Raw genomic sequence first — 57,671 nt, forward strand, 5'->3', positions numbered from 1 at the left:
TCGGGCCGGCACTTCCGTTCGCTGGACCTGGACAAGCGCCTGCTCGACCTCATCGAATCGCATCACGTGCCGCCGCGTTGTTTGCGCATCGAGGTGACCGAGCGCGCGCTGCTGGAAAACGCCATCCAGGTGAAGCGCATGCTGGACAACCTGCGCGGCCACGGCGTGAGCATTGCGCTGGACGATTTCGGCACGGGCTACTCGTCTCTGAGCTACCTGCACCAGTACCCGATCGAAACGCTGAAGATCGACCGCTCCTTCATCGTCGAATTGCCGCGCGAAGGCGGCCACGGTGCTGCCGTGGTGCGAGCCATCCAGGCGCTGGCCAACTCGCTGCAGATGCAGGTGATCGCCGAAGGCATCGAGGACGAGGACCAGCGCGAGGCGTTGCTGCGCATCGGCTGCCGCTTCGGGCAGGGCTTCCTGTTCGCTACGCCGAAGATGGCCGAGGTGTGGTTGCAGCGCGAGCATCATTTCGCGTTGCCGTAGAGCCTCCCGCTTCGCCCTTCCGTCTCACCATCTTGTCTTTCCGGCGCAAGCCGGAATGACGCGCAAGGAAAAGGCCGGCACCTTTCGGTAGCCGGCCTTTTCATCGCATCGCAACCCGCTGGATTACTGCGCCGTATGCGGTGCGTTCGCCGCCGGTGTCACGCTCAGCAAGTGCTCTGCATCGACGCGGTCGAAGGTGTAGCGCTGCGCACAGAACTCGCAGATCACCTCGATTTCGCCTTCGCGGGCATCCAGCGCGGCTTCCACTTCATCGCGGCCCAGCGAGCGCAGCACGGATTCCACGCGCTCACGCGTGCAGCTGCAGCCGAAGGCCAGCGGGCGAGGATCGAACAAGCGCACGGATTCCTCGTGATAGAGGCGATACAGCAGCTGCTCCGGCGGCGTGGAAAGCAGTTCCTCCTGGCCCAGCGTGGCGGTGAGATGCTGGATGCGCGTCCAGGCGTCCTCATCCTCCACGGCATCGTGGCCGCCTTCGTCCGGCAGCTTCTGCAGCATCAGGCCCACGGCATGTTCGCCATCGGCGGCCAGCACGATACGCGCTGGCAACTGTTCGGACTGACCGAAGTAGTTTTCCAGCGCCGAGGCGAGATCCGGATGCTGCAGATCGACCAGGCCCTGGTAACGCTGGCCACGCTCGGCGTTGCCGATGGTGATGGCCATGATGGCGTCCGGCAACGCGGCCAGATCCAGCGTTTCAGGCAACGGATCGTTCCAGCGCGCCAGGCCGCGCAGGCGGCCGCGATCGGTGCACTCGGCAAACAGCAGGCGTAGTCCGCCGCTGCTCTTCAGTTCCACCGAGAGCGCGCCATCGAGCTTGATGTTGCCCGTCAGCAGCGCGCTGGCGGCCAAGGTCTGGCCGAGCACCGAGCGCAGCGCGGCGGGATAGTGCGAGCGGCCGGCAACTTCGCGCCAGGCCGGCCCGAGACGGACGAGCACGCCACGCACGCCGGCGCGCTCGAGCATGAAGCGATGCAGGACATCTTCGACTAGCACGGTTTCCACGGAATGGACCTCTCAAGAGCAATCCCCCTACATGGGGGCGCCTGCATCCGGGCACAACGACCGCCGGCGCGGGCTATCGGGGGATGGGCTGGGGCCTCCTATACTGCCGCCAATTCCGTCCAAGCGCCGCCATGACTTCACGACGCCCGTTCGCCGCCCGTCTGCTTCGATGCATCGTCCTGCTCATGATCTCCTGGCTGGCGCTGAGCTGGCTGGTGGTGGTCGCGCTGCGCTTCGTGCCGCCGTGGACCTCGGCGGTGATGATGGAGCGCCAGCTGGGCGCACTCGTCCGCGGCGAGAAGGATTTCCACCTGCAGCATCGCTGGGTGCCGTGGACCCAGGTGTCGCCGTACGTGCCGCTGGCGATGGTGGCTGGCGAGGACCAGAAATTCCCGTTCCACCACGGCTTCGATTTCGATTCCATCCAGAACGCCATGGACGCGGCCGACGAAGGCCGCCGCTTGCGCGGCGCGAGCACCATCAGCCAGCAGACCGCCAAGAACCTTTTCCTATGGAACGGACGCAGCTTCGTTCGCAAGGGGCTGGAAGCGTATTTCACCGTACTGATCGAGCTCACCTGGCCCAAGCAGCGCATCCTCGAGGTTTACATGAACATCGCCGAGTTGGGCGATGGCATTTACGGTGTGGGCGCGGCCAGCGATGCGTTCTTCCGTGTGCCGCCGGCGCGGCTCAGCGCGGCCCAGGCGGCGCGCCTGGCGGCGGTGCTGCCCAGCCCTCGCCGCTTCCATGCCGATCGCCCCACGGCCTACGTGCAAGGCCGCGCCAACTGGATCCAGCAGCAGATGGGACAACTGGGCGGCCCGGCCTACCTGCAAAGCCATACGCCACCGCGCGACACACGACGGCGCTGACGTGACGCATGCGCTCGCCCCGGGCGAGACGCTGCACTAGCATTCGCGCACGCTCCGGGGAATCTTCGCACCAGCCATGCCACGCCTCACCGTCGTCGTACCTGCCTACAACGAATCGGCCGTGCTGGAGAGCTTCCACGCCCGGCTCACCAGCGTGCTGGCCGAGCTGCCGCTCGAATGCGACGTGCTCTATGTCGATGACGGCAGCACGGATGCCACCTGGCAGCTGATGGAAGGGCTGGCGGCCCGCGATGGCCGCACCGGCGCGATCAAGCTGTCACGCAACTTCGGCAAGGAAGCAGCGCTCACCGCCGGCCTGGATCATGTGGATGCCGATGCGGCCATCGTTATCGATGCCGACCTGCAGGATCCACCGGAGCTGATTCCCGCACTGATCGAACGCTGGCGCGAAGGCTATGACGTGGTCTACGCCACGCGCAGCGCGCGCCAAGGCGAAACCGGCTTTAAGCGTTTCACCTCCGCGTTGTTCTATCGCAGCATGGAACACGTCTCCGATATCCACGTGCCCCGCGATACCGGCGACTTCCGCCTGCTCTCGCGCCGCGCGCTGGACGCCCTGCGCCAGCTGCGCGAACGGCAGCGCTTCATGAAGGGCCTGTTCACCTGGATCGGCTATCGGCAAACGGCCGTCTATTACCTGCGTGAGCCGCGCCAGGCCGGCGCGACCAAGTGGAACTATTGGCGCCTGCTGCAGCTGGCCATCGAGGGATTCACCTCGTTCTCCACCGCGCCCTTGCGGCTGGCCACCTGGATCGGTGTTGCTTCGTCGCTGCTCTCCTTCCTGTTCGGCCTGTGGGTCTTCGGCAAGGCGCTGCTCTTCGGCGACCCGGTGCACGGCTACCCGTCGCTGATGGTGGTGATCCTGTTCATCGGCGGCGTGCAGCTGCTGGCGCTGGGCGTCATCGGCGAATACCTGGGGCGCAACTACGCCGAGAGCAAACAGCGTCCGCTGTATTTCATCGAGGAACAGCGTTCGGCGCGTCAGAAGCGCTGAATAGACGTTCCGGCTCGTCGCTTCACATCGGGCCAACACCACGTCCACGCGGCGGCGCTAGACTCTTCCCATGCGGCCCATCGGCGGCCTCCTGGGAGGTTGAAGCATGCGACAAGTCAAGCATTTGCTGGAAGGCAAGGGCACCGACATTTTCAGCATCGCACCGGACGCGCCCGTACTCGAAGCGATTAAGCACATGGCGGAGCGTCGCGTCGGCGCGCTGCTGGTGATGCGTGACGAACGGCTCGTGGGCATCGTTTCCGAGCGTGACTACGCACGCAAGGTGATCCTCCAGGGACGCTCGTCCGCACAGACCGCCGTCTCGGAGATCATGAGCAGCCCGCCGCTCACCGTAGGCCCGGACACCGACGTGTTCGACTGCATGCGCCTATGTACCGACAGCCGCATCCGCCATTTGCCGGTGGTGGCCGGCGAACGTGTCGTCGGCGTCATTTCGATCGGCGATCTGGTGAAGGAAGTGATCGACGCACAGGCCGAGCAGATCGAACAGCTGCAGCGCTACATCACCAGCTGAGCATCGGCTCAGGCCTTGGCGGTTTGCGCCTGCGACTCCGTGCCGTCCGTCGCCTGCTGCTCCGGCAGCAGGTCGGGGGAATGACCAGCGTGCGCCGCTACCCATGTGGCCACCACGGCAACGCCCGCACCGAGACCGGCCATACCGGTCGCTGCCATGCCCAGCGTGCCCAGCACGCTGACGCCGCTGGTGACCAGCACGTCGCCGAAACGCCAGATGGCCGTCTCCACGAAGTTCTTGCCCTTGTATCGCGTCTCGCGCGGCACGCGTGTATATAGCGCATCGACCGCGGGCTTGGTCATGCCATAGGCGAACCCACGCGAGCCGACCAGCATGATCGAGAGCATGGGCACCATGAAGCCGAACAGGTTGACGCTGCCGATGCCCACGATCACCAGCAGCACCAGCAGCACGAAGTTCACCACCGAGGGCAACACCAGACCCGGACCCGCGCCCTTGCGCACGAGCAGCCAGCGCGTGAGCGTGAGCTGCAGCACGGCGCCCAGCAGGTTCGCGTAAAGATCCAGGTCGTTGTAGAACGACGTACGCGCCACGCGATCAGGCAGGTGCGCCTTGGTGTAGTCGGCCATCAAGGCGTAGGCGAGCGTGCCGATGCCATCGCCCAGCACCATCAGGATGGCCATGTAGCGCAGGAAGGGGCGCGTCCACAGCTCCTTGATGCCTGCCCATAGCGAGCCGCCGATGGGCTCTTCGTTGCGCGCCTCGTCGCGGCAATCGTGGCGCGACGAAAGCGTCAGCAACAGGATCAACGCGATCACCAATGCCGCCGCCGACACCACCAGCAGCGAGGCCACGCCGATCATCTGCACCAGGAACTTGGTCACCAGCGGCCCGAAGATCGCGCCCGCCATGCCGCCGAGCGCAATCAGCGGGAAAACGCGCCGCGCCTGCACGCTCTTGAAGATGTCCGCCATGAAGCTCCAGAACAGCGACACCACGAACAGGTTGAACACGCTGACCCAGATGAAGAACCCCACGCCCAGCGCCCGGGCGCCGATGCGATCCTGCGCCATGAACAGCGGCACGAAGGCAAACAGGCAGGCCACGAAGAAGCTGTAGCTCCAGCCCAGCAGGCGCTTGCGCGGAAAACGCGACACCAGCGCACCGAACACCGGCGTCAGCAGCAGCATCACGCCGAAGACGCTTGCGTAGAACAGGGGAAGCGATTGGGAGCCCACGGCGCCGCTGAGCTGGTCGCGCACGGGCCGGATGATGTAGTAAGCCGTCATCACGAAGAAAAAGGCCACTGCCGAGAGGATCGACGCAAGGCCTTCGTTCGCTGCGGCAGGTCGGGGGGTATTCACCGGCGTTTCCAGCGGGGGACCTACACAGACTAGCATGTCGATATGACGGTCACTGGCAAGGATCGGGGGATCGGGATGACATACGACATCATCATCGTGGGTGCAGGTTCGGCCGGCTGCGTGCTCGCCAACCGCTTGAGCGCGAATGGCAACAGGCGCGTGCTGCTGTTGGAAGCGGGCCCGTCGGACTGGCACCCACTCATCCACATGCCGGCAGGCATCGCGCGTCTCGCCAACAACCGTCGACTCAACTGGAACTACCGCACCGAGCCGCAGGCGGCATTGAACGGCCGCTCGCTGTGGTGGCCGCGCGGCAAGACGCTGGGGGGTTCCAGTTCGATCAATGCGATGTGCTACATCCGCGGCGTGCCCGGTGACTACGATCGCTGGGCAGAAGCCAGCGGCGACGCACGCTGGTCGTGGGAACAGGTGCTGCCGTGGTTCCTGCACAGCGAGGACAACACGCGTGGCGCGAGCAGCTTTCACGACAGTGGCGGCCCGCTCGGCGTAAGCGATCTTCGTTATCGCAATCCATTGTCCGAGGTGTTCGTCGACAGCGCCGTGAGCGGCGGCTTCGCGCGCAACGAGGACTTCAACGGTGCCGCTCAGGAGGGTTTTGGCCTGTACCAGGTCACGCAACGCGGTGGCGCACGCTGTTCCGCTGCCGTCGCTTATCTGCGACCGGCGCGGGAGCGACCGAACCTGGAAGTGCGTACCGGCGCGCTGGCGGCGCGCGTGGTGATCGCCCAAGGGCGGGCCATCGGCGTGCAGTTGCAGGGCAGCGACTCGCTCATCGAAGGCGGCGATATCATTCTTGCCGGCGGCGCGGTGAACACGCCGCAGCTGCTGATGCTCTCCGGCGTGGGCCCGGCCGACCATCTGCGCGAGCACGGCATCGCGGTGCAGGCCGACCAGCCCGAGGTGGGTGCGAACCTGCAGGATCATCTGGACATCTGCACGCTCGACGGCAGCACGCAGAAGATCACCTACGATCACCTCAACGAGTTGGCGGCAGGCTGGCGCTTCCTGCGTCATCGTGAGGGGCCTGGCACGTCAAACATCGCCGAGGCCGGCGGCTTCGTGCGCAGCCGGCTCGCCACGGACGAACGCTGCGATCTGCAATTCCATTTCGTACCCGCCCTGCTCGACGACCATGGCCGTCATCGATTGCCCGGTTACGGATACACGGTGCACGCGTGCTACCTGCATCCGCGCAGCCGCGGCAGGTTGCGACTGCGTTCGGCGAATCCGGCGGAACCCATCGCCATCCATGCCAATTATCTCGGCGATGCGGAGGGGCACGATCTTGCGCGCATGATCGAAGGCGCACGGCTATCGCGCGAGCTGCTTTCCCAGGCCGCATTCGCGCCGTTTCGCGGCGCACCCGTGTTCCCGGAGCGCCACATCGCAAGCGATGCGGAGTACACGGACTTCATTCGCCGCAAGGCGGAGACGATCTATCACCCCGTCGGCACCTGCCGCATGGGCCGCGACGCCGGCGCGCCGCTCGATAGCGAACTGCGTGTACGTGGCGTGGAGAACCTGCGCGTGGTGGATGCCTCGGTTATGCCCAGCCTGCCCACGGGCAACACCAACGCGCCGGTGATCATGATCGCGGAACGGGCCAGCGCGTTGATCCTGAACGAAACCAAGCGCGCTGCGCCGTTGTCCCAGTAACACTCCCCGTCCATCCGCCATACGGGAAGGGGATTTTCCTGGATGCCTGCGGTAATCTCCGGCGGCCGTCATGGATAGACCAGGCTTGCGCGATCAAAGGCCCGGCTCTTTCCAGAGCTGTTTTTCGACCCGGCGTCACCGTGACGCCCCGCACACTCGAACAGCATGACGTTTCGCACGCTTCCACTGCTCATCGCCGCCACGCTGGGATGGGCCAGCACACTGCCCGCCGCGCATGCCGCGACGCCGGCAAGCGACGGTAATCTTGCACCCGCTCCGCAGCCGCAGAGCGTGCCCGCCGATCGCATGAAGGAAACGCTGGCGTCCTACCAGCAGTGGCTGGAGCGCGTGGACCAGCGCAACGTCGTGGCCGGTCTGGCCACTGCCGTGGTGGCGGACAACAAGGTCGTGTTCGAGGACACCATCGGCTACGCCGATGCGTCCACCCGTGAACCGGTGACGCCCGAAACCGTGTTCCGGCTGGCGTCGCTGTCGAAGGCGTTCGCCACGGCGCTCACCGGCGTACTGGTGGACGACGGCAAACTCTCGTGGGACACCAAGCTCGCTGCCGTGCTGCCCTTCTTCAAGCTCAAGAGCGACAGCGCCGCGCAACAGGCCACGGTGCGCGACATCCTCGGCCAGCGACTGGGCCTGCCCAAGAACACCTACGACAGCATGCTTGAGGACAACGTGCCCTATGAAGAGCTGGTGCGCCGGCTCGACGAGGTCTCGCTTACCTGCGACGTCGGTCAATGCTATGGCTACCAGAACATCGCCTTCAGCCTGATCGGTGACGTGATCTACGCGCAGACCGGCGACTTCTTCACCCGTCAGGTCGACAAGAACATCTTCTTCCCGCTGGGCATGAAGACCGCGAGCTACGGTCGCGAAGCACTGGAAGCCAGCAAGAGCTGGGCGCACCCGCATCGACCGGGCAGCAACGGCTGGATTCCGTTCGAACCCAAGGACGCCTACTACCGCGTGGCGCCAGCCGCCGGCGTCAACGCCAGCCTCAAGGACATGGAACAGTGGCTGATCGCACAGATGGGTGGACGCCCTGACGTGCTGTCGCCCGCGCTGCTCAACACGCTGCACGCGCCCGAAGTGTCCACGCCGATCGAGATGCGTTCGGCCCCCTGGCGCCGTGCGCGCCTGGAGGATGCCTCCTATGCGCTGGGCTGGCGCGTGTTCGACTACGAGGGCGAGACGATGATCTTCCACGCGGGTGCCGTCGAAGGCTATCGCACGATGATCGGCTTCCTGCCCAGGCAGCACGTGGGCCTGGTGATGATGTGGAACTCCGCCGACCCCCTGCCCGCCGGCCTGGTACCCATGGTGTTCGACAGCCTGCTCGGCCTTCCGCATGTGGACTGGGCCGGCGTCGAGAGCGACGCACCGGCTGCCAATACGGTCAAGGGCAAGACGCGCAGGAAGAGCAAGGGCACGACGACGGCGCGCGACAACCAGCGCTGAGCGATCCCCGCCTCGTCCACGACACAAAAAAGCGCCGCGTGTTTCCACGCGGCGCTTTTGCGTTGATGGCTCGCCGCGGACGCGGCGAGCCTGCCGTCAGTTGAGCTTGAACACGATGCGGCGCTTGTCCTGCGACGGCACCGGGTTGCCGTCCTGCGTCGCCGGCTGGAACTTCCAGCGACTCACCGCTTCGGTCGCGGCGCGATCGAACACATGGCGCGGTTCGGCATCCACCACCTTCACGTCGTCCACCGTGCCCTCAGGCGTGATGGTGAAAGCCACTTCCACCCAGCCTTCCTGGTTCGCGCGCACCGCCGTGGTCGGATAGCGCGGCGGCACGTTGCGCAACAACACCGCCGGGTGCGTGCCACCCGCGCTTGCCGTTGCTGCGTTGCCGGTGCCGGTACCTGCGGTCGAGGTCGACGCCTGCTGCTGGCGAGCCGCTTCGGCCTGTTGCTGCTGCGCCGCGCGAGCCTGCGCCGCACGCTGATCGGCCACTGCCTTCTGCTGTGCTTCGACTGCAAGACGATCCGCTTCAGCCTTGTCGGTCGCCGCCTTCTGCGCCGCCAATTGCTGCTGCTTCTCCTTGTCCGACGCCAGCTGCTGCTCGCGATCCTGCAGCTTGCGCTGGGCATCGAGCTTGGAACGCAGGATGGTCAGCGTGTAGTTCGCCGGGTCGGCCTTGGTCAACAGATCGATCTGGCGCTGGGCTTCATTGAAGTCGCGCTGGTTGATCGCCTGCTCGGCCACGCTTGCGCCCACCGGGAAGGTTTCGCGCAGCGCATCGGTGGCCACCGGGTTGCCGGGCTGCTTCTCCAGCACCTTCAGGTAGAACTCGAACGCATTGTTGCCGGCCGGTGCAAGCAGGCGCTGTTCGTTCACCGCCTTGCGGGCTTCCGACAGCAGCTGGTTCATGCTCATGGCCGCCACATTGACCGGCGGTGGCGGCGCCTCGCCAGCCTTCACTGGCGTGGATGGGTGCGCGCCGACGTCGGCTTCGACCAGATCCTGGTGCGGCTTGATGATAAGGAACCACGATGCTGCGGCGAGTACGGCAACGACAGCAACAATGGCAATGGCAGCGGGCCGAATGGCCCCACGCGCGTAACGACGCGCATGACGTGTATATCGGGTATCCATGATCTCTCACCGAGTGGCATCAGATACCCGCGCTTTTTCCCCCTGTGAATCCAGGAGCGGCAGCCTCCCCAGGCTCCCGCGGCGCGGATGTGTGAAAGGTAACCGTAATGCAGCACTACGGCAAATCGGTCGTCGTGTCGGCGACTAGCCGCACATCGCATCGCTTTGGCCTTCGTCGTGTATCGCTGACGTCGAGCCGTCGACGCTAGGAAATTTTCCTACCCCAGAAACGAAGCGTCCCGGCATGGGCCGGGACGAGTCGCTCTTTCGAAGGACTCTCCCCGCGCTGGGCACCGCGGGGAGAAAAGTCGTTCTTGCTTGTTATTAAGAGTAAAGCTTGAAGCTTACTTCTTGGCCTTGGGGGCCTTTGCAGCCTTGGGGGCCTTCGCAGCCTTGGTCGCCTTGACGACCTTGGCAGCGGCAGCCTTCTTCACGGTGCGCTTCTTGGCAACAGCCTTCTTCGCAACCTTCTTGGTCGCGACCTTCTTAGCAGCAGCCTTCTTGGCAGCGGCCGGGCGCTTCTTAGCGACGGCCTTGCGTGCAACCTTCTTGGCAGCCTTCTTGGCGGCCGGCTTGCGGGCGACCGGCTTCTTCGCGGCGGCCTTCTTCACGGCGGTCTTCTTGGTCGCCTTTTTGGCGGCCGACTTCTTTGCAGTGGCTTTCTTGGCAGTGGCCATAGTTCGTCTCAGCTCCTCATCAGTTGGCAGTGGTTGCCCAGTAAAAGCATGTAGGAACGCCTCCACGAGCAGATCGCTATTGGTGGCGTGCCTTAAATTGTTCACCTGACGACGGGTGCGTTCGTCAGACAAGGGCCTCAGGACGTGCAGTGGAATCGAGACCGTGATCTTGCGTACTGCGCCGGCCTTTTCTCCATGATCGACATAAGGCTTGATGAATTTCGATGTTGCCATGGCACCCGTTCTCCGTGTTCCGATGCGAAAGCTATTCCTGAAGATTTCAACTGTCAATTGATTTTAACCATGAAATCAATCCGTTTCATCCACCTCGGGGAGGGTTCAAACCCCCGTCCCACAAGGCATTACAGGGGTTTGAAGGCATTTTCTTTTGGACGTCCATACATCCAGATGTAAATGCCATTTTGATTACCTCGATATCGACAAAACCGCTTAAAACAAGCCATTTTGCGTTTTCCGTGCACATCAGCTATGAGCGTGTGCGTCTCACAAGTCGAGACACATCAAGGACATGCCGGACCCCGTCCGACCATGCCCTCCAGGATGAACGAAAGGCGACTGAATTTATTTTTCGGGCACCCCGCCGGAAGGTCGCTCCGGACCTCTTCGGACGCGCTCGAAGGCGTCGAAGAGGGTCCACTCGCGACTCGGCCCCCACTTTCCGGAACGCCGACTTGGACATCTATCGGCATGGACGGCGAGAACTGCAACGCAAAAAACGGCGCGTCGATCACCCTGCGAATCGCTCCTTCGCGTATCGAAAAACGCAGCGGCCGCGACGCAAAAAGAAGCCGGCCGCTTGAGGCGGCCGGCTTCGGGCAAAGCATCGAACGCGGGGCTTAGTGGTCTTCGTTCTCGACCAGTTCGGCGTAGGCGTCGGCGTCGAGCAGCTCGTTGAGTTCGGCGCGATCGCTGGCGCGAACCAGGAAGATCCAGCCGTCGCCGAAGGCATCTTCGTTGATGGTTTCGGGCTTGTCATTGAGGGCTTCGTTGACCGCGACGATCTCGCCGGAGACCGGGCTGTAGATGTCCGAAGCGGCCTTGACCGACTCGACCACGGCCACGCCGTGACCGGCCTGCACGCTCGCGCCGATCTCCGGCAGCTCGACGTACACCAGGTCACCAAGCTGGCCCTGGGCATGGTCGGAGATACCCACGCGAACCAGGCCATCGTCTTCGACGCGGGCCCACTCGTGGGACTTGAGGAATTTCAGATCGCCGGGAATCTCGCTCATGATCGGATCCAGTCGTTGATGTGGGTCGTGGGTGGAGCGCCAATTCTAGCCGCTTCACCCGATGGGCAAAACGGGCCGTGCCCGTCTTGCAGGGATGACTGATGTCAGATGCCTTCGCAGGGCTGGCCGTCACGCACGAAGGGATACTTCACCACGCGCACCGGCACTTCCTTGCCGCGGATGTCCACGCGCACGTCGCCCGGCTCGCCGGCCGGGATGCGCGCCAGGGCCACCGCCTTGTTGAGCGTCGGCGCGAAACTGCCCGAAAGGATCTCGCCCTCACCCTGCGCGGTGAGTACCTTCTGCCCGTGACGCAGCACGCCCTTGTCGTCGAGCACCAGGCCGACCATCACGCGCTTTACACCCGATGCCTTCTGCGCTTCGAGCGCCTTGCGGCCGATGAAGTCGCGGCCTTCGTCCATCGCGATGGTCCAGCCGAGGTTGGCTTCCCACGGCGACACGGTGTCGTCCATGTCCTGGCCGTAGAGGTTCATGCCCGCCTCCAGGCGCAGCGTGTCACGCGCGCCCAGGCCGGCCGGCGCAACGCCCGCGGCAGCGAGTGCCTGCCACAGCGCCACGGCGTGCTCCTGCGGCACGATGATTTCGAAACCGTCCTCACCGGTGTAGCCGGTGCGCGCCACGAACAACGGCATGCCGTGCGGACCCTGCGCGGCGGCCGCGGCAAACTTGCCGAGCTTCTTCATGCGCTCGTGATCCACGTCGGCCAGCAGGCCGATGACCTTGGCGCGGGCGTTGGGGCCCTGCACCGCGATCATGGCGAAGTCCGGACGTTCCTTGACCTCCACGTCGAACGCCCTGGCCTGCGTTTCGATCCATGCCAGATCCTTCTCGCGGGTGGCGGCGTTCACCACCAGGCGGAAGAACTCCTCGCCGAGGAAATAGACGATCAGGTCGTCGATCACGCCGCCCTGCTCGTTGAGCATGCAGGTGTACAGCGCCTTGCCCTGCACCTTCAGCTTGTCGACGCTGTTGGCCAGCAGGTGACGCAGGAACTCGCGCGTGCGCGCGCCGTGAAGGTCCACCACCGTCATGTGCGAGACGTCGAACATGCCGGCATCGCGGCGCACGACGTGATGTTCCTCGATCTGCGAGCCGTAGTTGATCGGCATGTCCCAGCCGCCGAAATCGACCATGCGCGCGCCGAGCGCACGATGGGTGTCGTTGAGTACGGTCTTCTCGGTCATCGCAGGGGTGCTCTGGGGAAAGAGGCATTATCGCCGGGGGTGTGGATACATTCCAAGCGAGTGCGATCGCGGGCTCACCGTGCGTTGGCGTATCGCGGTGTCGTGCAGCGCAGCATTGAAGGGAGCACCGTCAACGACGAGCCACGGCCTTTCCCATTCGTCATTCCGGCGCAGGCCGGAATCCAGTCACGATGCGTTGGATCGTCGCCGTCACCTCCAGCGCAGGCTGCCGTGACGCGAACATCCAGCCATGCCTCTACTGGATTCCGGCCTGCGCCGGAATGACGAGCGTAAGAGGCCGCGCCTGTTTTCAGCGCGGCGTGTGCCCCAGCCCTGCAAGCAGTTGTTCGACCACCTGCTCCGCCAGCTGCTCGGCACGCAGGCCGGCGGTGAGCAGGTGCAGCTCCGCCTGCTCGGGTGCCTCATAAGGCGAGTCGATGCCGGTGAAGTTGAAGATCTCGCCGGCGCGGGCCTTGCGGTAGAGCCCCTTGGGATCGCGGCGCTCGCATTCTTCCAGTGTGGTATCGACGAACACCTCGAGGAACTCGCCCTCGTCGAACAGCCCACGCGCGAACCTACGCTCGCTCTGGAACGGCGAGATGACGCAGACCAGCACGATCAGGCCGGCATCCACCATCAGGTGCGCCACCTCGGCCACGCGGCGCACGTTCTCCACGCGCGCCTCGGCGGTGAAGCCCAGGTCCTTGTTGAGACCATGGCGCAGATTGTCGCCGTCCAACATATAGGTGTGGTAACCGAGCGAATGCAGGCGACGTTCCACCAGGTTGGCGATGGTCGACTTGCCGGCGCCGGACAAACCGGTGAACCACAGGCAGCGCGCCTGCTGGCCCTTGCTGGCGCTGCGCACTTGCTTGTCCAGGTCGGTGTGCTGCCAGTGCACGTTGGAGGCGCGACGCAGCGCGAAGTCCAGCATGCCGCAGCCGACCGTGGCATTGGTGGTGCGATCAATCAGGATGAAACCGCCCAGCGTGCGGTTGGTCTCGTACGACTCGAAGGCGATCGCGTGGTCGAGGTCGATGTTGCAGTAGCCCACCTCGTTGAGGTCGAGGCGGCGGGCAGCCAGTTCGGCCTGCGTGTTCACGTCGACCTTGTGCTTGATCGAGGTGATGCGTGCATTGACCGTGTGCGCGCCGATCTTCAGCCAATAGGCGCGGTTGGGCAGCAGGGCTTCGTCGCCCATCCACAGCACATGGGCGGCGAACTGGTCGGCCACCGGCGCGGGGCGAGCGGCGTCGGCGATCACGTCGCCGCGGCTGGCGTCGATCTCGCGATCGAACGTGAGCGTCACCGCCTGGCCGGCCACGGCTTCGGGCAAGTCGCCATCGGCGGTGACGATGCGTTCCACGCGCGCTCGCCGCATGGCGGGCTGCACCACGATCTCGTCGCCCACCGCGAGCCGGCCGCCGCAGACTGTGCCGGCATAACCGCGGAACGATGCGTCGGGACGGTTGACCCACTGCACCGGCATGCGGAAGTCCCCGCCCTGCGTGGCTGCAGTGTCGGCGGACTCCAGCAGTTCCAGCAGCGTCGGCCCCTCATACCAAGGCATGCGCGTGGAGCGATGACCCACGTTGTCGCCACCGGGCGCCACTACGGGCAGGCAATGCACGCTGGTGATGCCGAGCTGCGTGGCAAGTTCGCGGTACTCGTGGGCGATGGCGGCGTAGACGTCCTCGCGGCAATCCACCAGGTCCATCTTGTTCACCGCCAGCACCACCTGGCGTATGCCCATCAGGGCACAGATGTAACTGTGGCGTCGCGTCTGCGGCAGCAGCCCCTTGCGCGCATCGACCAGCACCACCGCCAGCTGCGCGTTCGATGCGCCGGTGGCCATGTTGCGGGTGTACTGCTCGTGGCCGGGACAGTCGGCCACGATGAAGCTGCGGCGCGGCGTGTGGAAGTAGCGGTAGGCCACGTCGATGGTGATGCCCTGCTGGCGCTCGGCATCAAGGCCATCGGTGAGCAGGGCGAAATCGAGCGCGTCCGGTGCGTCGGCATGCAGCTTGCGGCTGTCGCGGGCGAGTGCGGCGAGCTGGTCTTCCGGCACCATGCCGGCGTCATAGAGCAGTCGGCCGAGCAGGGTGCTCTTGCCGTCGTCCACGCTGCCGCAGGTGATGAAGCGCAGCAGGTGGGTGTCCGCGGAAAGCATGGAGGTGGCGTCGAGCGTGGCCATCAGAAGTAGCCCTCCTGCTTCTTGCGCTCCATCGAGGCGTTGCCGTCGTTGTCGATCACGCGACCCTGGCGTTCCGACGTGCGGGAGGCCGCCATCTCGTCGATGATCTTGTCCAGCGTATCGGCCGAGGACTCCACGGCGCCGGTGAGCGGATAGCAGCCCAAGGTACGGAATCGCACGTCGCGCATCTGGACCGTTTCGCCATCACGCAGCGTGAAGCGCTCGTCATCGACCATGATCAGCGCACCGTCGCGCGCCACCACCGGCCGCGGCTTGGCGAAGTACAACGGGACCACGGGAATGTTCTCGCGGCGGATGTAGTGCCACACGTCCATCTCGGTCCAGTTGGACAGCGGGAACACGCGCACGCTCTCGCCCTTGTGGATGCGGGTATTGAAGGTGTGCCACAGCTCGGGCCGCTGCTGCTTGGGGTCCCAGCGATGCTGTGCGTTGCGGAAGGAGAACACGCGTTCCTTGGCGCGGGATTTCTCCTCGTCGCGACGCGCGCCACCGATGGCGGCATCGAAGCCGTACTTGTCCAGCGCCTGCTTGAGCGCGACGGTCTTCATCACATCGGTATGCACGGCCGAGCCATGCGTGAGCGGCGAGATGCCCTGGCGCACGCCGTCTTCATTGATATGCACCAGCACTTCGACGTCACCGGCGGCGGCCACCTGGTCGCGGAAGGCGATCATCTCGCGGAACTTCCAGGTGGTGTCCACGTGCAGCAGTGGCATCGGCGGCCGGGCGGGATAGAACGCCTTGCGCAACAGGTGCAGCAGGACGGAGGAGTCCTTGCCGATGGAATACAACATCACGGGGCGCTCGAAAGCCGCCGCCGTTTCGCGAAAGATGTGGATGCTCTCGGCTTCGAGAGCGTCCAGATGGGACATGGAAGGCATGCGTGGCGTCACTGGTTCCTGGGCCCGAAAGCGCCGTTCGGCGCGCGGTCGATGGGTGAATCTAACGGAAAATGGCCGCTGCGACAGCGTCGGCGACAGCGAATGGCAAGGAAACGTGCCAACGCTCCGTGCGATGACTCCCCATCGTTTCGTCACCTGATCTGCGCCACACTCCACTAAGATCGTGCCCCATGAGTCCATCGATGGCGACAGGAAGCGCACAACTCGATGCCACCGCCACGCCGCCGCGCCTGCGCGTGGCCGGCGACTGGACCCTCGCCCACTACGCCACGCTGGAGCGTGCGGTCGACTCGCTCAAGCACCGCCTGCACACGAACACCCCCATCGACCTGAGCGCGTTGGGTGCTCTGGATACTGCGGGCGCCGCGCTGCTGGCCGGCCTGCTCGGGGCGTCGCGCCTGAGCGACCTGGCCACTGACGATCCCACCCTGCCCGCCGCCCAGCGCGCGTTGTTGCAAACGGTGGGCAAGGCGATGGCCGGCTACGTCGAGCGCAAGTCCAGGCGCCGCCACAACACCGCGAGCGAAGTGCTGGCGCGCATCGGCGCGGCCATGGAAACCGTGTGGCACCAGCAGGTGCAATTGCTCGGCTTCATCGGCCTCACGCTGCAGACGCTGGCCCAGACAATCTGGCACCCGCGTCGCTGGCGCGTCACCTCCCTGGTGTCGCACGTGGAGCAGACCGGCCTGGATGCCGTGCCCATCGTGGTGCTGCTCACCTTCATGGTGGGCGCGGTGGTGGCGTTCCTCGGTTCGACCGTGCTCGCGGACTTCGGCGCCACCATCTATACGGTGGACCTTGTGGCGTTCTCGTTCCTGCGCGAGTTCGCCGTGCTGCTCACCGCGATCCTGATGGCCGGCCGCACCGCCAGCGCCTTCACCGCCCAGATCGGCTCGATGAAGGCGAACGAGGAGATCGACGCGATCCGCGCGCTCGGCCTCGATCCCATGGAGCTGCTGGTGTTGCCGCGCGTGTTGGCCATGCTCGCCTCGCTGCCCATGCTCGCCTTCCTGGCGATGATCGCCGGGCTGATCGGCGGCGGGCTCGTCTGCGCCATGGTCCTCGACATCCCACCGATCATGTTCATCAACCTGGTCAAGTCGGATATCGGAGTGCGCCACTTCCTGGTCGGCATCGCCAAGGCGCCGGTGTTCGCGTTTCTCATCGCGGTCATCGGCTGCCTCGAAGGCTTCAAGGTGAGCGGCAGCGCCGAATCGGTGGGCGAACACACCACCTCCAGCGTGGTGCAGTCGATCTTCGTGGTGATCCTGATCGATGCGCTGGCTGCCCTCTTCTATATGGAGATGGGCTGGTGAACGCCGTCGCGAAACCGCAAACCGCCGAGAACGTGATCGAGGTTCGCAACCTGGTGAACCGCTTTGGCGCGCAGATCGTGCACGAGCACCTGAACCTGGACGTGCGGCGCGGCGAAATCCTTGGCGTGGTCGGCGGCTCGGGCACAGGCAAGTCGGTGCTCCTGCGCAGCATCGTGGGATTGCAGCGCCCCACCTCCGGCCACGTCCACGTGTTCGGTCAGGACCTGCTCAGTCTTTCGCCCGACCAGCGCTCGCGCGTGGAACGACGCTTCGGCGTGCTGTTCCAGAACGGAGCCCTGTTTTCCTCGCTCAACATCGTGGAGAACGTGGCGATGCCACTGATCGAACACGCCGGCCTCACGCGTCCCGACGCGCAGCAACTGGGCGGCGTGAAGCTGGCGCTTGCTGGCTTGCCGATGGGCACGGAAACCAAGTATCCGTCCGAACTTTCCGGCGGCATGGTGAAGCGCGCCGCTCTTGCACGTGCGCTGGCACTCGATCCGGAAATCCTGTTCCTGGACGAACCGACCGCCGGCCTGGACCCGATCAGCGCGGCGGCCTTCGACCAGTTGATTCTCACTCTGCGCGATGCGCTGGGCCTGACCGTGTTCCTGGTCACGCACGACCTGGACACGCTCTACACCATCTGCGATCGCGTGGCCGTGCTCTCGCAGAAGAAGGTGCTGGTCGTCGGTCCGCTGGATGAAGTGGCGCGGTGCCCCGACCCGTGGGTGCAGGCGTACTTCCACGGCCCGCGTGGCCGCGCCGCCGAAGAGGCACACGAACGCGATTCAAATCCCGAGGTGAAGTAGCATGGAAACACGCGCCCATCACGTACTCATAGGCCTGTTCACGGTAATCGTGGTGGCCGCCGCACTGCTGTTTGCGCTGTGGCTGGCCAAGTCCAGCTCGGACCGGCAGTTCACGGATTACCAGGTGGTGTTCAACGAGGCGGTCAACGGCCTCTCGCAGGGCAGCGCGGTGCAATACAACGGCATCAAGGTCGGCTCTGTCACTCAGCTCAAGCTCGACCCGCAGGACCCGCGCAAGGTGCTGGCGCGCATCCGTCTTGGCGGGGACGTTCCGGTGAAGCAGGACACGCATGCCAAGCTCACCCTGACGGGCGTGACGGGCCTTTCCATCATCCAGCTCAGCGGCGGTTCGCCGAATAGTCCGCCGCTGCAATCGAAGGACGACCAGTTGCCGGTGATCGTGGCCGACCCTTCCCCGCTCAGCCAGATCCTTGCCAACGGCGAGGACCTGGTGACCAACATCAACGAAGTGGTGGCGCGCGCGAACATGCTGCTCTCCCAAGAGAACACCGAGCGCATCAGCCGCACGCTGCAGCATCTGGACCAGATCACCGGCACCGTGGCCGATCAGCGCGAGGACATCCATCAGCTGCTCCAGCAGTTGGCGCAGGCGAGCAAGCAGGCCAATGAAACGCTGACGCAGACCAATGCGTTGGTGCGCAACGCCAACGGCCTGGTCGACAACCAGGCACGCGCCGCCCTGGACAGCGCGCGCAACGCCATGGCATCGCTGGACCGTTCCGCCGCGGACATCGACCGCCTGCTCAGCGACAACCGCGCCGCCATCAACGGTGGCCTGCAGGGCTTCAGTGAATTGGGACCGGCCGTGCGCGAACTGCGCGATGCGGCCGGCTCGCTGCGCGGCGTATCGCGCCGCCTCGACGACAACCCGGCGGGCTTCCTGCTCGGCCGTGACCGCAGCAAGGAGTTCGTACCATGAGGTTGCGCTTTCGCCTTACTGCCTGTGCAGCCATCGCGTTGCTCGCCGCCTGTTCCGTGCTTCCCAAGGCGGAGTCGCCGGACGTCTACCGCCTCCCGTCCACGCCGCTGCAACGCGACAACGCGCCTGCGGTGAACTGGACCTTGCGCGTGGACACGCCCAACGCCGAGCGGATGATCGACAGCTCGCGCATCGCCGTGTTGCCGCAGGGCAACGTGGTGAGCGTCTACCAGGGCGCACGCTGGGCCGACAACGCCACCACCTTGCTGCGCAACCGCCTCATGGATGCGTTTCGCGACAACGGGCGCGTCGCCGGCCTGAGCAGCGACGAGACCAGCCTGCAGGCGGACTACTCGCTCGCCGGCGACCTGCGCTCGTTTCAGTCGGTGTATGAGAACGGGCAACCCGTGGTGGTGATCCGCTTCGACGCGCGCCTGGTGAAGAACAGCGGACTGCGCATCGTGGCCACGCGCCGGTTCGATGTCACCCAGCCGGTGGGCGGCACGACCGTACCGCAAGTCGTCGCCGCGTTCGGGCAGGCCAGCGATGCGCTGGCCGCGCAAGTCGTGAGCTGGACACTGCAGCAGCCGCTCGACGGCCACGACATGCGCACGAACTGAAACGCTTAGCGTCGCGAGGCATCCACCCAGCGGAAGGTGAGGTTGATGCGCGGCCCTACCGCCGCGCTGGTCTTGGGTAGGTCGTGCACGTAACGTTGCTGCGTGTCGCCTGCCATGCGCAACAGGCTGCCGTGGCCGAGTTCGATCACATGCGTGTCGCTGCGCCCTGCGTCACCACGCGGCTTGAGGCGAAAGCGCCTGACCGCACCGAGGCTCAATGAGGCGATCACGGGCTGCCCGCCCAGCTCGGGTTCGTTGTCGCTGTGCCAGCCCATGGAGTCGCGACCATCGCGATAGAGATTGGCAAGCACGCTGTTGAACCGCGCGTCACACACATTTGCCACGCGATCGCGCAGGGCGCTCAGGGTCGGTGTCCATGGGCGCGGGTCGAAGCGCGTTTGTGAGTAGACATACATGGCGTCCTCGTCGCCGACCCAGCAACTCAGGCGCGGCGAATCCACCTCGCGTCCGAAGATGCGGATGCGGTGCACTTCCCACGGAATCGTCGCGCGCAATTCATCGAACAGCGCATCGGCTTCATCGCTGCCCAGCCATTGCGGCCACAGCGACAGCTCGCCGCCCGGCAGCGGCAACGGTTGCCAACCACCGGACGTTGTCAGATCGAACAGGCTCACGCCACGACCCTGCCCACTTCAACGAATGGCGGGATAGGCAGGCTCCACGTCGAGCGTGGCCGCACATACCGAGGCCAGTTCGAGCAGGCGCAGATCCGAACCGCGCGCGCCCACCAGCTGCAAACCAATCGGCATACCATCGGGCAGATAGCCCATGGGAATGTTCACCGCCGGGCAACCGGCCAGGCTGGCGAAGCTGGTGAGATCGGCCTGCGAATCGGGCACCGCGGCATCGAGCGGGAACGCGCCTTGCGGCGTGGTGGGCAGCACCAGCACGTCGATCTGCGCGAACAGGCGGCGCATCTTCAGCGTGGCGGCGTCGAGCACGCGATCGGCGCAGGCGTAGTCCGCCGCGCTCTTTCCCGCCGCGTAGCTCAACATCCGGCGGAAGTGTTCGGAGGCGCGCTGGTCGGTATTGGCGAGGTCGTCGGCAAACGTGCCCAGCATCTCCGCTTCCATCAGCAGCAGGCCGGCGCGACGCGTGCGGGCGAAATCCCAGTCGGCGAAATCCACCGTGCGGCGCTCGCCGAGTTCGCGCGGCCATTTCGCCAGCGCCGCCTCGAATACCTCGACCACATCCGGATGTACGCCAACGGCGCGCAGATCAGGCAGGAATCCCGCACGCAGGCGGCCTGGCTCCCAATCCGGCGGCGACAACGCCACGCGTCGGCGACGCGAGCGCGCGTCATCGGCGTCGTAGCCCGCCAGCACTTGCAGCAACACGGTGAGATCGTCCGCGCTGCGCGCGATCAGGCCCACCGTATCCAGGCGACGCGCCGCCGGCACCATGCCGCGCGCGGAAATCTCGCCGTGCGTGGGCTTGAGTGCATACACGCCGCAATAACTGGCAGGAATGCGGATGGAGCCAAGGCTGTCCGAACCGACCGCCGCCACCGCCAGCCCCGCCGCGACCGCCGCCGCCGCACCGCCGGACGATCCGCCCGCGGTGTAGCCATGGCGATGCGGATTGTGCGTCGCACCGAAATGCGGATTGTCGGTGACCGCGCCCAGCGCGCCCTCGTCCATGTTGGTCTTGCCGATCAGCACGGCGCCGGAGGCACGCAGGCGCGACACCACGTGGGCGTCGTCGCCCACCGGCTTGCGCCGCCCCGCCAGACCCGCGCTGGTCGGCCAGCCGGCCACGTCGAAGTTGTCCTTCAGTGCGATGGGAATGCCATCGAGACGCCCGATGACGCCGTCGCGGCGTCGGTGCTGGGCCGCCAGCGCCTGCTCCTGCAGCATCGCTGAACTCAGGCTCACATAGGCATTGAGCTGCGGATTGAGGCGCTCGATGGCCTCAAGATAGGTCTCAGCCAGCGCCTGTGGCTGCACGCGCTCCACCGCCAGCCAATGCAGCAGCTGGCACATGGTGGCTCGGCGCAGATCGAGTTCGCTGATCGGTGGCTGCACATTCATGCTCTCTTCCCTGTGTCGCTTTGGGGGGGATTATCGCTACCGCAGATGAAGGGTTTGCAAGGATTTGCCCACCGTTGCCCCCGATGGCCCGAACCCGGACAATGCCGGATTGGCCGTTCCATACGTCCGGGAACGGTAAACGTGCCGCACAAGATCAGCTGGAGTCCGCCATGAGCGACCGCGAAATCATGGAATACGACGTCGTCGTCGTTGGCGCAGGCCCCTCCGGGCTCGCGTTCGCCATCCGCCTCAAGCAATTGAAGCCGGAGGTGAGCGTCTGCGTGATCGAGAAGGCGTCCACCATTGGCGCGCAGATCCTCTCGGGCGCGGTGATCGAACCACAGCCGCTGGACGCATTGCTGCCGGGCTGGCGCGACAATCCGCCGCCGATCTGCGTGCCGGCCACCGACGATGAATTCTGGCTGCTCAGCAAGGAAGGCGGCCGCAAGCTGCCGGTACCGCCGGGCATGAACAACCACGGCAACTTCATCGTGTCGCTGGGCGCCATGTGCGCGTGGCTGGCGCCGCAAGCCGAAGCGCTTGGCGTGGACGTGTTCCCCGGCTTCGCCGCGGCCGACACCGTTCACAACGAGGACGGCTCCGTGGCCGGCGTGCGCATCGGCGACATGGGCGTGGCGAAGGACGGCTCGCACAAGGCCGGCTACACGCAGGGCATCGACATCAAGGCCAAGGTCACCGTGCTGGCCGAAGGCGCGCGCGGCAGCCTCACCAAGCAGCTGATCAAGCGCTTTGCGCTGGACAAGGACAGCGACCCGCAGGGCTATTCCATCGGCATCAAGGAACTGTGGCAGGTGCCCGCAGGCCGCGTGCAGCCGGGCAAGATCGTGCACAGCTTCGGCTGGCCCGCCGACAGCCACACCTACGGCGGCAGCTTCCTCTATCACCTGGACAAGGATCGCATCGCGCTCGGTTACGTCAGCGGCCTCGACTACAGCGATCCCAACTACCAGCCGTGGGAAGCCTTCCAGCAGTGGAAGAACCATCCTTCGGTGAAGTCGCTGCTCGAAGGCGGCACCATTCTTTCTGCCGGTGCGCGCGCTATCGTCACCGGTGGTTACCAGTCGCTGCCGAAGGTGGAGATGCCCGGCGCGCTGCTGATCGGCGACACCGCCGGCCTGCTCAACGTGCCCAAGATCAAGGGCACGCACCAGGCGATCAAGAGCGGCATGCTCGCCGCCGAACACCTCATCGCCAACGAACTCAATCCGGCCGGCTTCGATGCCAAGCTGCGCGGCTCGGACGTGATGGCCGAACTGAAGAGCGTGCGCAACATCAAGCCTGCCTTCAAGAAGGGCCTGTGGTTCGGCATGATGAACGCGGCGTGGGAAACCGTCCTGCGCGGCGCCTCGCCGTGGACGCTCAAGAACAAGGCCGACTGGTCGTCGCTGCACAAGCTCGGCGAGTGCGAAGAGCCCAAGCGCGACTACGTGCAGCCACGCGAACTGCCGCCGCGCGACCGTCTTGCCGGCGTCTACTTCGCCGCCACCGAGCACGACGAAGACCAGCCCATTCATCTGCACGTCGCCGACACCAACGTGTGCGTCACCAAGTGTGCGGTGGAATACGGCAACCCGTGCACCCGCTTCTGCCCCGCCGGCGTCTACGAAATCGTGAACGACGAGGTAGGCAAGCGCCTGCAGATCAACGCCGCCAACTGCGTGCACTGCAAAACCTGCGATATCAAGGACCCGTACCAGATCATCAACTGGGTCACACCGGAAGGTGGCTCGGGTCCGAATTACCAGAATCTGTGAGTAACGCATTCTCCTGGCGCATCAGCCGCCTCTTGTACTTCGCGCGGCGCATCAAGGGCAGTATCGCGCAGCGTGGAGTGCGTGGCGCCTTCCAGCGCCTGTTGCAGCAGCGAACGGGTCTTCGCACGATGTTGGGCGCCACGGATACGATGGCCGTGCCATCCATGCCCTTGGGCGAACCCAGGCGTGGTCGCATCCTTGTTGTCGACAGCATGGTGCCGGACCCCATCCGCGACTCGGGATCCATGCGGCTCAGCCAGATGATGCGCTTGCTGTGCGAGGAAGGCTGGCAGATCGATTTCTTTGCTGCCGACGGTTTTGCCACCCCGGCAGACACAGCGCGGCTGGCAGCCATTGGCGTACGTTACCAGTCCGCCAATCCCTGGCGCTGGCTTCGGCAGCATGGACCTGAACTTGATGCCGTACTGCTATGCAGACTGCCTGTAGCGAGCCAATATCTCGATATCGTCAGGGAAACCAGTCCTAAAGCAAAGGTCGTATTCGACACGGTGGACCTGCACTACGTCCGCGAGCAACGCGCAGCCGCACTGACCGGAAACAAACGCCTGTATCGCCACGCAGCGCAGTCGCGCCGTTGTGAGCTGGACGCGATCTCCCGCAGCGACGTCACTTTGGTGGTCAGTGAGGAAGAGCAGATGACGCTGATACGCGAGTTGCCGGATACCCGCGTCCAGCTTCTCAGCAATATCCACGAGGTTCACGGTCGTCGCTCAGGCTTTGACGAGCGTCGCGACCTCCTTTTCATTGGCGGCTTCGGCCATCCTCCGAACGCGGACGCCATGCAATGGTTTGCCGCAGAAGTCTTGCCACTGCTTCGCATCAGCGAACCGGAGCTGGTACTACACTTGGTGGGAGATATCGACGAAGCATCTCGTCGCGCACTGAATCGCGACGGCATCAAGATCCACGGCCGTGTCGACGATATCCGACCATTGATGGAGAGCTGCCGTGTGTCCGTGGCGCCGCTGCGATTCGGCGCGGGCGTAAAGGGCAAGGTGAATCTCGCCATGAGCTATGGCCTACCCGTGGTGGTCACCTCGATCGCCGCAGAGGGCATGTTTCTGGTCAACGGAACCAATGCGTTGATTGCCGATCAGGCCACGGCGTTTGCCGAGGCGATCCTGCAGCTTTACCGCGATCATCAGGTATGGATGCGCTTGTCCGAAGGCGCACTTGAGAACGTTCGCCAGCACTTTTCCGTCGAGCAGGCGCGACGGACGCTGCAGCAAGTATTCACTGATGCACCTAAGAGCCCGACCTCATGAGACAGCTGCTTGCCCCGCTGCGATTGTGGCTGGCCCGTCGTCCGGCGCTGCGCCGCAGACTTACGCTTCTCATCTATCGGTTTCCCGCACTCGACATGCGCTTGCGTCGCCTACTGCACGCCAACGAGCATCGCGACTTGACCCTGGAAGTGGACGCAGCTCATTTGTCGGCACCGTCCCGCACTGTCATGGGGCGCCTGAAGGCGAGGATGCCGCGCGCATGAAGCTCATGCTGGACATGCAGGGTGCGCAGTGCCAGAGCCGGCATCGCGGGATAGGTCGTTACAGCCTCGACCTTGCCAGGGCACTGGCCTTGGCCGCTACCGACTACTGCGACCTCCATTTCTCGTTCAACGCTCAGCTCGATGAAGCGACCGACACAATAATCAGCAAGCTACATCCGCATGCCGGCGCAAGAAAGCGACTGATGTTCGCCTCGCTGAACGATGTTTGCGTGCAGACTGCCGACAACCATATTCGTCGCAGGGTGGCAGAGCAGCTGATGTGCCACGCTCTGATGCAGTCTCACTCGGACGTCGTCTGGTTCAGCAGCATGATCGAGGGTTACGGCGATGACGCAGTGATCCCGGAAACCGGCCTCGATGGAATCCGGACGGTGGCGACGCTGTATGACCTTATTCCGCTGCACGATCCGCAAGCCTATCTCGGTCATCCGCGGGTCAAGGCGTGGTACGACGCCAAACTCCGCGCGCTCGAGCAATGCGACCTATTGCTCTCGATTTCCGACTGGGTGAGGCAAGATGCGATTGACCGGCTTGGCATTGAACCGCATCGCATCGTCTCCATCGGAGGAGGTGTAGATTCGCGGTTTGCGCCAAGAACTGACCGACAAGAGCTGGCGGAACGCATCCGCGCGGCATGCGGCGTCAGCGGTCCTTACGTGCTGTACAACGGCGGATTCGATCCACGCAAGAACGTACCAGCGCTGATCCAGGCATATGCGGGGTTGCCAGCAGCGCTCCGGGATTCGCATCCCCTGGTGATTGTCGGCAAGATTTCCACGGAACAATTGGCCGGGATGCAGTCGGCGATCCACCGGATGAGGCTGGCGCCATCTTCGGTCATCTTTACCGGCTTCGTTTCAGATGAGGCGTTGGTAGACCTTTATTGTGGCTGCGCGCTATTCGTCTTTCCATCCACGATGGAGGGTTTTGGCCTGCCGCCATTGGAGGCGATGGCCTGCGGTGTGCCCGTGATCGCCAGCAACGTCACCAGCCTTCCTGAGGTTATCGGCAACGCGGAGGCCACGTTCGACCCGACAAATACCCATGCCATCACGGCTCTCATGGAGTTGGTACTCACCAACCCTGCGCGAGCCGAGGCGCTGCGTCGACATGGGCTGCAGCAGGCGGCAAAGTTCAGCTGGAAGGCAGTGGCCACACGCGCACTGCAAGCCGTGGAGGCATTGGTCCGACAGCCGCTGCCCGTGCAGGCTCCTGCCCTGCCTGGCATCGTCAAGCCTAAATTACTATGGCTGAAAAGTGGGTCGACGCCGACCTGGCTCAATCAGCTCGAGACATATTTCGAACTTACCGTCGATTCCATGCCGCTCGATGCATGGCGCTTAACGTCCACGCTGGAAGAACAGCTACATCGCTCGGATCGGATCGTCTACACCGCTGGCGCACAAGATGCGGTCTCAGCGACGGCTCTTGCAAGACGTTGGCCAGGCGCGGTGTGGATGGATGTTCCACTCGAGGCATCGCAGATACCAGGTTTACCGGCATTGCGATACGAATTGGCCGGGTTTGCCGCCTGCGCAGACGCATCCTTGGCGTTACCGCTGTTCGACGAGGGGTGCCTGGGCATTTTCCTTGCGACGGACTCGCCTCTTCCAAAGGCCGTTTCGGCGACCGTTCGCACTGCGCAAATAGGTGCTGGTATTACGGCCGATGCAGTGGCGAACCAACTCGATAGCTGGTTTGCGACGTCGAGCGAAGGATGTGAGGCGAAGCTCCTCGGTGAACTGGCTGCGCCGTCCTCCACGCTGGATGACGACGAGATTGCTCGCATCAGTGATGCGGTCGTTCGTGCTCGACCCGCATCAAAGGTCACGCAATGGTTGGTTGACGTGACGCAGATTACCCGGCATGACATCGGCACAGGTGTTCAGCGTGTGGTGCGTTCCATCCTCGAACGATGGCTGCGCGATCCGCCGGCGGGAGTGCGCGTGGAGCCCGTCGCCTTTGTGGAAGGCCACTTTCGCTATGCCAGAAGCTACGCGCTGCGACTGCTGGGACTGGACCCTTCGTTGCTTAGCGACGATTTCGTCCAGGTCATGCCTGGTGACCAGTACATCGGGCTGGACTGGTCCGCCGAATCCATAGCCACGGTGGAACGCCTGCTACGCGATTGGCATCGTCGTGGCGTCGGCATGCACTTCGTGGTGCACGACCTGCTTCCCATCTCGCTGCCCGAGGCGTTCCATCCCTTTGCCCGCAATCTCTTTGTGGGCTGGCTTCAGCAGGCCTGCTCTATCGCTGATGGGTTGCATTGTGTGTCCGCAGCCACCGCCACCCAGCTCCGTCAATGGCTGGACCGAAACCCTCTCCCTTACCAATTTGGGGAACGACCCGAAGTAGGCAGTTTCCACCTTGGCGTCGACGCGATCGCCATTGCTGAGCCCTTGGCCCCACCCACGGGGCTGTCTGACGCCATGTCCAAGCGCCGCACCCTGTTGATGGTGGGCACGCTGGAGCCCCGCAAGGGGCATGCGCAGGCCCTGGATGCCATCGAGCGCCTGTGGGCAGAGGGACGCGACATCAACCTGGTTATCGTCGGCCGCGTGGGCTGGATGGTGGAAGCACTGGTTCGACGCCTGGAGAAGCACGAGGAGCGCGACCAGCGCTTGTTCTGGCTGGACAACGCCGATGATGGCCTGCTCGAGTCCGTGTATCGCTCGGCCACAGCATTGTTGGCGCCATCGCTTGGAGAGGGTTATGGCCTCCCCCTCATTGAGGCCGCCCATCGCGGACTGCCGGTGCTTGCGCGTGACATTCCGGTTTTTCGCGAGGTAGTCGGCGACTACGCGGACTACTTCAACGCCAGCTCACCCGAAGAACTGGCCACCGCCATCACCGACTGGCTGAACAGCCCTCCAGGGCGGCGTAAATCGGCCCCCTGGCCTACCTGGGACCAGAGTGGCGCGGCACTCGCCGGGTTGATTCGCGGAGTTTAGCGGGACACGGGGGTTCAAACGGTCGTTTGAACTTGGTTACAATGCATAATTGTTATTTCGGCCTTCCCCACGCCCGTGGGATGAAACTCCAAGGACTCGCACATGAAGATTCTGGTCGGCTACAAGCGCGTGGTGGACTACAACGTCCGCATCCAGGTGAAGCCCGATGGCACGGGCGTGGTGACGGACGGCGTGAAGCTCTCCGCCAACCCCTTCGACGATATCGCCCTGGAAGAAGCGCTGCGTCTGCGCGAAAAAGGTGTCGCCGAGGAAGTGATCGTGGTGGGTATCGGCCCGGCCGACCTCACTGCGCACCTCCGCAACGGCCTGGCCATGGGCGCCAACCGCGCCATCCATGTGACCACCGCGGACGCGGTGCAGCCGCTGACTGCCGCCCGCATCTTCCAGAAACTGATCGAGAAGGAACAGCCGGGCCTGGTCATCCTGGGCAAGCAGGCCATCGACGACGACGCCAACCAGACCGGCCAGATGCTGGCCGCGCTGTGGGACCGTCCGCAGGCCACCTTCGCCAGCAAGGTCGAGATCGCCGACGGCAAGGTCACCGTGACACGCGAAGTCGACGCCGGCCTGGAAGTGATCGAAGCGGAACTGCCCGCCGTCATCACCACCGACCTGCGTCTCAACGAGCCACGCTTCATCAAGCTGCCGGACATCATGAAGGCCAAGTCCAAGCCGATCGACACGATCGAGTTCGCCTCGCTGGGCGTGGAGGCCAACGATCATCTCAAGACCACGCACTACGCCGCGCCGGCCAAGCGCAGCAAGGGCGTGATGGTGAAGGATGCGGCCGAACTGGTCGCGACGCTGAAGCAGAAGGGGCTTTTGTGATCTTCCCTGATCACATCCCGGCCATCCATGGCCGGACTCTTCACTAAAAGCCTTCCTGTCCCACGTTTGAGGGAACACCCATGTCCAAGATTCTCGTCATCGCCGAACATCTGAACGGCAAGCTCAACTCATCCACCGCGCGCGCCGTGAGCGCCGCCGCGGCCGTCAAGCCCGAGGCCATCGACGTGCTGGTGCTGGCCGACAACGCCGACGCCATCGCCGCCGAGGCCGCAAGGATCGAGGGCGTGAGCCGCGTGCTCACCATCGCTCGCGCCGAGAACGCGCACCCGCTCGCCGCCGTGCTGGCACCGCAGATCGCCAAGGCCGCCGCCGGTTACAGCCACGTGTTCGCGCCTTCCACCACCTTCGGCAAGGACGTGCTGCCGCGCGTGGCCGCCCTGCTCGGCGTCGCGCAGGTCAGTGATGTTATGAGCGTGGAGGGCAGCCACGCCTTCAAGCGCCCGATCTACGCCGGCAACGCCATCATCACGGTGGAAGCCGATGCGGGCAGTACCGTGGTCGCCACCATCCGCACCGCTTCGTGGGCTGCCGCCGCCACGGGCGCGAACAGCGCACCGATCGAGGCGTTGAGCATCGATGTCGCCCTGCCCTCGCACACCCGCTTCGTCGAACTGCAGTCGGGCAAGAGCGATCGCCCGGACCTGCAGAGCGCCAACAAAGTCGTTTCCGGCGGCCGCGGCGTGGGTTCGAAGGAAAACTTCGAGATCATCTACAAGTTCGCCGACAAGATCGGCGCCGCCGTGGGCGCCTCGCGCGCTGCGGTGGACGCCGGCTACGTGCCGAGCGACCTGCAAGTGGGCCAGACCGGCAAGATCATCGCGCCGGAGCTGTACATGGCCATCGGCATCTCCGGCGCCATCCAGCACCTCACCGGCATCAAGGACGCCGGCACCATCGTCGCCATCAACAAGGACGGCGAGGCGCCGATTTTTGAGATTGCGGATATTGGCCTGGTAGGGGACTTGTTCAAGATCCTGCCCGAGCTGGAGCTGGCTATCGGCTGACGCGCAAGGCCGTGGCCGGGTCTACGCACCCTAAGGGTGCAGTCAACACGGCCCGGCCTTAGTAATGAAACGGCGCCAGCTTCTTGCTGGCGCCGTTTCTATTTGCAATGCAACAAAATACGGATTCCAAGTGCAGCGCTAATCAGCATCACCATTCCATGGCCTGGCCCGCAGAAGCCTACGCCACGCCGTGCAACGCGGTGGGCGCTCCAGTAAGATACTTGCGGTATTGGGGATACGTCGCAGAAATACTTGCGCATCAGCATTTCCACTGGCTTCGTGCCAGGCGCCCCTGCACATCCTGGGTAGGTGCCCGTTCCAACCACAGCGATGGAACGTGTGGATTCGATCAATTTGTTTATGGAGAAGAATTTGAGCCAGATTTTGGTTACCGGCGGCGCAGGATTCCTTGGCTCTCACCTGTGCGACCGCCTGATTGAAGCTGGGCACGACGTCCTGTGCGTGGACAACTTCTTCACGGGCTCCAAGGACAACATCCGCCACCTCATCGGCCATCCGTCGTTCGAACTGGTGCGCCACGACGTCACTTTCCCGTTGTACGTCGAGGTCAAGCAAATCTACAACCTTGCCTGCCCTGCATCGCCCGTGCACTACCAGCACGATCCGGTGCAGACCACCAAGACCAGCGTACACGGCGCGATCAATATGCTGGGTCTGGCCAAGCGCACGCGCGCACGCATCCTGCAGGCGTCCACGTCCGAGGTGTATGGCGACCCGGAAGTGCATCCGCAGCCCGAATCGTACTGGGGCCGCACCAACCCGATCGGTATCCGCAGCTGCTACGACGAAGGCAAGCGCTGCGCGGAGACACTGTTCTTCGACTACTGGCGCCAGCACCAGCTTGAAATCAAGGTCATGCGCATCTTCAACACGTATGGCCCGCGCATGCATCCCAACGACGGTCGCGTGGTGAGCAATTTCATCGTGCAGGCGCTCAAGGGCGAACCGATCACCATCTATGGTGACGGCAAGCAGACCCGCAGCTTTTGCTACGTCGACGACCTGATCGAAGGCATGCGCCGCTTGATGGACAGCGCCGCCGACATCACCGGCCCAATCAATATCGGCAACCCCGGCGAGTTCACCATGCTGGAGCTGGCGGAGAAGGTGATTTCGCTCGTAGGCGGCAAATCCAAGATCACCTACATGCCGCTGCCGAGTGACGACCCGAAGCAGCGTCAGCCCGACATCACCTTGGCCAAGACGAAGCTGGACTGGACCCCCAAGGTCTCGCTCGACGACGGTCTGAAGGAAACCGTGGCCTACTTCCGCCACCGCCTCGGAGTCTGAAAGCGCATGGATCATCCCAGGTTGATCGTGGTGACCCCGGTATTCGAAGATACCGAGGCTTCGACCATCCTTTTTTCGGAGCTGGCCAAGGCTTGCGGCAGGGAAATCCATGTCGTGGCCGTGGACGATGGCTCAGTGAAGCAGCCACTCACGCTGGCCGGCCTACGCGCGGCCGGCGTGCAGGGACAGGTGCTTCGCCTTAAGCGCAACGTCGGCCACCAGCGCGCGATCGCGACCGGCATCGCGTACGTCGCCGACCAGTTTCGCAGCATCGATCGCCTTGTCATCATGGACTCGGACGGCGAGGACTTGCCGCAGACCATCGGCGCCCTGCTTGACGACCTGGATAACCATGAGGCTGACGTCGTTGTCGCGCAGCGCAAGAGCCGCGTGGAGAGCTTCCGCTTCAAGGCGTTCTACGTGGTCTACAAGACATTGTTCAGCCTGCTCACCGGTCGCAAGATCAGCTTCGGCAATTTCATGGCCATGAACGAGGCTGGTGTGCGCCGTCTCGCGGCGATGGGCGAACTGGCCACGCATGTGGCAGGCACCGTGCTGGTATCACGCTTGCGCTGGCGCACCTGTGCACTCGACCGTGGCCCGCGCTACGCCGGCAAGAGCAAGATGAATTTCGTCGGCCTGGCATTGCACGGGTTCAAGGGACTGATGATTTTTGCCGAGGACGTGCTCGTGCGTGTCGGCATCGCGTGTGCCTTGGTTGCTGTGTTGTCGTTGCTCGGTGGCACCGCCGCCGTCGTGCTCAAGGCCGCTGGTTACGCTACGCCGGGTTGGTTCTCAGTGGCGCTGGGCCTGCTGTTACTGGTGTTCCTGCAGACGGGCGCCATTACGCTGATGACGCTGATGCTCACCGGCATCACCCGCGGCACCACGGTGCTTCCGCTGGACTATCGACTACTGGTGGACAAGGTATTTTCCACGACCGATACGCACCAGCATGCTTAGCCTGCTGAAGTACCAGCCAGTCCGTTACCTCATCAACGGACTGGTGGCGACCTGCGTCAGCTATGGGGTACTGACCGCCTGCATCCACCTGCTCCATATTCCCTCGGCGGGCGTCTCCAACTTCATCGCGGCCGCATTTGGTATCACGGCCTCGTTCCTGGGTAGTCGGCATTTCGTCTTTCCCGGCACCACGGAATCGGTATGGCATCAGCTCGCCCGCTTCTGGCTGCTGTACGCCGTGCTGGCGCTGATGCAGGCAGGCGCGCTGTTCGTGTGGACGGACTGGGCCAAGCTGGATTACCGCATCGGTTTCCTGATCGGCACCTTCCTGCAAATGGTGTGCAGTTATTTCGGAGGAAAGCATTGGGTATTCAAACGGTAAAAATCGGGCGCATCGTCGTCGCCACTGCGCTGTTCGTCATCGCGCTGCTGGCCATCTACGTCATTCATGCGCTGTATCTGCCGGTGAACGTGGTGTTCTACAGCGCCATCCTCGATGGCGTGATTGCCACCGCGCTGTGCGGCGCGCTGCTGTGGCTGCTGCCGTGGTTTCGCCCATTGGACCTGGTCGAGAAGCTGCAGCTTCTCGTCATCTGGCTGCTGCTGGGCTACAGCTTCGCCATCTCGGTGCCGACGGTGCTGGATCGCTCGCTGTCGTTCTACATCCTTGAAAAGCTCGACCAGCGCGGCGGCGGCATCCGCCAGGACGCCTTCGCGGACGTCTTCACCAAGGAATACATGCCAGAGGACCACCTGGTCGACGTACGCCTGACCGAACAGCTGCAGTCCGGCACCATCGTCATCAAGGACGGTTGCGTGCTGCTGACGCCCAAGGGCCAGTCACTGGCACGCTTCAGCCGGTTCTTCCGCAACAATCTGTTGCCCAAGCATCGGCTGCTGATGGGGTCGTATTCGGACGTACTGACCGATCCCTTCCGTAACAGCACAACCGCCGTCGACTACCGTTGCGAGTAAATTACATCTTGGATCCTGGCGGCGGAGATCCTGAAAAATAGCCGTCAGGTGCCTTGAGGGTGCTGCAGGCGGCGTGCTAACACCAGGGGAATTTCATGGATGAGCAATACGGTTCAACCGCGCGCCTGATGGAAAACGGACGCGTGGAATGGGCACTGATCCTCATTGGACTCGCATGCCTGCTAATGACCTTGCATCCGGAGGTTTCTTCGGATGGTGCCATTCGGTACCAGGCCATCGAAGCCTTGCTAGGGCGCGGGGGCAGCATCCAGATCAAGTTTTCGCTGGTGCAGCCACTTTTGACCGTTCCCCTCGCGTGGGTCGCCTCGGTTCTTCACCTGCCTGAGCGCAAGTTCGTAGCCCATTTCAATGCGCTGGTATTCATAGCAGGCGCCGCGTATCTGTATCGGCTCATCTCGGCGCAATACTCTCCTCGCGTCGCCCGCATTGGCCTGCTTGTGCTGGGCTGCGCTTCCATGGTTCCGCATCACTTGCAGTGGTATTTCAGCGAAGTATTGTGCTCGATCTTGCTGGCCATCGGCGTATTGAGCATACAGCGGCGCCCGATTCTCTCGTCGCTGTGTTTTGCCTTGGCGCTGGCCAATGGTCCGGCGCTCATCGTGCCTTTTGGAATCGTGGCGGCACTGCATTTTCGGTTTGGACGCACCAAGCGATGGTCGCCCTTGGTGGGGGTTGCCATTGCGATGTTGTTGACCGTATTTGAGAACTACCTGAAGTACGGTTCGGTCACAGGAAACCCATACCTTGCTGCAGCCGAAAAGGGGCTTACAACGGTTTTGCCGTATTCGGGAAAACCCGGCTTCAGCTATCCGTTCTTTTTTGGCGCGCTATCGATCCTGTTTTCGTTTGGCAAAGGGTTGGTTTTTTACATTCCGGGTGCCTTGCTGTTCCTCAACCGCCCAGTACGCCACATGCTTCGCGGCACAGTCATGGACCGCGTGATGATGGGCACATTCGCGATACTCGTTGTGACCTTCTACGCCAAATGGTGGGCTTGGTATGGCGGCGGGTATTGGGGTCCCAGGTTTTTCCTTTTCCTGAGCTTTATTTCAGCGCTGCTCATGGCACTGGCCATCGTTCAGCCACAGCGAAGCGCCGGATTTCTTACCTGTATGCTGGGCATACTCGTGCTTTCCATCTGGGGAAGTATCGATGGCTACCTGTTCGGGCAGACGGCCATGGACACCTGCTGGGAAAACCAGTTTGCGCTCGAGATGTTGTGCTGGTACACACCAGAATTCAGTGCACTCTGGCGGCCTTTCGTTACTGGCGACGTAGGTGGCGCGTGGGATCACCCTCGTGCGCCCTTTGCGCTCTGGCAATGTGTAGCCGGCGGCTATCTTGTCGTCCAATTGTTGAAAGCTTACCGCGCCAGTTCTAAAGGGCCAGAGACAACTACGCCATGAAGCCACTACCGTTTGACAACGCCAAGTCCGGCCGCTGGCTGGTAGTCGCATTGGCGCTAATGGGCCTATATGGATACCTGTTGCCCGCGACGCACTACTTTGCCGCCGTTCCTGGTGATCTGGGCGATGCACGTTTCAACAGTATCATTCTCGAACATGTCTATCGCTGGCTTGTGGGACAGGACAGCAGCTTATGGTCACCCACATTCTTCTATCCCTATCCTGACACGCTGGCTTTCAGCGACAACCATTTCGGCACGGCCTGGATCTACGCACTTGCTCGCCTGGCGCATTTGAGCCGCGAACAGGCATTCGACCTCTGGTATTGCCTGGGCAGCCTCTCAACGTTCGGATGCGGAGTCTATGCCGCTCGGCGCTTCGGATTTGGCTGGTTCGCCGCTGCCGCGGCTGCGTTTGTATTTGCTTTTTCCCTGCCTTCGCTGGCGCAGGAGGGGCACGCCCAGCTCATTTACCGGTTTCCCATTGCGCTTGCCGTGCTGGAGGGTTGGCGAATGCTGGAAAGCCGCCGCCTCCATCGCTTGCCACAGCTGGGCATCTGGATTGCCATCCAGTTTTTCTGCTCCATTTACCTTGGCCTGTTCCTGCTCATGTTCCTTGGCGCGATGGTGCTTATAGGCCTGGTAACCATGGGGCGATATAAGAGTCCGTTGAGCTTCGGCAACAATGGATCTCTGAAGAACTACGCATTGTGGGCTCTCGCGGGTGTTCTTTGGATAGGCCTGTTGTTGATGCTTGCCAAGTACCACTCCGTGGCCCGCGCTTATGGCGTCGGCCGCGCGCCGGAAGAGATCAAGTCCATGCTGCCGAGGCTTGGCAGCTACTTCATTTCTGATCGCTCTGCTTATACCGCGTGGCTGGGTGAGTGGGTGCGTAATGTTCCCATGCGCCATGAACATCAGCTGTTCTTTGGCCTCGGCGCTTCCGTATTGGCGCTGTGCGGCTATGTCCTTGGCAGGAAAGACCCTCGCTGGTCCCACGTTACGTGCATCTTTGCGGGTGTCCTACTGGTGTTGATGGCCGTGACTCTGTCTGTTGGCGGCATCTCCCTTTACCGCTTCGTCATGATTCTTCCAGGCTTCAATTCCATCCGTGCCGTCACGCGGGTTGTATTGGTGATGTTGCTTGCGGTGGGCTGGCTTTGTGCCGTGGGCGTGGAAATCATCATGCGCCGCTTTGCCACTCGCCAAACTGCCGTAGCCATCGCGATTGGTCTCGCCCTGTCGGTGGAGATACTTGGTTACCAGAAGTTCCACGTCCCCTCCTCGCAATGGGACGCGCGATTGGAGAACCTGCGATCTAGATGGCATCCGAAAGCAGGTGTAGCCGGGCCCATCCTGTTCGCTTGGGGCTCATCAACCACCGACGAGCCATGGCTCTATCGCGAGTTGGACGCCATGATGTTTGCCCAGGATGCGGGCGTCGCCACCGTAAATGGTTACTCAGGCAATCTGCCACCCAACTTTGGCCTGCCTGAAAGCTGTCAGGTAGGGGCACACCGCCTCGCCGACGGAGCGCTATTCGTGGGGATTCCCTCCGAGCAACTTCCGCGGTTGATGCAACGCCTGACACTTGTCCCGGCTTCCGGGAGCTGCCCGGATTACACCACGGCGGTGCCGTTCAATGGGCCGCTCCCGGACGACATCTTTCCTACCATCTCGCTGGCCATCGCCGGGCAAAGCAGGCACGAGAACTCAGATGAGGTGATTGTCAAAATCACCAACGCCGGCGCGCACTACCTGCCTGCGTTATCCACTGATCGCAAGCCCGTGCAGCTCTCTTGGCAGTTCGTCCCGTCCGGTGGCAGCCCAGATCCAAACGGCTGGAATACACGCGCTCCGCTTAACGACGATGTCCCAGCGGGCAGTTCTGCGGATCAAAGGATTACCGTCGCCCTTCCGACCACTGCCGGCGAGTATCGCCTTGTGCTATCGCTCGTGCAGGACAACGTCGCCTGGTTTCACGACAAGGGAATGAAGCCGTTCGTCGGGGAAGACGTCATCGACGTTCCCTCGCCGGCAACAACATCTGGGAACCGTTGATTTCAGGCGTCGGATTTCGCGCGCCGGCGGCACGCGCGCGCATTCGATAACTGCAATGTGAAGGGATAATCACAAATGGGAAGGGCGATACGTCCTTTCGACAGGTTTATGTCATATTGCGACCTTCAAGCCGTCACCTTTCGGGACAACTCACGACCGCCGCGCAATGAAAGACATCCTCCATTTTCATCTGCCAAGGACAGGCGGCACAGCTCTACGCCACTTCCTTGTCGACCAGGTGGGGGAGGACAACGTTTCCAAACCCATCACCGGCATGAAGCTCCGCGACGCATTGCTGCAATGGGCGCATGTTCCGGTCATCAGCGGGCATCTGGCGACGTTACAGGGCGACGCGCTTCCTTCGGATCGCTACTGCATCACGGTGCTGCGCAATCCGATCGACCGGTTTCTCTCCGAACACTTCTTCCAGAAGCACAACAACGCCAGCCGCGTCATGGATGCGGCGCTGCAGGTATCGAGCTTCGACGAATGCCTTGCACGCAACGACGGCAGCGAAAGCAACCTCGTGCAGCTGGACATGCTATTTCCCCTGGCGCTCGCCAATGTCAGCAGCCCAACCGCGGAGGAGAAACTCCAGGCCGCGCGCAGCGCGCTGGACGACTTCGATGCCGTCGGTATCCAGGAAGAGCTCGAGGATTTCGCCCTGATGCTCTGCGCGGAACTTGGCTGGACGCCGCTGGAAGTACCGCGCTCCAACTCATCGATGCATCGTCTGGCGCTCCACGAACTCAGCCCCGGCCAGAGCAAGGCACTGCACGCCATGCTGGAGCCAGAACTGGATCTCTATCGTTACGCCGTGTCCCGCTTCCGCAGGGATCGCCGCCGGTACCTTACACTCGCCGGCCCAGCCAGCAGCTCGCGACCGGGGGAACCCACCCGGGACACCCGACGCGCGCAGCGCGACACGCCGCAGGGCCCGCTCGAATTTGGCGACAAGCGTTGCGAAATCCTTTCCGTGCAAGCCTGTGGCGCCATGCTCGGGGACGGGTCCGTCATGGTGGGCGAGCGGATGACCATCGCCGTTCGCTTCATCGCGCATGAGGCCGTTGAACGACTCAACGTCGGCATGGCGATCAAGGACGAACGCGGGGCCCTGGTCTTTGGCACCAATTCAATGCAGCTGGGCCAGCAATACGCTGTCGCGCCGGGCACCTACGAGATTTACTTCTGCATGCTCAACCGCCTGGGTATCGGTCACTACACGCTGGATGCAGCATTGGTGGCCGGCGCCACGCATTTCGACGGCTGCTATCACTGGCGCGAACAGGCGGGCGGCATGGAGGTGCCCAGTGCCGCGGTCGGCCATTTTATCGGACGCACCCTGATGGATCCGGGCGTCGAACTGGCAGGTGCGTCGCCCGAGGCGCATTGGTCCCTGTGCACCGATGTGGATCCTGCCGGCGTCGCCGGCTCGTTCGGTGCGCTCAACCCGACGCTCGCCGATTTCCGCGCATCGCTGCAGCCCATGGCACAGCTCTCGCGCCTGCGCCCCAGTGCCGATGCGCTTCTGCAGATATGGGCCTCCAACCGGGGGGACGCGCCGTGGCCTTGCACGGGCCGCAACCCGGTCAATCTGTCCTATCGCTGGCTGGCATCCAATGGGACCATCGAGGTAGCCGACGGACTGCGTACCGCGCTGCCGGAGGACGTTCCACCGGCCTTGGCGGCCATCGTGCCCATGCAGATCCGCTCGCCGTCCCGGCCCGGCCACTACACGCTGCAGGGTTCGCTGGTGCAGGAGCAGAACGCCTGGTTCATTGATCACGACCCGACATCGGGTTTCGCGCTGCCTATCGAAGTGCTCGCCTGACATCGATGATGGGCAGTGCCCAGGCGCACGCCTGGGCATCGATCACGCCATCAACGGTTTTCGATCAGCGCACTCAGTTCCTGCGTGCGTACCCGCATCAGTTGCACATCACCGCGGGCTTCGACATTGAGTCGCAGCAGCGGCTCGGTGTTGGAGGAGCGCAGGTTGAAGCGCCAGTCGCCAAACTCCATACTCACACCGTCAATGCGGCTAATCTGCGCGTCACCGTTATCAAAATGGCGGACGATCCTGTCGACGGTGGTGGCGGCATCTTCCACGCGAAAATTGATCTCGCCGCTGCAGGGAAACGCCGCGATGCGTTCGGCCAGCATATCCTTCAGCGAGAGCCCGGTGGCACTGACGCGCTCGGCGATAAGCAGCCAGGGGATCATGCCCGAGTCGCAATAGGCGAACTTACGGAAGTAGTGATGTGCACTCATCTCGCCACCGTAGACGGCGTCTTCCTGGCGCATACGCTCCTTGATGAAGGCATGGCCAGTCTTGCTTTCGATGGGCACGCCACCGGCCGACTCGACCATGGCCACGGTGTTCCAGGTCAGCCGCGGGTCATGGATGATCTTCTCGCCCTTGTGGCGCTCCAGCAACTGGGCCGCCAGCAGGCCGACGAGATAGTAGCCCTCGATGAAGTTGCCTTCGCCATCGAAGAAGAAGCAACGATCGAAGTCACCGTCCCATGCGATGCCGAAATCCGCCTTGGACGCGATCACGGCCTCCGTGGTGGCCTGGCGGTTCTCCGGAAGCAACGGGTTGGGAATACCGTTGGGGAAAGTGCCATCGGGTTCATGGCAGATGCGGATGAATTCGAACGGCAGGTGGGCAGCCAGCTCGTCGATGACAAGGCCGGCGCCACCGTTACCGGCGTTCACCACGATGCGCAGCGGCTTGAGCGCAGGCACGTTGACGTACGACAGCAAGTGATCGATGTACGCACGCTTGTCGGCATCGGTCCGCTTCCTGCCACGAGCACTCGTGTTGTGCGCGAACTGGCCCTTCTCGACCTTGGCCTCGATCTCGCGCAGCCCGCTGTCGCCACTGATTGGCCGCGCGCCTTCGCGCACAAGCTTCATGCCGTTGTAGTCGATGGGGTTATGGCTGGCCGTAACCATGATGCCACCCACCACGCCACGGTGCGCCGTCTGAAAATACACCTCTTCCGTACCGCACAGGCCGATATCGATGACATCACAGCCGGCTTCGTTGAGGCCCTCGGCAAGGGCTGCCGCCAGTGCGGGGCTCGCGAGCCGCACGTCGTAACCCACGACGACCTCGCCCTTGCCCACGACGTGGGCGTAGGCGCGACCAATATCCCGCGCCATGCCTTCGTTCAACTCGTCGGGAAGACGCCCACGGATGTCGTAGGCCTTGAAACTCTTGAGTGCCATGGGTACTGCTCCTGACTTCTAATCCTGCGCCTTCTCAGGCGTTGTACATCCAGTCGAGCGTCTGTTTGAGCGGGATAATGTCAAGCGCGCCAATCAGCTTCTCAAGCTTCTGGTTGGAGCCTTGGAGCTTCATCACATCGTTGGCGCGCACAAACGCCGGGTTCACGCGCACATTGATCCGATAGCCCGCAAACCCTTCGAGCATGCGCACCACGTCCATCAGCGAGTGGGCCACGCCCGAACAGATGTTGACGACCTCGCCAACCGCTTGCGCCTCGATGAGGCGGCGGTAGGCGTTGGCGACAAACCGGACATCCTGGAAATCGCGCGCGACCTCGATGTTGCCCAGCTCGATGTGGCGTTCCTGCCGACGAAAATGGTTGACGATCTTGGGCAGCAGGAATTTCTCGCTCTGGCCCACGCCCGTATAGTTGAACGGACGCGCCAGGACGATCGGCAGCCTGTCCATCCATAGTCGCGCCATGTATTCCATGGCGAGTTTGCTGACGGCGTAGTCGTTGGCGGGCGCCACGACGGTTTCCTCGGTGAGGATTTCCTCGTCGCTGTTGCCGTAGACGTTGGCACTGCTGGCAAGCAGCACCGCACGCGGCGCATGCGACAAGGCGGCCAGCGCCTCAAGCAGGTTGCGTGTGCCCGACACATTTGTCCGGTAAATCGCATCGGCATCGCCATGCGCAACGAAGGCAATGGCCGCCAGATGGATCACCACGTCCGGCTGCACCTGCTTGACCACGGCGGCGACCGCGTCGCGATCGCACAGGTTTGCCGCGTGCACGCCGGGGCCGGCCTCATGCGAGAGGCCCACCACGTCGTAACCTGCTTCCATCAGCTCCGCGTGGACATACTGCCCGGTGAAGCCGTGGATGCCCGTGATCAGTGCAACCGGTTGACGACGATCAGAAGGACTGGCCACGTTCGTTCCGGCGGATATCGGCTTCGACCATCATGCGGCACAAGTCTTCGAGCTTGGTTTCCGGCTTCCAGCCCAGCGTACGGGTAGCCTTGGCCGGATCGCCGATCAGCAGCTCCACTTCGGCCGGGCGATAGAACTTGGGATTGATGCTTACCAGGGTCTTGCCGGTCGCGGCATCGATGCCCACTTCCTGCTCCGCCTCGCCTTCCCAGCGGATCGTGTAGCCCGCCGCTTCAAAGGCCAGTGCCACGAAGTCACGCACGGTCACGGTACGGTTGGTCGCCAGCACGAACGTGTCGGGCACGTCGGCCTGAAGCATGCGCCACATGCCTTCCACATATTCCTTGGCAAAGCCCCAGTCGCGCTTGGCGTCAAGGTTGCCCAGCTCGAGCACCTCGGCCTTGCCGAGCTTGATCTTGGCCACCGTGTCCGTGATCTTGCGCGTGACAAACTCACGGCCGCGCAGCGGCGACTCGTGGTTGAACAGGATGCCGCTGCAACCAAAGATGCCGTACGACTCGCGGTAGTTCACCGTGATCCAGTGGGCGTAGAGCTTGGCAACGCCGTAGGGGCTGCGCGGATAGAACGGCGTGTCTTCCTTCTGCGGCACCGCCTGTACCTTGCCGAACATCTCGGAGGTGGACGCCTGGTAGAAGCGGATGGCCGGGTTGACGATGCGGATGGCCTCCAGCAGGTGCAGCGCACCGACGCCGGTGATCTGCGCCGTGGTGCCGGGCTGGTCGAACGACACGCCCACGAAGCTCTGCGCAGCGAGGTTGTACACCTCGGTCACGCCGCTGGTCTGCAGCAGACGGATGGCCGAACCCGAATCCGTCAGGTCGAATTCGACCAGCGAGAGATGGGGATGCTCAGCGATGCCCAGTTCTTCCAGGCGCCAGAAGTTGACCGAACTGGTGCGCCGATACGTGCCGAAAACCTTGTAGCCCTTCGCGAGCAGAAGCTCTGCCAGATAGGCGCCGTCCTGGCCCGTGATGCCGGTGATCAGTGCAGATTTCATGCTTTGAACTCTCTATTTGCTGACGTGATCTTCGCGCGGGACCGGCCCACATGCAGCCACAGCTGCTTCGAAGATTCCCTGATTTTAAGTGAACCAGACGTCCAAAATTAGCACAGACGTCAGGTGTTTCCGTGATTAATCCAGGTGAAACCCAGTTCCTTCACCGCTAGGCCCAACTGCCGGCCGTCCGGCGAATCGCCCAACGCCTTCGGCGAGATGGCGTCCTTCTGGATCACCGTGAGTTCCAGCGTCGGTCGATCCCTGGGGAGCGCGGGCAGCACGAAGCGTTGCTCCGTGAAGTCCTCACCGTAACGGTGAGTCCATGAACCGACCGTTTGGCCATTGGCCTGCAGTTCGAAGGACTGCTGAGGATGCGATGCACTGACGAACGCACGCGCCACCACAGTGAACTGGAGGGCCGCGCCTTCCTGGGCCTCGACGTCGACCTTGAGCGACGCCGCAGCGCCAATGGCCCAGCAACCCCAGTCTTCCGGATCGCCCCAGCCGCGACGCAGCAGATCCGGCGAGGCCTGTGACAGGCTCAGGATCAGACCCGATGCATCGACCAGCGGATTGAGCGGCTCACCCGCCTGCCACGCGTACAGCCATTGCGGATGATGCCTGTCGGTGACCAGACCCATCATGGCCAGCGCGCTGTCACGCCACGACAGCTGGGGAATCGCCGCCGGCGCGAGTGCGGCGCCCTGCTCGTCCAGCGCGAACCACGCCAGGACAGCTTCTTTGAGGTGTCGGGGATCGCTGCCCTTGAAATAGTGCGCAGCGTTGCCGGCCACCTCGCGGAACACCGGCAGGTCACGCGCGATCACCGGAATGCCGTTGAGCGCAGCTTCGATGATGGGCAGGCCGAAACCCTCGCCTTCGGATGCCACCAGGAGTGCTCGCGAGGATCGATACAAGGCACGCAGTTCGTTGTCGTCGATACCCACGAGCCAGTGCAGACGACGCCCGTATTGCGCGTGAGCGCGCACCTGTTCGCCCAGGGAATCCATCATCCAGCCAAGCTTGCCGACGATGACCAGGTGGATATCCCGCCCCTCGGCCCACAGCTGCTCGAACGCCGCAAGCGCAAGACGATGCCCCTTGCGAGGCTCCATGGTCCCCACCATCAACACGGTCGGTGCCGCGCGTGCTCCGGCGACAACGGAGGCCACGCGCTCGGACAGGATCGACTCGCCGGCCACCACGTCTGGACGTGCGTCAAGTTCGGCGCCCAGGTACGAGTAACCGATCGCCAGAGGCCGCGCGCGCACGATGCCCTTGCGGCTCAACCATTCCTGCAATTCGTCCGCCACGGTTCTAGAGATGCATATGGCGCCATCGGCAATCGATGCGACGCTGGTAAGCCACTGGCCATGCATGCGATCGATGCCAGCCGGAAAGAACTCCGGACGCAGCACCGGCAGCAGGTCGTACACCAGGAAGTAAACCGTGGCACCGCGATCGCGCCACGACTGGTAGAGCGCCCGGTTGCCGGGAACGACGTCGGCCACCCAGTCCAGGCCAAAAAAGATATCGCCTGGCGCTACGTCGATGACCTCGTCGGGGAGCTCCAGTTCCGGCACACCCAACAACTGGCAGGCATAGTCACGGCAGTACACGTAGTGACCATCCTGGAAGCGCACCAACTCCACCCGGGTATCCTCGATACGGGCCCGCAGAAGTTCGGTCGAGACATTGCGCGTGACGCGTTCGATGCCGGTCTTGAGATCATTGCGCGCTACCGCCGTCACATCGACGAACAGCTTGCGCTTGCCTCGCGGGCGACGGTTGCCGCGCACTGCGGCGGCGATGTCCCAGAGCTTTTCTTCCGGCAGGCCATCGATGCTGGCGAATCGTCGGTAAAGCTCGTGTTCCCGCGCCAGGAAGTGGTGCGAGGAGAACGCCTCGATAGCCTGCCGGTATTGCGTCGCCACCACCGAGGGGTGATGACGCGCATCGATCACGTGCCGCGCCTGTTCGGACAGCGCCTTGCGCTTGAGCGGATCATCGTGAAGCGTCGCAAGCGCGATCGCCAGATCCCCATTGTCGAACAGGTCAGGCAGCATGCACACCGCCGAGGCGTCCAGCTCCGCGAACGTCGCATGCGCGTTGACGATGACCGGCAGCGCCTGCGCCATGCAGTCGAACACCGCCGCCGAGGTTTCACCGCGCGATTCGGTGCGCAGCTGCACGGCGACGTCCGCCGCCTCCAGCCACGCGTGATACTGCGCGTGATCGACAAAGCCCGTGATGCGGATGCGGTTTGCAGCGGTGCTGGCTGCAATCGTGGCGAGCAGTTCGCGGCCATAGTCACCGCCATGGTTCTCGCCGACGAAAACCAGGTGGCACAGCGCGTCCTTCGCCAGGCTGCTGGACAACCATGCAGACAGCAAACAGTGGTTGAGCTTGGTGGGCGCTACCATGCCAAAGCTGCAGACGACAAAATCATCGGGCTTCAGGCCAAGCGCCTTGCGCGACACGTCGCGCGCGCTCGCCCGGCGATGCTTGGGAAAGGCGACGTGACGCATTTCCTGCGCCACCGATGCGCCGTAAGCCCGACGCACCTGGTCCATGGCGTACTGCGAATGAACCAGTACGCCGGCCGCGTTTTCAATGACTTCCCAGCTACTGGGATAGTGGTTGATGGTCCAGCTCCGACCAAGCTCCTTGTCGGCCAGCAAGGCCTCATAGCCATGGGCGCGGTAAAGCCGCCTCAGGTACTCACGATCGCCGGCGCCATGCACCGCGCGCCACTGGCTCAGCGCGCCGATGAAGGAATCGTGGAGCACGACGACGCCCGGAAAATCGCGTAGCAGATCGAGCTGGTAGAGATGGAAGGTGGAGTTGCCTAATTGATACAGCACGCGGTCGAACAGATGGGCATGCGACCGGAACCAGGCCGCGTCGCGCACCGGGTAATTAGCGACAACCCACGGGTCGCCTACCGTCTTCTGGTCGACCACGACGTCGATGTCGTAGTAACGATCAAGGCTGGGCAACAGCTCGGCACTGTAATCGGCGATGCCGGTACGTTCGGGCGGCAACGGCGAGATGAACGCCATGCGCGGCTTTGCGATTTGCGTGCGGCTTGCCGGAACCGTTGTCGTCGCCGGCTTCGCCTTCGCTTCGAACGCCTGCATGGCGCGCCGGGCGCAGGCCTCCCACGAAAACTGCTTGGCCTGGACCAGACCGTGCTGGCGATACTCCTGCGCCAGGCCGGGCTGGCTGAGCACCGCTTCCATTTTTGACGCCAGGCTCGGCGCATCGACAGGATCGAACAACATGTCCGACCGTCCCACGACCTCGGGCAGGCTGGTCGCGTTGGCCGCCAGCACGGGCGCACCGCACGCCATGGCCTCCAGCACGGGCAGACCAAATCCTTCCTGCAAGGACGGGAAGACAAAGAGCGAGCACTGGTTGTAAAGCGTCACCAGGTCGTTGTCCGTCAGCTCACGCGTGAACACCACGTCCATGGCGCCAAGGCCGTGCCGCGACGCCAGCGCACGCAATACCGATTCCCGGGACGCCGTGACTTTCCCGGCAAGCACCAGCGCATGTCGGCCACGCAATTCCCGCGGCAGCGACGCGAACGCGCGCACCAGCAGTTCGACGTTCTTGCGGCTGTCAAAACCACCCATGTAAAGCACGAATGGACGGCCGATCTCTAGGCCCTGCACGGCGCGTTGACGCTCTTCGTCAGGCAGCGGGCGAAAGCACTCGTCGGCGGCACTCGAAATCGTGTGCACGCGGTCGGGAGAGATATTCAGAAGCTCGATTGCTTCCTGGCGCGCGTAGTCGGAAATGGCCAGCAACACATCCGATCGCTGCAACTGGCTGAGCTTGCGGTAGTACCAAGCGCGCACGGATGGATTGGAAAGATGGGCCGCCGTGTCCGACAACGGAATGAGGTCATACAACGTCACGGCGCGCACGGCATCGGAAGACAGGCGCCCCATGGACGTGACGCTGTTGTCCACCCAGCCTTCGAACAGGCTGCTGCACCACACGATGTCCGCATTCAGGCTGCGCAGGAAATCCTCGCGGATCAATTCTGCCGCGTTCGTGAGCGGCGCATGCGCGGCGTCCATCGACGCCACCTGGCCGGGCACGGCAAAGGAAACGATGCGCTCCTGCGGTATCAACCCATCCACTGCGGCGCGCACGGCCTCGACGTGGCCAAGGCTGGCGTTGGCCACGATCCACACGTCGTGCTTGCCATCGGCTTCGCGCGCGAAGGCCCTCACCAAGGCTGCCGTGTGGCGACCGATGCCCCGGTGACGACTTTCGCTTTGCGCTCCCTGGATGTCGATGACGATCTTCATAGTGATGTTCCCTGCATCGACACGGCCGTTAACGCGGATTCTTGCTGGAAGAGATGACCGATTGCATACGCGCGTAGATCACCGACACATCCGGCGATCGACCATGCCGCCCAGCCACCGCCGCACCATGCACCGACGCGGCGGCGTCGGGGTTGATGTAAGGCGCGTTGTGCCGCGAGAAAGCGGCCAGACGGGCGCGCAACGAAGGCGATGCGCCCAGCATCCGCTCCACGGCACGGCGCGCGGCAGGGTGCTCCTGCAGGAACCGCGCACCGATGAACATGACACGCCGGGCCGCACGCTTGGGCAAGCTGCGGCCGTTGGCGTCGATCAGCGCCGGGCGCTTGACGTTTCCGCGAAACACGCGGCCAACGAATCGAAAGGGCTTGGTCATCTGCCACGAGCGGCTGCCGATGACCTGGTCCAGCTTGGTCTGCGCTTCGGTCAATGCGCTTCGCAGGCCTTCCATTTCGCCCAGGCGCTGCGCGAGCTCGGCCTTGAGCTGGTCGCGCTCGAAGCTCAGACTGCCCGCACGCTCGACGTCCTCGCGCAGCAAGGCCACGACATCCTGCATGACGCGATTGTGTTCTTCCAGCGCCGCGAGACGTCCCTGCAGATGGGCCGCCTCCTGTTCCAGTTCACCGATGCGGTAAAGGCGGTTCTGCGCGCTTTCGGCCAGGCCATGAAAATCGCCCAGTCGCTGGCGCAACGACGCAAGCTCCGCCGCATCCACCAGGCCTTTGCGCTCCGCTTCCAGCTGCAGGATGCGCGCATGCTTGGCCAGGTCGTTGTAACGGACAAACGCATCCAGCGGATTGGGCGGCGCATCGAAGCGGTTGCGCAGGGAAAGATGTTCCTTGGCCAGATAGAAGCGGTTGAGCCCGTCCCAATAGACAAACTCGTAGCCTTTTTCCAGCAGGATCGGCTCCCAGCGCTGATGCGTCGTCACCGCCTCGCTCGCTGCATCGCCCTCACGCTGCGCCACCGGCTCCACGGCTTCGACCACCACGACCCACGGTCGGATGCGCTCGAATGAAAAGCCGCGAAGCACGCCTTCCTCGGCGCCCTCCACGTCAATTTTCAGGAAATGGACATCGGCGGGCGCGTACTGCGCGCACACGTCATCCAGCGTGCGGACATCGACCACGATCTCCGTCGCCTCGTAGCCCAGCTCGGCGTGCCGACGCGCGAATTCCTGGTCGGCCGTCGACAGACCCGTGTCCGCAATGGCGTAGAGGGAAATGCGCCCGGGCTGCTCGCCCAGGGCGAGCTGAAGGTTGATGTCGTGGGGACGATCCTCTTCGAGCATGCGATGCCATTGCGGCAGCGGATCGATGTTGATGCCTCGCCAGCCCTGGTCGTAGAAGAGCTTGGTGACGGAGTCGACGATGGGCTGCTGGGCACCCACGTCCACGTAGAAGCCGTGGCTCACATCGCGCAGCACGCGATGAAGCATGATGTCTTCCTGGTTCTGTGCGTAGGAAACGACGGTCATGGCTGCTTGATCGAAATGTGGGGAGGTACCCAGGTAGCTCCGACGAAGTAGGTGCGATCCACGTTCATCACGGTGAACACCAGCGCCAGGTCGCGCCACTCATAGTTGTTGACCAGATGCGTGTCCGTGCTGACCAGCGCGGTGGAAACGGAATACGCGCCTGCACCCATGTTCGCGTCGAAGCGTATGCTGAATTCGTACGACTCGCCGGCCCGCACGTTTTCCAGCACCTGCGCGGTGTGATGCGTATTGGTGCCGAAGACATCCTGGCCCAGGCGATCCTTGATGAGGTAACCCAGGACCAGTCGCGGCAGGTCCTGCCTGACCATGACCCGGACGCGCAGATCCACCGTCTCCCCGACATTGATGAACTCGACCTTCTCGTCGGCCGCATTGAACAACCCGATCGAATCGATCACCGCCTCGCCGCTGCCGGAAATGGTCTGCACCTTGCCAGACTCAAGCTGCACGGACTGGATCGCGCTGTTTTCCTTCTCCGCGATCATGGCGTTGTAGTAATCCATGACGGTGTGCGGATCGCCGTCCATGCGCTGTTCGCCCTTGTCCAGCAGGATCGCCCGATCGCAAAGTGCCTGCACCGCCGTGCGGTCGTGCGACACGATGATCAGCGTGGTGCCCTGCCGACGGAACTCGCGGATGCGGGCCATGCTCTTGTGCTGGAAATAGGCATCGCCCACGGACAACGCCTCGTCGACGATCAGCACTTCCGGGCGAAACGCCGTCGCCACGCCAAACGCCACGCGCATCTGCATGCCGCTCGAATACGTGCGCACGGGTTCGTCAAAATACTCGCCGATTTCCGCGAAGGCCTCGATATCGGGCAGCACACGGGCGATGTCGGCCTGGCTGAATCCCATCAGGCCTGCCGTGTGTATGGCGTTCTGGCGACCCGTGAGATCGGCGTTGAAGCCCATGCCCAGTTCGAGGATGGCGGCGATGCGTCCATTGACGACGATGTCGCCGGTGGTCTGGCGCAGCGTGCCGGTAATGAGCTTGAGCAGCGTGCTCTTGCCCGCGCCGTTCTGTCCCACGATACCCACGGCTTCGCCGTGGCCAAGCCGGAACGACACGTTGCGCAGCACCCAGTGTTCGTTGACGTTGCGGACGCGCACGCCCATCCAGGTCAGGAACCGCAGTATCTGAGAGGGATATTCGCGGAAGGCCTTGCCGACCCCTTTCAAAACCAGCACGTCGCCGCTCATAGCACGTCCACCATTTCAGCCGACGAACGACGGAACAGCAGCAACGCCACCGCCAGCAGGCCCAACGAAATCACCGCCGTCAGGCCGAGGTGGTCAAGGTCGGGCGCCTTATGGAACAGCAGCACGTTCTGGTACGAACTGACGATCCAGTACATGGGATTGGCGTTGAGCACTGCCTGGAACTGCTCGGGCACGATGGTGGGCATGTAGACCACCGGCGTGAGCCAGAACCACAGCTGCAGCACCACGTTCATCACCTGTGCGACGTCGCGCACGAACACGTTGAGCGTGCCCAGGATCAGCCCCAGCCCCAGGGCAAAGGACAGCGTCAGCGGAATGAGCACCAGCAGCCACAGCGCCGAGCTGTCGATGGGATGGCCGACGATGACGAAGACGCCCAGCGTGGCCGCCAGCAGCAGCAGGTTGTTGATCAACGCTGATCCGGCAAGGATCAGCGGCAGGCAGATCCGCGGAAACACCACCTTCTTCAGCAGGCTTCCGCTGTCCACGAAGATGGTCAGGCAACGCGAAAGCAGCTCGACGAAAAGCGACCACCCCAGGATGCCCGAGATAAGATAGATGACGTAGGCGTACTTGTTGTCAGTGCCTGGCAAGCGCGAGCCCAGTACTCGCGAGAGCACCAACGCGTAGATGGCGACCTGCGCTAGCGGCTGCAGGATCATCCACACCGCGCCAAGGCTGCTTCGTGCGAAGCGAGCGCGAAAATCGTTTCTCACCGACGAGAAGATGAAAAACCGGTAGCGCCAGATGGCAGCCAACATCTCAGTCATAGTTTTTCCATGTACGGCGCGGCGGTTGTCTGCCGCGATAGCAAGACCTGGATTGAGGGGATTTTATTCTTACGCGACACACGCCATTTCCTGGCATGTGGCCTGCGTTGACCGGCTCCCTGCGTCACCGGCCTTCAACTCAAAGGCGGCCCATCGGGTCAGGCGAGTGCGTGTTCTAACTCGTTCCGCAAATCGCGGATGTCTTCCACGCCAACGGACAGACGGATCAGGCCATCGCTAATGCCTAGGCGCTTGCGGTTGGCCGACGGCACCGAGGCATGAGTCATGATTGCGGGGTGTTCGATGAGGCTTTCCACGCCGCCGAGCGATTCGGCCAGCGCAAAAAGGTGGCAGCGCTCCAGCGTGCGACGCGCCTTCTTAAGGCCGCCCTTGACCTCAACACTGATGATGCCGCCGAAACCATCCATCTGACGGCGCGCGAGAGCGTGCTGCGGATGGCTCTTGAGGCCCGGATAAATAACTCGCTCGATCTGCGGGTGCTTCTCCAGCCACTTAGCTAGCTCGAGCGCACTTTCGCAATGCGCCTTCATGCGTAAGTGCAGCGTCTTGAGGCCACGCATGGCCAGGAAGCTGTCGAACGGCCCGGCGACGGCACCAACAGAGTTCTGCAGAAAGCCCATTTGCTCTGCAAGGGTATCGGTACCGGCCACGACGATGCCACCTACCATGTCCGAGTGACCGTTCAGGTACTTGGTGGCCGAGTGCAGTACCAAGTTGGCACCGTATTCCAGCGGACGCTGCAGTATGGGCGAGCAGAAGGTGTTGTCGACCACTAGAATCAAGCCATGCTTCTTGGCGAAAGCAGACACCTTTTCCAAATCCACGAGCTTGAGCATAGGATTGGTGGGTGTTTCGGCCCAGATCATGCGCGTGTTGGGCTTCAACCCGGCTTTCAGGGCCTGGATGTCGTTGAGGTCGATGAAACTGAAGTCCAAGCCGGCCGAGCGCCTGCGCACTCGCTCGAAAAGTCGATAACTGCCGCCGTAGAGGTCGTCCATGGCGATGACGTGGCTGCCTGAGTCAAGCATGTCCAGCACCGTGGCCGCCGCGGCCAAGCCGGAGGCAAAGGCAAAGCCGGCCTCGCCACCTTCCAGATCCGCTACACAGCGCTCGTAGGCCATGCGCGTAGGATTCTGCGTACGCGAGTACTCATAGCCCTTGTGGCGGCCTGGACTTTCCTGAACGTATGTGGACGTCGCATAGATGGGCGTCATGATAGCCCCTGTGCTCGGATCCGGGTGTTGCCCCGCATGGATGGCAAGGGTGCCCAAACCAAGCTTGTCTCGCTTTCCACCAGTCTTCATCAGGTTTGCCTGAGGCCCCTAGGGCCATTCCAAGGTTAGTCAAAGGCAGACATATTAACCGCTGGCAGATGGCTTTCCGACCTAGCGGAAGGCCAGTTGTTCACAATTCGCCAAAGCCCACGCGAGGACCGCCTTTCCGGCAGCCCATGGCTTGGTCGCCCCGCTGACAACAGGCATGATTGCCCACCAGTCAGCCCGACCCCGGAGCCACTCCCGTCATGAATGAAGCAAGCAGCGCCTGCAAGACCCTATTCGTGACGGGAGGTGCGGGATTCATCGGCGGCAATTTCGTCCTGGGCGCGGTGGCCCAAGGTTGGCGGATCGTCAACCTGGACAAGCTCACCTACGCGGGCAACCTCCAGACGCTTGCGTCGCTTAAAGGCCAGAGCGCGCACCAATTTGTCCGGGGAGACATCGGAGATCGCGCCCTGATCCAACGGCTACTGTCGGACTATCGCCCGCAAGCAATAGTCAACTTTGCCGCCGAATCTCACGTGGATCGATCCATCGAAGGGCCTGCCGCCTTTGTAGAAACCAATGTCTCTGGGACACTCGCCCTGTTGGAGAGCGTTCGCGACTACTGGCGGGAGCTGCACGGAGACGCCCGGGAGGATTTCCGCTTCCTACATGTGTCAACGGACGAGGTGTACGGCTCACTGGGACCCACGGGCAAGTTCACAGAGGAGACGGCCTACGCCCCCAATTCGCCCTATGCCGCATCGAAGGCCGCGTCGGACCACTTGGTCCGCGCTTTCAACCACACCTACGGCCTACCGACGCTGACGACAAATTGCTCCAATAATTACGGCCCTTACCAGTTCCCGGAAAAACTCATCCCCCTGATCATTCAAAAGGCACTGGTAGGTGATGCTTTGCCCGTCTACGGCGATGGCAAAAATATTCGTGACTGGCTGTACGTCGGGGACCACTGTGCGGCCATTCACCGGGTGTTAGAGGGCGGCCGCCCGGGCCAGACGTACAACATCGGTGGCCATTCAGAGCGCGAAAACATCGCCGTTGTAAGACTCATCTGTCGGCTGCTCGACGACAAGGCTCCCCTGGCTCACGGCGGTCCCCGCGAATCCCTGATTACCTACGTGGTCGATCGCCCAGGCCATGATCGGCGCTACGCCATCGACTCGAGCAAGCTGCAGGGCGAACTGGGTTGGCGTCCGTCCGAGACGTTCGAAACAGGGATCGCTAAGACCGTGGACTGGTACCTCAACCATCAGCCCTGGATCGAGCACGTACTGGATGGCAGCTATCGCCTGGAAAGGATCGGCGCATGACATCGAGGAAAGGCATCATTCTGGCGGGCGGGGCAGGCACGCGCCTGCACCCGATCACCCAGGCCGTAAGCAAGCAGTTGTTGCCTGTCTACGATAAGCCGATGATCTATTACCCGCTGGCCGTACTCATGCTGGCTGGCATCCGCGAGGTGCTGATCATCAACACGCCGCACGAGCAGCCTCTGTTCGAGCGGCTGCTCAAGGACGGCTCGCAATGGGGCATTTCCATTCGGTACGCGGTGCAGCCCGCGCCCGACGGGCTGGCTCAGGCGTTTGTCATCGGCAAGGACTTCCTCGCCGGCTCGCCAAGCTGCCTCGTGCTCGGTGACAACATTTTCTACGGCGAGGGCCTCGTCGAACGCCTCAGACAGGCCGGGCAGCGAGAAGGCGCGACTGTGTTCGGCTATTGGGTGCGTGACGCCCAGCGATATGGCGTTGCCGAATTCGACGCGCACGGCAGGGTCATCGGCATCGAGGAAAAGCCGGCTTCGCCCAAATCCCAATACGCTGTGACCGGGCTCTATTTCTACGATCACCGCGCTCCCGAATTCGCTGCCGAACTGACACCATCGGCGCGTGGCGAACTGGAAATCACCGATCTCAACCGCCGCTACCTGGCTGAGGGAAGCCTGCAACTCGAGAAGCTCGGAAGAGGTTTCGCATGGCTGGACACAGGTACCCACGATTCGCTCATCGAGGCGAGCAACTACATCCAGACCATAGAGAATCGACAAGGACTGAAGGTGTGCTGCCCTGAGGAAATTGCCTTCACACAAGGCTGGATCGACACGGCACAACTGAAAGCCCAGGCCAACGCGCTGTCCAAGACGGGATACGGCCAGTACCTTGCCTCGCTGATTGACGTGGAATCCAAGCAATGAAGGTGATGCAAACGCGCTTGCCGGGTGTGCTCGTGATCGAGCCGCGTGTGTTCGAAGACGAACGAGGCTTCTTCTATGAAGGTTTCAATGCCGCACGGTTCGGCCAGGCTGGGATCCGTGCCAGTTTCGTGCAGACCAATGTGTCGCGCTCCACCCGCGGCGTCCTTCGCGGGCTGCATTACCAGTGGCCTCATCCGCAGGGCAAGCTCGTGAGCGTTCTGGAGGGCGAGGTGTACGACGTAGCGGTCGACATCCGCCAGGGCTCGCCGACATTCGGCCTCTGGGAGGCCGTAACACTGAGCGCACAGAATCGCCGGCATTTGTGGATACCGGAAGGGTTTGCGCATGGTTTCTGTGTCGTGTCCGAAGCAGCCATCTTCACCTACCAGTGCACCGCCCTCTACGAACCCGCAGCCGACGCCACCATCCGGTGGAATGACGAGGCCATTGGCATCGACTGGCCATCGACGGCGCCAATGCTTTCGCCCAAGGACATGCACTCCCCGTTGCTGAGCGACATTCCCGTAGACAAGTTGCCGGCTTACGTTCCGTGAAAATCCTCGTGCTCGGCGCCAATGGCCAACTTGGTCGAATCATCGCCGGCAGCCCTGAGCTAGCCGCCGGAGGCGAGGTCGTGCTCGCCAGCCGTGATGGCATCGTGAATGGCCGGGATATCGCTCGGCACGTGGACATGGCCCAAAGCGCCGATCTCGAAGCACTGCTTGAGAATGTCGGTGCTGACGTCGTCTTCAACGCCGCGGCCTATACGGCGGTGGATCGCGCGGAACAGGAGGAGTTGCTGGCGACGCGCATCAATGGCGATGCGCTCGCCGTCATTGGGCGATGGGCGGCAGCGACGCAAGCACTCGTGGTTCACTACTCCACGGACTACGTGTTCGACGGATGCCAGTCCAGGCCCTACACCGTCGAAGACAAAACGGCTCCCATCAATGCCTACGGCCGCAGCAAGCTGGCTGGCGAACGGGCCCTGCGGGCGAGCGGCGCGCCCCACTTTATCTTCCGTACGGCGTGGGTATATGCGGCGCATGGCCACAATTTCCTCCGCACGATGTTCAGGCTGGCCAATGAGCGGAGCCCACTGCGCGTCGTGAACGACCAGCACGGCACTCCAACCCCCGCCGGATTGGTCGCCCGGGCCAGTCTCGCGGCTGTTGAGCAATGGCACCGATCAGCAACCGGACAGGAAACATCCGCCCTGGGGACGTATCATCTCGTGTCCAGCGGAGCCACGACATGGCATGATTTCGCCGTTTCGATTTTTCAGAAGGCTCACTCCATGGGTCTACTGGAAGCCATTCCAGACATCGTGCCGGTAGGGAGCCTAGAGTTTCCTACGCCCGCTCCACGACCGCGCTGGTCGATATTGGACAACACCGGATTTTCCCGGCGTTTCGGTTTTCCACTACCGGACTGGCGAACCGGATTGGACGATGTCATTCACGAGCTTTGTGCAGAGGTAAACGGACGATCATGCTGATTCCCCTCATTCTCAGCGGCGGCAGTGGCACGCGACTGTGGCCCATCTCCCGCAAGAACCTTCCCAAGCAATTCCTGCCACTTAGCGGGGAAGGCACGCTGTTCCAGCAAACCGTTGCCCGCACAGAGAGGTTGCCCGACGTAGGGGCTCCCATCGTGGTCGCTAGTGACGACCACCGCTTCCTGGTCGCCGACCAGTTGCTTGAATCGCTCGTCGATGGCGCCACGATCATCCTTGAGCCTGTGGCCCGCAACACCGCGCCCGCCATTGCGTTGGGCGCGCTGCATGCGGTGGCGAACGATCCAGACGCCATTCTGCTCGTATTGCCTGCCGATCACCTGATTGGCGATACCGAGAGCTTCGTTTCCGCTGTGGAGCAGGCGCTGAGCTCGGCAAAGGACGGCTGGCTCGTCACTTTCGGTATTCGCCCTAGCCGCCCGGAAACCGGTTTCGGCTATATCCGCCGCGCGGAAGCCATCAACGATTCGGCGTTCCGCGTGGAGCGCTTTGTTGAAAAACCCAATCAGGAAACTGCGCAGTCCTATGTCGCCGATGGGGGCTACGACTGGAACTCAGGCATGTTCATGTTCAAAGCCGCGCGCTATCTGGAGGAGCTTGCCTTGCATGCGCCGGCCATGCTGGCCTCCGTGAAGGAGGTGTTCGCCACGGCCAAAGGCGACCTGGATTTCGTGCGTCTCGACGCGGAGGCGTTCGGCAAGGTACCTGACGACTCCATCGATTATGCCGTGATGGAAAAAACCAAGCGCGCAGCTGTCGTGCCGGTCAGCTGTGAGTGGAGCGACATCGGCTCATGGTCCGCGCTTTGGCTCGCCGGAAGCAAGGACGTCAACGGCAACCTCAGCGAGGGCGACACCATCGCCATCAATACGCACAACGCCCTCGTTCGCTCGCATGACCGCCATCTCGTGGCAACGGTTGGTCTCGATGACGTTATTGTCGTCACCACACCCGATGCCACGCTGGTCGCGCACCGCGACGCAGCGCAGGATGTCAAGCGCGTGGTGGACGAACTCAAGGCCCGCGGTCGCAGCGAACACTCATTGCATCGCGCCGTGCGACGCCCTTGGGGTAGTTACGACTCGATCGAAGCCGGTGATCGGTTCCAGGTCAAGCGCATCGTCGTCAAGCCCGGCGCAGCGCTGAGTTTGCAGAAACACCACCATCGAGCAGAACACTGGATTGTGGTCTCGGGCACAGCCGAGGTGACCTGCGACGACCGCGTATTCCTGCTCAGTGAGAATCAGAGCACGTATATCCCGCTGGGCAGCGTGCATCGCCTGCGCAATCCTGGAAAGGTCGCCCTCGAACTCATCGAGGTTCAATCTGGAAGCTACCTGGGTGAGGACGACATCGTCCGACTCGAAGACGTCTACGGTCGATCTTGAGTACAGTACTAGACGTCTGAAACAAAAAAGCCGCGCTTTTGCGCGGCTTTTTTTGCGGAATACAGGCTTATTCCACCGTCACCGACTTCGCCAGATTGCGCGGCTGATCCACGTCCGTGCCACGCAGCACGGCGACGTGATACGCAAGCAGTTGCAGTGGCACGGTGAACACGGCTGGCGCGATGAAGTCGCCACCACCGTTGATCCGCAGCGTCACACCGCGGGCGCCGTTGCCTTCGAGGCTGGCTTCGCCGTCGGCGAAGACGAGCAGTTCGCCGCCGCGGGCGCGGACTTCCTGCAGGTTGGATTTGAGCTTGTCGAGCAGTGGGCCGTTGGGGGCGACGGCGATGACAGGCATGTCTTCGTCAACGAGCGCCAGGGGGCCGTGCTTGAGCTCGCCAGCCGGATAGGCTTCGGCGTGGATGTACGAGATTTCCTTGAGCTTGAGCGAGCCTTCCAGCGCCACCGGATATTGCGCACCACGCCCCAGGAACAGGGCGTGCTGGCGATGGATGAGATGCTCGGCCAGGTCGATCACCTGCGGCTCAAGCTTGAGCGCGTCCTCGAGCGCACGCGGCAGATGCTGCAGCTGGGCGCACAGATCGATGTAGCGGGTGTTGTCCATGCCACGATGGTGCGCAAGATGCAGCGTGAGCAGCGCCAGCGCAGCGAGCTGCGTGGTGAAGGCCTTGGTAGACGCCACGCCGATTTCCGGGCCCGCGCGCGTCATCAACTTGAGGTCGGCCTCGCGCACCACGGACGACTCGGGCACGTTGCAGATCGCCAGCGTGCCCAGATAGCCACGACGGCGCGACTCGCGCATGGCGGCCAGCGTATCGGCCGTTTCACCGGACTGCGAAATCGCCACGAATAGCGTGCCATCGGGCACCACGGCTTCGCGGTAGCGGTACTCGCTGGCCACTTCCACGTTTACCGGCAGGCGCGCGTATTCCTCGATCCAGTATTTGGCGACGAGACCCGCGTGGTAACTGGTGCCGCAGGCAATGATGTGCAGGCCACGCACCTTGGCGAGCAGTTCGTCGCCATCCACACCGAAGATGTTCGGCAGCACGCCGTGCGGGCCGATGCGAGCTTCCAGCGTGGCCGCCACGGCATGGGGCTGCTCGAAGATTTCCTTCTGCATGTAATGGCGGTATTCGCCACGTTCCACCGCATCGGCGGAAAGTTCGCTTTCGTGCATGGAGCGCTCGACGCGCTGGCCGTCGAGATTGAAAATTTCCACTTGGTCGCGCGTGATCTCGGCGACGTCGTCTTCGTCGAGATAGATGATCTTGTTCGTCACCTGGATCAGCGCCTGCGCATCCGAACCCAGGAAATGCTCGCCGATGCCCACGCCCACGAGCAATGGCGCGCCATGACGAGCACCCACTACGCGGCCAGGTTCCTTGCTGCTGATCACGGCAATGGCGTAGGCGCCTTCGAGTTCGCGCACGGTGGCCAGCACGGCTTCACGCAGGCTCAGGCCCGATTGCACATGCTCGTTGATCAGCGCCGCCATCACTTCGGTGTCGGTTTCGGAGGTAAAGACATGGCCGCGTGCCTGCAAATCGGCGCGCAGCGTGGCGTAGTTCTCGATGATGCCGTTGTGCACCAGCGCGATGCTGCCCGCCATGTGGGGGTGTGCGTTCGCTTCATTGGGCACGCCATGCGTCGCCCAGCGCGTGTGCGCAATGCCGGTGCCGCCGGGGAACGGGGCGGCGAGATAGAGCGCCTCCATCTCGCGCACCTTGCCCTTGGCACGCACGCGGTGGATCTCGCCGCGATCGAGCACGGCCAGGCCCGCTGAATCGTAACCACGGTATTCCAGCGCCTTGAGGCCGGCGA

Annotated in this window: 48 protein-coding genes (2 of these 48 cut by a window edge); 29 read left to right on the forward strand and 19 right to left on the reverse strand. The window is 63.1% G+C overall.

The window, feature by feature from the left end; genetic code table 11:
- Positions 1–489, forward strand: the 3' portion of a protein-coding gene (locus ABIC75_RS12290; RefSeq protein ID WP_436407914.1) for an EAL domain-containing protein. It extends 2,409 nt beyond the left edge of the window; the window shows 489 of its 2,898 coding nt (coding positions 2,410–2,898); the start codon falls outside the window, past its left edge; the stop codon is at positions 487–489.
- Between the two features lie 123 nt (positions 490–612).
- Here the strand turns inward: ABIC75_RS12290 and ABIC75_RS12295 are convergent, their stop codons facing one another.
- Complete coding sequence (locus tag ABIC75_RS12295) at positions 613–1,512, reverse strand: Hsp33 family molecular chaperone HslO (RefSeq protein WP_354014140.1); 900 nt, start codon at positions 1,510–1,512, stop codon at positions 613–615.
- Between the two features lie 131 nt (positions 1,513–1,643).
- Here ABIC75_RS12295 and mtgA point away from each other — a divergent pair, with 131 nt between their 5' ends.
- The 3 genes from mtgA to ABIC75_RS12310 all read left to right on the forward strand — a co-directional run bounded on the left by mtgA (position 1,644) and on the right by ABIC75_RS12310 (position 3,934).
- Entirely contained in the window at positions 1,644–2,384 is a 741-nt protein-coding gene (gene mtgA, locus ABIC75_RS12300) for a monofunctional biosynthetic peptidoglycan transglycosylase (RefSeq protein ID WP_354014141.1), read from the forward strand.
- A gap of 76 nt (positions 2,385–2,460) precedes the next feature.
- The gene (locus ABIC75_RS12305) at positions 2,461–3,399 is read left to right on the forward strand and encodes a glycosyltransferase family 2 protein (RefSeq protein ID WP_354014142.1); all 939 of its coding nucleotides are present in this window, start codon (positions 2,461–2,463) and stop codon (positions 3,397–3,399) included.
- Positions 3,400–3,505: 106 nt separating this feature from the next.
- Complete coding sequence (locus ABIC75_RS12310) at positions 3,506–3,934, forward strand: CBS domain-containing protein (RefSeq protein WP_354014143.1); 429 nt, start codon at positions 3,506–3,508, stop codon at positions 3,932–3,934.
- A gap of 8 nt (positions 3,935–3,942) precedes the next feature.
- Here ABIC75_RS12310 and ABIC75_RS12315 read toward each other — a convergent pair whose 3' ends face one another.
- Positions 3,943–5,259 (reverse strand): NTP/NDP exchange transporter, encoded by a 1,317-nt coding sequence (locus tag ABIC75_RS12315; protein ID WP_436407915.1) that lies wholly within the window; start codon positions 5,257–5,259, stop codon positions 3,943–3,945.
- A gap of 75 nt (positions 5,260–5,334) precedes the next feature.
- Here ABIC75_RS12315 and ABIC75_RS12320 point away from each other — a divergent pair, with 75 nt between their 5' ends.
- Positions 5,335–6,936: a GMC family oxidoreductase gene (locus ABIC75_RS12320; protein ID WP_354014144.1), complete on the forward strand. Its 1,602-nt coding sequence runs from the start codon at positions 5,335–5,337 to the stop codon at positions 6,934–6,936.
- 165 nt (positions 6,937–7,101) lie between these two features.
- Positions 7,102–8,409, forward strand: a complete 1,308-nt coding sequence (locus ABIC75_RS12325; RefSeq protein ID WP_354014145.1) for a serine hydrolase domain-containing protein — start codon at positions 7,102–7,104, stop codon at positions 8,407–8,409.
- A gap of 96 nt (positions 8,410–8,505) precedes the next feature.
- Here ABIC75_RS12325 and ABIC75_RS12330 read toward each other — a convergent pair whose 3' ends face one another.
- Positions 8,506–9,549 carry an energy transducer TonB gene (locus ABIC75_RS12330; RefSeq protein WP_354014146.1) on the reverse strand — a complete coding sequence of 348 codons (1,044 nt, stop codon included), beginning with the start codon at positions 9,547–9,549 and terminating at the stop codon, positions 8,506–8,508.
- Positions 9,550–9,893: 344 nt separating this feature from the next.
- Entirely contained in the window at positions 9,894–10,460 is a 567-nt protein-coding gene (metJ, locus tag ABIC75_RS12335) for a met regulon transcriptional regulator MetJ (protein ID WP_354014147.1), read from the reverse strand.
- A gap of 474 nt (positions 10,461–10,934) precedes the next feature.
- On the opposite strand from metJ, the gene ABIC75_RS12340 reads away from it, so the two are divergent.
- Positions 10,935–11,087 (forward strand): hypothetical protein, encoded by a 153-nt coding sequence (locus tag ABIC75_RS12340; protein WP_354014148.1) that lies wholly within the window; start codon positions 10,935–10,937, stop codon positions 11,085–11,087.
- On the opposite strand, the gene gcvH is transcribed toward ABIC75_RS12340, so the two are convergent.
- The 4 genes from gcvH to cysD all read right to left on the reverse strand — a co-directional run bounded on the left by gcvH (position 11,084) and on the right by cysD (position 15,771).
- Complete coding sequence (gcvH, locus tag ABIC75_RS12345; RefSeq protein ID WP_354014149.1) at positions 11,084–11,479, reverse strand: glycine cleavage system protein GcvH; 396 nt, start codon at positions 11,477–11,479, stop codon at positions 11,084–11,086. The genes ABIC75_RS12340 and gcvH overlap by 4 nt on opposite strands.
- A 104-nt stretch (positions 11,480–11,583) precedes the next feature.
- Positions 11,584–12,684 carry a glycine cleavage system aminomethyltransferase GcvT gene (gene gcvT / locus ABIC75_RS12350; protein WP_354014150.1) on the reverse strand — a complete coding sequence of 367 codons (1,101 nt, stop codon included), beginning with the start codon at positions 12,682–12,684 and terminating at the stop codon, positions 11,584–11,586.
- 310 nt (positions 12,685–12,994) lie between these two features.
- Positions 12,995–14,878: a sulfate adenylyltransferase subunit CysN gene (gene cysN / locus ABIC75_RS12355; RefSeq protein WP_354014151.1), complete on the reverse strand. Its 1,884-nt coding sequence runs from the start codon at positions 14,876–14,878 to the stop codon at positions 12,995–12,997.
- A complete protein-coding gene (gene cysD / locus ABIC75_RS12360; RefSeq protein WP_436407916.1) occupies positions 14,878–15,771 on the reverse strand; it encodes a sulfate adenylyltransferase subunit CysD in 894 nt (297 codons plus the stop codon). Before cysD ends, cysN begins: the two co-directional genes overlap by 1 nt.
- Positions 15,772–15,983: 212 nt before the next feature.
- Between cysD and ABIC75_RS12365 the strand changes: the two genes are divergently transcribed.
- The 4 genes from ABIC75_RS12365 to ABIC75_RS12380 are packed head-to-tail and all read left to right on the forward strand — an operon-like array spanning position 15,984 to position 19,489.
- Positions 15,984–17,117, forward strand: coding sequence for an MlaE family ABC transporter permease (locus ABIC75_RS12365; protein WP_354014153.1), 1,134 nt, complete (start codon positions 15,984–15,986; stop codon positions 17,115–17,117).
- Complete coding sequence (locus ABIC75_RS12370; RefSeq protein ID WP_354014154.1) at positions 17,114–17,929, forward strand: ABC transporter ATP-binding protein; 816 nt, start codon at positions 17,114–17,116, stop codon at positions 17,927–17,929. Before ABIC75_RS12365 ends, ABIC75_RS12370 begins: the two co-directional genes overlap by 4 nt.
- Position 17,930: 1 nt before the next feature.
- Positions 17,931–18,869: an MlaD family protein gene (locus ABIC75_RS12375; protein WP_354014155.1), complete on the forward strand. Its 939-nt coding sequence runs from the start codon at positions 17,931–17,933 to the stop codon at positions 18,867–18,869.
- Positions 18,866–19,489, forward strand: coding sequence for an ABC-type transport auxiliary lipoprotein family protein (locus ABIC75_RS12380; RefSeq protein ID WP_354014156.1), 624 nt, complete (start codon positions 18,866–18,868; stop codon positions 19,487–19,489). Before ABIC75_RS12375 ends, ABIC75_RS12380 begins: the two co-directional genes overlap by 4 nt.
- Positions 19,490–19,494: 5 nt before the next feature.
- Here the strand turns inward: ABIC75_RS12380 and ABIC75_RS12385 are convergent, their stop codons facing one another.
- Together ABIC75_RS12385 and ABIC75_RS12390 are read right to left on the reverse strand one after the other, a co-directional pair.
- Positions 19,495–20,124, reverse strand: a complete 630-nt coding sequence (locus ABIC75_RS12385; protein ID WP_354014157.1) for an alpha-ketoglutarate-dependent dioxygenase AlkB family protein — start codon at positions 20,122–20,124, stop codon at positions 19,495–19,497.
- Between the two features lie 18 nt (positions 20,125–20,142).
- Positions 20,143–21,540, reverse strand: coding sequence for an amidase (locus tag ABIC75_RS12390; RefSeq protein ID WP_354014158.1), 1,398 nt, complete (start codon positions 21,538–21,540; stop codon positions 20,143–20,145).
- Positions 21,541–21,710: 170 nt separating this feature from the next.
- Here ABIC75_RS12390 and ABIC75_RS12395 point away from each other — a divergent pair, with 170 nt between their 5' ends.
- From ABIC75_RS12395 to ABIC75_RS12455, 13 genes are all read left to right on the forward strand, one after another.
- Positions 21,711–23,315 carry an electron transfer flavoprotein-ubiquinone oxidoreductase gene (locus ABIC75_RS12395; protein ID WP_354014159.1) on the forward strand — a complete coding sequence of 535 codons (1,605 nt, stop codon included), beginning with the start codon at positions 21,711–21,713 and terminating at the stop codon, positions 23,313–23,315.
- Positions 23,312–24,601 (forward strand): glycosyltransferase, encoded by a 1,290-nt coding sequence (locus ABIC75_RS12400; protein WP_354014160.1) that lies wholly within the window; start codon positions 23,312–23,314, stop codon positions 24,599–24,601. Before ABIC75_RS12395 ends, ABIC75_RS12400 begins: the two co-directional genes overlap by 4 nt.
- Complete coding sequence (locus ABIC75_RS12405) at positions 24,598–24,825, forward strand: hypothetical protein (protein ID WP_354014161.1); 228 nt, start codon at positions 24,598–24,600, stop codon at positions 24,823–24,825. Before ABIC75_RS12400 ends, ABIC75_RS12405 begins: the two co-directional genes overlap by 4 nt.
- Positions 24,822–27,800 carry a glycosyltransferase family 4 protein gene (locus ABIC75_RS12410; protein ID WP_354014162.1) on the forward strand — a complete coding sequence of 993 codons (2,979 nt, stop codon included), beginning with the start codon at positions 24,822–24,824 and terminating at the stop codon, positions 27,798–27,800. The genes ABIC75_RS12405 and ABIC75_RS12410 overlap by 4 nt, the downstream gene beginning before the upstream one ends.
- Before the next feature lie 102 nt (positions 27,801–27,902).
- A complete protein-coding gene (locus ABIC75_RS12415; protein WP_354014163.1) occupies positions 27,903–28,649 on the forward strand; it encodes an electron transfer flavoprotein subunit beta/FixA family protein in 747 nt (248 codons plus the stop codon).
- An 80-nt stretch (positions 28,650–28,729) separates the two neighbouring features.
- On the forward strand, positions 28,730–29,674 hold the full coding sequence (locus ABIC75_RS12420) for an electron transfer flavoprotein subunit alpha/FixB family protein (protein ID WP_354014164.1): 945 nt from the start codon (positions 28,730–28,732) through the stop codon (positions 29,672–29,674).
- Positions 29,675–30,046: 372 nt separating this feature from the next.
- Positions 30,047–30,985, forward strand: coding sequence for a UDP-glucuronic acid decarboxylase family protein (locus ABIC75_RS12425; RefSeq protein WP_436407917.1), 939 nt, complete (start codon positions 30,047–30,049; stop codon positions 30,983–30,985).
- A 6-nt stretch (positions 30,986–30,991) separates the two neighbouring features.
- Positions 30,992–31,948: a glycosyltransferase gene (locus tag ABIC75_RS12430; protein ID WP_354014166.1), complete on the forward strand. Its 957-nt coding sequence runs from the start codon at positions 30,992–30,994 to the stop codon at positions 31,946–31,948.
- Positions 31,941–32,330 carry a GtrA family protein gene (locus ABIC75_RS12435; RefSeq protein WP_354014167.1) on the forward strand — a complete coding sequence of 130 codons (390 nt, stop codon included), beginning with the start codon at positions 31,941–31,943 and terminating at the stop codon, positions 32,328–32,330. The genes ABIC75_RS12430 and ABIC75_RS12435 overlap by 8 nt, the downstream gene beginning before the upstream one ends.
- Positions 32,312–32,923: a hypothetical protein gene (locus ABIC75_RS12440; protein WP_354014168.1), complete on the forward strand. Its 612-nt coding sequence runs from the start codon at positions 32,312–32,314 to the stop codon at positions 32,921–32,923. Before ABIC75_RS12435 ends, ABIC75_RS12440 begins: the two co-directional genes overlap by 19 nt.
- 95 nt (positions 32,924–33,018) lie before the next feature.
- The gene (locus tag ABIC75_RS12445; protein ID WP_354014169.1) at positions 33,019–34,350 is read left to right on the forward strand and encodes a hypothetical protein; all 1,332 of its coding nucleotides are present in this window, start codon (positions 33,019–33,021) and stop codon (positions 34,348–34,350) included.
- Positions 34,347–36,410: a hypothetical protein gene (locus tag ABIC75_RS12450; protein WP_354014170.1), complete on the forward strand. Its 2,064-nt coding sequence runs from the start codon at positions 34,347–34,349 to the stop codon at positions 36,408–36,410. The genes ABIC75_RS12445 and ABIC75_RS12450 overlap by 4 nt, the downstream gene beginning before the upstream one ends.
- A gap of 166 nt (positions 36,411–36,576) precedes the next feature.
- Positions 36,577–38,241 (forward strand): Wzt carbohydrate-binding domain-containing protein, encoded by a 1,665-nt coding sequence (locus tag ABIC75_RS12455; protein WP_354014171.1) that lies wholly within the window; start codon positions 36,577–36,579, stop codon positions 38,239–38,241.
- Positions 38,242–38,291: 50 nt separating this feature from the next.
- On the opposite strand, the gene ABIC75_RS12460 is transcribed toward ABIC75_RS12455, so the two are convergent.
- From ABIC75_RS12460 to ABIC75_RS12495, 8 genes are all read right to left on the reverse strand, one after another.
- Entirely contained in the window at positions 38,292–39,644 is a 1,353-nt protein-coding gene (locus ABIC75_RS12460; protein WP_354014172.1) for a phosphomannomutase, read from the reverse strand.
- A 34-nt stretch (positions 39,645–39,678) separates the two neighbouring features.
- Complete coding sequence (locus ABIC75_RS12465) at positions 39,679–40,578, reverse strand: GDP-mannose 4,6-dehydratase (RefSeq protein WP_354014173.1); 900 nt, start codon at positions 40,576–40,578, stop codon at positions 39,679–39,681.
- On the reverse strand, positions 40,562–41,596 hold the full coding sequence (gene gmd, locus ABIC75_RS12470; protein WP_354014174.1) for a GDP-mannose 4,6-dehydratase: 1,035 nt from the start codon (positions 41,594–41,596) through the stop codon (positions 40,562–40,564). Before gmd ends, ABIC75_RS12465 begins: the two co-directional genes overlap by 17 nt.
- A 119-nt stretch (positions 41,597–41,715) precedes the next feature.
- Positions 41,716–45,918, reverse strand: a complete 4,203-nt coding sequence (locus ABIC75_RS12475) for a glycosyltransferase (RefSeq protein ID WP_354014175.1) — start codon at positions 45,916–45,918, stop codon at positions 41,716–41,718.
- Positions 45,919–45,946: 28 nt separating this feature from the next.
- On the reverse strand, positions 45,947–47,413 hold the full coding sequence (locus ABIC75_RS12480) for an FkbM family methyltransferase (RefSeq protein ID WP_354014176.1): 1,467 nt from the start codon (positions 47,411–47,413) through the stop codon (positions 45,947–45,949).
- Positions 47,410–48,624 (reverse strand): ABC transporter ATP-binding protein, encoded by a 1,215-nt coding sequence (locus tag ABIC75_RS12485; RefSeq protein ID WP_354014177.1) that lies wholly within the window; start codon positions 48,622–48,624, stop codon positions 47,410–47,412. Before ABIC75_RS12485 ends, ABIC75_RS12480 begins: the two co-directional genes overlap by 4 nt.
- Before the next feature lie 8 nt (positions 48,625–48,632).
- Entirely contained in the window at positions 48,633–49,427 is a 795-nt protein-coding gene (locus tag ABIC75_RS12490) for an ABC transporter permease (protein WP_354014178.1), read from the reverse strand.
- A gap of 158 nt (positions 49,428–49,585) precedes the next feature.
- On the reverse strand, positions 49,586–50,752 hold the full coding sequence (locus ABIC75_RS12495) for a trans-sulfuration enzyme family protein (RefSeq protein WP_354014179.1): 1,167 nt from the start codon (positions 50,750–50,752) through the stop codon (positions 49,586–49,588).
- A 218-nt stretch (positions 50,753–50,970) separates the two neighbouring features.
- Between ABIC75_RS12495 and rfbB the strand changes: the two genes are divergently transcribed.
- From rfbB to ABIC75_RS12520, 5 genes are read left to right on the forward strand one after another with little or no spacing between them, the layout of a single operon-like run.
- The gene (gene rfbB / locus ABIC75_RS12500) at positions 50,971–52,041 is read left to right on the forward strand and encodes a dTDP-glucose 4,6-dehydratase (RefSeq protein ID WP_354014180.1); all 1,071 of its coding nucleotides are present in this window, start codon (positions 50,971–50,973) and stop codon (positions 52,039–52,041) included.
- On the forward strand, positions 52,038–52,922 hold the full coding sequence (gene rfbA / locus ABIC75_RS12505; RefSeq protein ID WP_354014181.1) for a glucose-1-phosphate thymidylyltransferase RfbA: 885 nt from the start codon (positions 52,038–52,040) through the stop codon (positions 52,920–52,922). Before rfbB ends, rfbA begins: the two co-directional genes overlap by 4 nt.
- Complete coding sequence (rfbC, locus tag ABIC75_RS12510; protein ID WP_354014182.1) at positions 52,919–53,476, forward strand: dTDP-4-dehydrorhamnose 3,5-epimerase; 558 nt, start codon at positions 52,919–52,921, stop codon at positions 53,474–53,476. The genes rfbA and rfbC overlap by 4 nt, the downstream gene beginning before the upstream one ends.
- Positions 53,473–54,420 carry a dTDP-4-dehydrorhamnose reductase gene (rfbD, locus tag ABIC75_RS12515; RefSeq protein ID WP_354014183.1) on the forward strand — a complete coding sequence of 316 codons (948 nt, stop codon included), beginning with the start codon at positions 53,473–53,475 and terminating at the stop codon, positions 54,418–54,420. Before rfbC ends, rfbD begins: the two co-directional genes overlap by 4 nt.
- On the forward strand, positions 54,414–55,826 hold the full coding sequence (locus ABIC75_RS12520) for a mannose-1-phosphate guanylyltransferase/mannose-6-phosphate isomerase (RefSeq protein WP_354014184.1): 1,413 nt from the start codon (positions 54,414–54,416) through the stop codon (positions 55,824–55,826). The genes rfbD and ABIC75_RS12520 overlap by 7 nt, the downstream gene beginning before the upstream one ends.
- Positions 55,827–55,893: 67 nt before the next feature.
- On the opposite strand, the gene glmS is transcribed toward ABIC75_RS12520, so the two are convergent.
- Positions 55,894–57,671, reverse strand: the 3' portion of a protein-coding gene (gene glmS / locus ABIC75_RS12525; protein WP_354014185.1) for a glutamine--fructose-6-phosphate transaminase (isomerizing). Its footprint extends 52 nt past the window's final position; 1,778 of the gene's 1,830 nt are visible here — the last part of the coding sequence; the start codon falls outside the window, past its right edge; its stop codon occupies positions 55,894–55,896.

The sequence above is a fragment of the Dyella japonica genome (assembly GCF_040545895.1).
Classification (GTDB): Bacteria; Pseudomonadota; Gammaproteobacteria; order Xanthomonadales; family Rhodanobacteraceae; genus Dyella; species Dyella japonica_D.

What these genes read in the sequence shown, in the direction of transcription:
- metJ (WP_354014147.1), bottom strand. Translation starts at nt 10,460, where the DNA reads ATGGCAACATCGAAATTCATCAAGCCTTATGTCGATCATGGAGAAAAG.
- ABIC75_RS12410 (WP_354014162.1), top strand. Translation starts at nt 24,822, where the DNA reads ATGAAGCTCATGCTGGACATGCAGGGTGCGCAGTGCCAGAGCCGGCAT.
- ABIC75_RS12390 (WP_354014158.1), bottom strand. Translation starts at nt 21,540, where the DNA reads ATGAATGTGCAGCCACCGATCAGCGAACTCGATCTGCGCCGAGCCACC.
- mtgA (WP_354014141.1), top strand. Translation starts at nt 1,644, where the DNA reads ATGACTTCACGACGCCCGTTCGCCGCCCGTCTGCTTCGATGCATCGTC.
- rfbB (WP_354014180.1), top strand. Translation starts at nt 50,971, where the DNA reads ATGAATGAAGCAAGCAGCGCCTGCAAGACCCTATTCGTGACGGGAGGT.
- ABIC75_RS12520 (WP_354014184.1), top strand. Translation starts at nt 54,414, where the DNA reads ATGCTGATTCCCCTCATTCTCAGCGGCGGCAGTGGCACGCGACTGTGG.
- ABIC75_RS12405 (WP_354014161.1), top strand. Translation starts at nt 24,598, where the DNA reads ATGAGACAGCTGCTTGCCCCGCTGCGATTGTGGCTGGCCCGTCGTCCG.
- ABIC75_RS12305 (WP_354014142.1), top strand. Translation starts at nt 2,461, where the DNA reads ATGCCACGCCTCACCGTCGTCGTACCTGCCTACAACGAATCGGCCGTG.
- ABIC75_RS12490 (WP_354014178.1), bottom strand. Translation starts at nt 49,427, where the DNA reads ATGACTGAGATGTTGGCTGCCATCTGGCGCTACCGGTTTTTCATCTTC.
- cysD (WP_436407916.1), bottom strand. Translation starts at nt 15,771, where the DNA reads ATGTCCCATCTGGACGCTCTCGAAGCCGAGAGCATCCACATCTTTCGC.
- ABIC75_RS12445 (WP_354014169.1), top strand. Translation starts at nt 33,019, where the DNA reads ATGGATGAGCAATACGGTTCAACCGCGCGCCTGATGGAAAACGGACGC.
- ABIC75_RS12325 (WP_354014145.1), top strand. Translation starts at nt 7,102, where the DNA reads ATGACGTTTCGCACGCTTCCACTGCTCATCGCCGCCACGCTGGGATGG.
- ABIC75_RS12480 (WP_354014176.1), bottom strand. Translation starts at nt 47,413, where the DNA reads ATGACCGTCGTTTCCTACGCACAGAACCAGGAAGACATCATGCTTCAT.
- ABIC75_RS12340 (WP_354014148.1), top strand. Translation starts at nt 10,935, where the DNA reads ATGGACGGCGAGAACTGCAACGCAAAAAACGGCGCGTCGATCACCCTG.
- ABIC75_RS12415 (WP_354014163.1), top strand. Translation starts at nt 27,903, where the DNA reads ATGAAGATTCTGGTCGGCTACAAGCGCGTGGTGGACTACAACGTCCGC.
- ABIC75_RS12380 (WP_354014156.1), top strand. Translation starts at nt 18,866, where the DNA reads ATGAGGTTGCGCTTTCGCCTTACTGCCTGTGCAGCCATCGCGTTGCTC.
- ABIC75_RS12460 (WP_354014172.1), bottom strand. Translation starts at nt 39,644, where the DNA reads ATGGCACTCAAGAGTTTCAAGGCCTACGACATCCGTGGGCGTCTTCCC.
- ABIC75_RS12330 (WP_354014146.1), bottom strand. Translation starts at nt 9,549, where the DNA reads ATGGATACCCGATATACACGTCATGCGCGTCGTTACGCGCGTGGGGCC.
- gmd (WP_354014174.1), bottom strand. Translation starts at nt 41,596, where the DNA reads ATGAAATCTGCACTGATCACCGGCATCACGGGCCAGGACGGCGCCTAT.
- ABIC75_RS12455 (WP_354014171.1), top strand. Translation starts at nt 36,577, where the DNA reads ATGAAAGACATCCTCCATTTTCATCTGCCAAGGACAGGCGGCACAGCT.
- ABIC75_RS12365 (WP_354014153.1), top strand. Translation starts at nt 15,984, where the DNA reads ATGGCGACAGGAAGCGCACAACTCGATGCCACCGCCACGCCGCCGCGC.
- ABIC75_RS12420 (WP_354014164.1), top strand. Translation starts at nt 28,730, where the DNA reads ATGTCCAAGATTCTCGTCATCGCCGAACATCTGAACGGCAAGCTCAAC.
- ABIC75_RS12475 (WP_354014175.1), bottom strand. Translation starts at nt 45,918, where the DNA reads ATGAAGATCGTCATCGACATCCAGGGAGCGCAAAGCGAAAGTCGTCAC.
- ABIC75_RS12395 (WP_354014159.1), top strand. Translation starts at nt 21,711, where the DNA reads ATGAGCGACCGCGAAATCATGGAATACGACGTCGTCGTCGTTGGCGCA.
- rfbC (WP_354014182.1), top strand. Translation starts at nt 52,919, where the DNA reads ATGAAGGTGATGCAAACGCGCTTGCCGGGTGTGCTCGTGATCGAGCCG.
- ABIC75_RS12450 (WP_354014170.1), top strand. Translation starts at nt 34,347, where the DNA reads ATGAAGCCACTACCGTTTGACAACGCCAAGTCCGGCCGCTGGCTGGTA.
- ABIC75_RS12320 (WP_354014144.1), top strand. Translation starts at nt 5,335, where the DNA reads ATGACATACGACATCATCATCGTGGGTGCAGGTTCGGCCGGCTGCGTG.
- ABIC75_RS12375 (WP_354014155.1), top strand. Translation starts at nt 17,931, where the DNA reads ATGGAAACACGCGCCCATCACGTACTCATAGGCCTGTTCACGGTAATC.
- ABIC75_RS12310 (WP_354014143.1), top strand. Translation starts at nt 3,506, where the DNA reads ATGCGACAAGTCAAGCATTTGCTGGAAGGCAAGGGCACCGACATTTTC.
- ABIC75_RS12430 (WP_354014166.1), top strand. Translation starts at nt 30,992, where the DNA reads ATGGATCATCCCAGGTTGATCGTGGTGACCCCGGTATTCGAAGATACC.
- gcvT (WP_354014150.1), bottom strand. Translation starts at nt 12,684, where the DNA reads ATGACCGAGAAGACCGTACTCAACGACACCCATCGTGCGCTCGGCGCG.
- cysN (WP_354014151.1), bottom strand. Translation starts at nt 14,878, where the DNA reads ATGGCCACGCTCGACGCCACCTCCATGCTTTCCGCGGACACCCACCTG.
- ABIC75_RS12495 (WP_354014179.1), bottom strand. Translation starts at nt 50,752, where the DNA reads ATGAAGACTGGTGGAAAGCGAGACAAGCTTGGTTTGGGCACCCTTGCC.
- ABIC75_RS12435 (WP_354014167.1), top strand. Translation starts at nt 31,941, where the DNA reads ATGCTTAGCCTGCTGAAGTACCAGCCAGTCCGTTACCTCATCAACGGA.
- rfbA (WP_354014181.1), top strand. Translation starts at nt 52,038, where the DNA reads ATGACATCGAGGAAAGGCATCATTCTGGCGGGCGGGGCAGGCACGCGC.
- gcvH (WP_354014149.1), bottom strand. Translation starts at nt 11,479, where the DNA reads ATGAGCGAGATTCCCGGCGATCTGAAATTCCTCAAGTCCCACGAGTGG.